Below are 54,215 nucleotides of genomic sequence, written 5' to 3'. Positions count from 1 at the left end.
ATCTCGCCTCCTACGCGGTCGAACGGCTGAAATCGGTCAATTCGCTGCGGGTGTTCGGGACAGCGTCCGACAAGGGCAGTATCTTTTCCTTCGAGCTTGCTGGCATCCATGCCCATGACGTCTCGATGGTGATCGACCGGCAGGGCGTTGCGGTGCGTGCCGGCACGCATTGTGCCATGCCGCTCTTGAAACGCTTCGGCGTCACCTCCACATGCCGTGCATCCTTCGGCATGTACAATACCCGCGCCGAGGTCGATGCGCTGGCCGATGCGCTGGAATATGCGCGCAAGTTCTTTGCCTGAGGAGTGTCCGTGATGAGCCTGGACGAAACCGAACAAAAAATCGACGTGCGCGAAGGCATCGTGCATTCCAGCATCCCGGCCGATGAACTGGCGCGGCTCAGCGACGACGTCATCAGCGCGCTGAAGACCGTCTACGATCCGGAAATCCCGGCCGATATCTTCGAACTCGGTCTGATCTACAAGATCGATATCGAGGACGACCGGATGGTGAAGATCATGATGACGCTGACCGCGCCCGGTTGCCCGGTCGCCGGCGAGATGCCGGGCTGGGTCGAAAATGCCGTCGGCGCCGTCGAGGGCGTCTCGGGCGTCGAGGTCGCAATGACCTTCGATCCGCCGTGGACACCGGACCGCATGTCTGAGGAGGCGCAAGTCGCTGTCGGCTGGTACTGAGCCGGCGTGATACTGGCGCAGTACCGTGGTATTGATCCGTTTACCTCGGAAGACTACATTTTGAATCACGAAGCGCCGGATCTTGACCCCGGTTGCGGAAGGAGAAAAAGCCGATGGGCTTTGCAGTGATGAGCATGACGGATGGGGCTGCGGCCCGCGTCAAGGCGATCGTCGAAAATTCCGGCCCGGAGGCCAAGGGCGTTCGCGTCGGCATCAAGAAGGGCGGCTGCGCCGGGATGGAATATACCATCGACCTGGTGACCGAGCCGAATGCCAAAGACGATCTGATCGAGCGCGACGGCGCCAGGGTCTGGGTCGAACCATCGGCTGTGCTCTATCTGCTCGGCACCGAAATGGGCTTCGAGCAGACGACGCTGCGTTCCGGTTTCACTTTCACCAATCCGAACCAGACCTCGGCCTGCGGCTGCGGTGAATCCGTCGAGTTGAAACCCGCCGATCTCGCGGCGCTTGCCGCACAGCGCCAGAGCGAACCTGCGCATTCCTAAAGCGCGTCGCAATCTTCAGATTCGCTCTTCGCGCCGCATGTCGTTGCCGCAAAACCGCTGCACAGTTTTGCGCGACATGCTCTCAGCCGTTCAAGCATGCGAGAATTCTTCGCCGGCTACATACCGGTAAAATACGGGAGCTCAGTCGCGCTTGATGCTCATCAGCATTTCCCACATATCGGCGCCGGTTTCGAAGACCGCGGCGTTTGCCTTGTAGCTCTGCTCGGATTCGATCAGGTCGGTCAGTTCTGTGGCAGGATCGACGTCCGAATCCGTTGAGTTGACGCTTGCCTGGACCCCGCCTGGTTCGACGGAGGTGAGACTGGTGCTCAGCTTGGCATAACCTGATGTGCTGCTGTTTGCGATATTGCTGGCAATTGCGCCGACGCGTGTCGTCTGTGCCCGCATTCCCGAAAGCGCCGCGCTCGTAATACCCGATATGCTCATTGCTGTTTCCCCAGGACTGGAAGAAATTCTTGTACATGCAAGGGCTTAGGGAATGCTGAAGCCGTTACGTTAGCAAAGACCTGCAGACGAGCACGTTCTGCCGCTGCATCTGCACCGAATTGGCACGGAACGGGATCTGGAGGCGGCATTGGCTACCGCGACGCCACCCAGTCGTGCCAATCGCTTTCATTGCCGTTGAAGACGTTGAGGTCGATCTTGCCATCGACGCCGTCGGAAAGGCCCGAGCCGGAATATTGCCAGAAGAGCCACTTCCTGCCGGGATAGACCTTGGACGGGTGAGCGGCGACCGAGCGCAGCCAGAAGGGATAGTCGAGCATCTCACCCTTCAGATTGTCGCGATAGAAATCCGGCGCCGTGTAGATGATCGGGCGCTGACCGTAATAGCGCTCCAGCTTGTCCATGAAGACCTGCATCTTTTCCCGGACGCGAGCCGGGGAGATGCGCCGCTTGCAGCTCGATTCGCCGTTCCATTCCACGTCGATCACAGGCGGAAGCGCGTTTGCTTCCCGCGGTACGTTGCGGATGAACCAGTCGGCCTGTTCACCGGCTGTCCGGCACCAGTAGAAGAAGTGATAGGCGCCGTGTTTCAGGCCGGCTTCCTTGGCCCGGCGCCAGTTCTTCTTGAACATCGGATCGAGGTGATCGCCGCCATCCGTCGCCTTGATGTAGACGAAGTTCGCGCCTTGATTGCGCAACGTCTCCCAGTCGATCTCGCCCTGCCACCGCGACACGTCGACGCCATGCACGGCAAGCTTTCTCGGCGAAGTCTTGCCGAAGTTGATCGGTTTGGCATCGCGGAAGCGGTGGCCGTAAATTCGCGAGCGCGTCGGCGATTTCGTACCGACGTCGGGATCGATCCCCGGCTCGGCGGGCATGAGCATCGCCACCGGCCGTTCCGTCGGCATCGGCATGCCGACGGCCCCGCCTGCGGGCACGAGCGCCTGCGGCTCCGGAACCGGCCCCGTCCAGCTCAACGCTTCCTGCGGCGCGCTTGCCTGCGATGCGGGACTGCCGACCGACGCAGCCGGGATCGGGCTGCTCGGTTTGGTGATCGCATTGGTCGTTTCTGCCGACGGCACAGGGGTAAGCACATCTTCGGCGCCGGAACTTGCGGCGCATCCCGACAGGATCAGGGTGGCGAGGAGAATTGCTGGCAAAGCCGATGGACGCATGAGAACCTGCACGCAAAACAAAGGTCGACGGCAACATTCCTCCTGGAGAAAAATCGCCCATTTTGAATTGCTAACAGAGACTTGCTAAGAAAGGTTAAATTTGAGCGTATCGCGAAGCCGGTAGCTGCCCTTCCTAAGGGCGAGGGGACGTGCCCTATGAGAGGCTTGAGAGGCGCGGCGGTGCGGCATGTCCCTTCTCCCCGTCAGAACGGGGAAAAGGGGGCGGCAGCCGGATGAGGGGCAGGCGTCGGCGATCGATACGCAACAGATCCTCGGCACAAAGCCGAGGACGAAATCATCAGCAAGTTGAAATCCCTCCCAAATTGCGGGAGGGATTTGCCGAATATTACTCCGCAGCCTCCGCATAACTCTCCACCGGCGGGCAGGTGCAGATGAGGTTGCGGTCGCCGTAGACATTGTCGACGCGGTTGACCGGGGACCAGTATTTGTCGACGCGGAAGGCGCCGGGTGGGAAGCAGGCCTGTTCCCGGCTGTAGGGACGATCCCATTCGCCGACGAGGTCTTCCACCGTGTGGGGTGCGTTTTTCAGCGGATTGTTGGCCTTATCCATACGGCCTTCCTCGATGGCGCGGGCTTCCTCGCGGATCGCCAGCATTGCCTCGCAGAAACGGTCGAGTTCGGCCTTGGTCTCGCTTTCCGTCGGCTCGATCATCAGCGTTCCGGCAACCGGCCAGCTCATGGTCGGTGCATGGAAGCCGCAGTCGATCAGCCGTTTGGCGACGTCGTCGACGGTAACGCCCGCGCTGTCGACCAGCGGGCGCGTGTCGATGATGCACTCATGCGCGACGCGACCGGTCTTAGACTTGTAGAGCACGTCATAGGCGCCCTTCAGCCGGGTGGCGATGTAGTTGGCGTTGAGGATCGCCACCTTGGTCGCCTGGGTCAGGCCTTCGCCGCCCATCATCAGGCAGTAACTCCAGGAGATCGGCAGGATCGAGGCCGAACCGAAGGCGGCGGCCGAGACCGCACCGGAACGGCCGTCGGTCTCGGGATGGCCGGGCAGGTGGGGAGCCAGGTGCGCCTTGACACCGATCGGGCCCATGCCGGGGCCGCCGCCGCCATGCGGGATGCAGAAGGTCTTGTGCAGGTTGAGATGGGAGACGTCGGAGCCGATGTCACCGGGACGGGACAGGCCGACCATGGCGTTCATATTGGCGCCGTCGAGATAGACCTGGCCGCCATTGGCGTGGACGAGATCGCAAATTTCCTTGACGGTTTCCTCGAAGACACCATGCGTCGAGGGATAGGTGATCATGCAGCAGGAGAGGTTTGCGGCATGCTCCTCGGCCTTGGCGCGGAAATCGTCGATGTCGATGTCGCCATTCTCGCGCACCTTGACGACCACCACCTTCATGCCGACCATCTGGGCCGAGGCCGGGTTGGTGCCATGCGCCGAGGTCGGGATCAGGCAGACGTCACGATGACCCTCGCCATTGGCGATATGAAAGTTTCGGATCGTCAGCAGGCCGGCATATTCGCCTTGCGCCCCGGAATTCGGCTGCATCGAGAAGGCATCGTAGCCGGTGACGGCGCAGAGCTTTTCCGTCAGGTCGTCGATCATCTCGCGATAGCCGAGCGCCTGATCTGCCGGCACGAAGGGATGGATGTCGGAAAATTCCGGCCAAGTGATCGGCAGCATTTCCGCCGTCGCATTCAGCTTCATCGTGCAGGAGCCGAGCGGGATCATCGAGCGGTCGAGCGCCAGATCGCGGTCGGAGAGCCGGCGGATGTAACGCGTCATCTCGCTTTCGGCGCGGTTCATGTGGAAGATCGGATGGGTGAGGTAATCGCTGGTGCGGAGCAGGCCTTTGGGCAGCCGGTAGGACGGCTCGAAATCGGCAATGGTGAAATTGCCGCCGAAAGCGCGCCAGACGGCTTCGAGCGTTGCCGGCCGCGTGCGCTCGTCGAGGCTCATGCCGATCCCGGTTTCGCCGACCTTGCGCAGATTGACGCCTTCGGCGACGGCGGCACGCAGGATCAGACCCTGCATATGGCCGACATCGACGGTGATGGTGTCGAAGAAACTGTCCGGCTCGATCTTGTAGCCGAGCTTCTCCAGGCCCTTGGCCATCAGCACGGCTTTCTGGTGCACCTGCTGGGCAATCGCCTTGATGCCGTCCGGGCCGTGGAAGACCGCATACATCGAGGCCATGACGGCGAGCAGCACCTGGGCGGTGCAGATGTTGGAGGTCGCCTTCTCGCGGCGGATATGCTGCTCGCGGGTCTGCAGCGACAGGCGATAGGCGCGGTTGCCGCGGGCGTCGACGGAGACGCCGACGAGGCGGCCGGGCATGGAGCGCTTGATGGCGTCTTTCACAGCCATATAGGCCGCATGGGGGCCGCCGTAACCGACCGGGACGCCGAAACGCTGCGAGGAGCCGACGGCGATATCGGCGCCCATTTCGCCGGGCGATTTCAGCAGCGTCAGCGCCAGGATATCGGCGGCGACGACCGCGATGGCACCGGTCTGATGCAGGCGGGCGATCAGGCCGGTGAAATCATGCACGTGACCATGCGTGCCGGGATACTGGAAGATCGCGCCGAAGACGTCGACGGGGTCGAGATCGGTGAAGGGATTGCCGACGATGACGCTCCAGCCGAGCGGCTCGGCGCGGGTGCGGATGAGGGCGATGGTCTGCGGGTGGCAGTCGGCATCGACGAAGAAGGCTTTTGCCTTCGACTTGGAGACGCGCTCGGCCATCGCCATGCCTTCGGCCGCGGCGGTCGCCTCGTCGAGCAGCGAGGCATTGGCGACGTCGAGGCCGGTGAGGTCCGAGATCATCGTCTGGTAGTTCAACAGCGCTTCCAGGCGACCCTGGCTGATCTCCGGCTGGTAGGGCGTATAGGCCGTGTACCAGGCGGGATTTTCCAGGATGTTGCGCTGGATGACGGGGGGCGTGATCGTGCCGTAATAACCCTGGCCGATCAGCGAGACCAGCACCTTGTTCTTGTTGGCGGTGTCGCGCAGCTTGTCGAGCGCCTCGCGCTCAGTCATCGGCGCGCCCCAGACGAGCGGCGCCTTCTGGCGGATAGCGGGCGGCAGCGTCGCGTCGATCAGCCCGTCGAGACTGTTATAGCCGATCACCTTCAGCATGTCGGTCATCTCGGCCGGCGAGGGGCCGATGTGACGGCGATTGGCAAAATCGTAGGGCTGATAGTCGGTAAACTGGAATTCGGTCGGCGTCGTCATTACGCGGTGAGCTCCTTGTAGGCGGCCTCGTCGAGCAGGCCGTCGGCATCGGCGGCATTTGCAAGCTTCAGCTTGAAGAACCAGCCCGCCCCTTGAGGATCGGAATTGACCAGCGACGGATCCGCGACGATGGCCGGATTGACCTCGGTGATCTCGCCGTCGAGCGGACAATAGACGTCGGAAGCAGCCTTGACGGATTCGACGGTCGCGGCATTGCCGTTCTTGGAGAAGGTCGCGCCGACTTCCGGCAGTTCGACGAAAACCAGGTCGCCGAGCTGTTCGACGGCATAGGTGGTGATGCCGACCGTCGCGACGCCGCCTTCGATCTGCAGCCATTCATGTTCTTCGGTGAATTTCAGCATTGTTCGTCCTCTCTGGAAAAGGTTTAGCGTTTGTAGGTCGGTTTAACGAAGGGCAGGGCGCTGACGGTGATCGGCAGATATTTGCCGCGCACCTCGGCGTAGACGAGCGTGCCGGCCGCAGCATGGGAGACCGGCACATAGCCCATGGCGACGGGGCCTTCGACGCTGGGGCCGAAGCCGCCCGAGGTGACTTCGCCGATTTCGGCCTTGCCCTCGGCATCGGCATAGAGCTTGGCATGGCCGCGCACCGGCGCCTTGCCTTCCGGCTTCAGGCCGACGCGGCGGCGGGCTGCGCCGTTTTTGAGTTCGGAGAGAATACGGCCGGAGCCCGGGAAGCCGCCGGCGCGTACGCCATCCGAGCGCCGCGCCTTCTGCATAGCCCATTCAAGTGCGGCCTCGACCGGCGAGGTGGTTGTGTCGATATCGTTGCCGTAGAGGCAGAGGCCGGCTTCGAGGCGCAGCGAGTCGCGGGCGCCGAGGCCGATCGCCTGGACATCGGGATGCTCGAGCAGCCGCATGGTGACATCGACCGCCTTGTCTGCCGGGATCGAGATTTCGAAGCCGTCTTCGCCGCTATAGCCGGAGCGCGAGACCAGGCAGGAAACGTCGTGCAGGCGGCAGTGGCGCACATCCATGAATTTCATCGCCGCAACATCCGCCCAGAGTTCGGCGAGCACCTCGACGGCGCGCGGACCCTGCAGCGCGATCAAAGCGCGATCGAGAAGGGTGATGTCGCAGCGGTCGCCGATATGGGCTTGCAGATGGGCGAGATCGGCCTCCTTGCAGGACGCGTTGACGACGACGAAAAGATGGTCGTCGAGATGCGTGATCATCAGGTCGTCGAGAATGCAGCCGCTGTCGTCGGTGAAGAAGCCGTAGCGCTGGCGGCCTTGGGCAAGGCCGAGAATGTCGACGGGCACCAGGCTTTCGAGCGCCAGCGCCGCATCCTCGTAGCGGCCCGATTTTGCCCTCACGATGACCTGGCCCATATGGGAGACATCGAAGAGGCCGGCCTCGGTGCGGGTATGAAGATGTTCCTTCATCACGCCGGCGGGATATTGCACCGGCATGTCGTAGCCTGCGAACGGCACCATGCGGGCGCCAAGCGAAAGATGCAGGCCATGCAGCGGGGTTTTCTTCAGGGCAGCAGTATCGTCCAAAAGACGCCTCCGGGGTTTGCGCTTTCTTACGAAGGCGCGGGCTCAAATCTGAAGGCGCGGCTGCGCACTTCTCTCCTGAGCCCCCTCTGTCCCTTTGCCTGAGATTGTTATCCCTTCGGCGAGCGTTTCGAGAACGCTTCTCTCCAGAGTTCCGTCTGCCCCTTGCTGGTCCTTTGGCCTGAGAGTTTCCGGGGCGGTTGCTCCTTCGGCACCGGTGGCGAAAGCACCGGATTCTCCCAACAAGGTTGGCGCAATTATCCGGCGGCTGTGGCACTTGGCAAGCGCCAAATGTCGTCACCGAGCAAATTTTTGTCGTCTTATTCCAAGCAGGCCTTAAACTGCGGCAAATCTGGTTTTGCATTCGGGGGCGAAACCGGCTATCGCGGCTTGCTGTTGAAGGGGATCTCATGCGGCGGACCGAATTGAAAGCGACGCTCTTCCTGCGCATGTTTTGCGCATTGAGCCTGGCTTTGCTCGGTCTTGCCCATCAGGCGCCACAAGCCATTGCCTCCGAAGGCTACCATGCTGCCGCCTATATGCTGCCGGACGGCACCTTCGCCTCGCTCTGCGTCACGGTGAGGGACGCCGATGGCAAGACCGTCGCTTTCAAGCCGAATTGTGAAGCCTGCCGGCTATCGGCTTGCCTCATTCTACCGGCACCCGATGCGGGTTCCTGGCTCGAACGCAAGCTCGGTTCGCTCATCAATTCGCCGATCGAAACCTCGGCCATTACAGGCGCAAGCGCCGTCATCCGGCCGAATTCCCGCGCGCCGCCCGTCCTCGCCTGATCTGCCGCCGCAACCTATGACGCAGCATGCCGGTCCGCTCAGGAGAAGTCTGTGGCCGGCGAGGAGATATCCGATGAAGACTATCAAAAAATCTGGCACGACCTTTGGCAAGACATTCGGGCTTGCCGCCCTTGTTTCCGCAACCGCCATTGCCGGCGCAGAGGCGCATGTGACTTTCCTCGACGGGCAAGCGACGCAGGAGAGCACCATTCTCGCGACGCTGCAGCTGCCGCATGGCTGCGACGGCAAGGCGACCACCGAAGTGCGGGTCAAGCTGCCGGAAGGCTTCGTCTTCGCCAAGCCGCAGCCGAAGGCCGGCTGGGAGCTCGAGGTGATCAAAGGCGATTACCAGAAGAGCTATGACAATCACGGCGACAAGGTGAAGGCAGGCGCCGTCGAGATCCGCTGGAAGAGCGGCAATCTCTCCGACGATTTCTACGACACCTTCGTCATCCAGGGCAAAGTTTCGGGCGTCGAGGCCGGCACTTCGCTCGCCTTTCCGGTGACGCAGATATGCGGTGATACGGTCCAGGCCTGGGATCAGGTGGCTGCGGACGGCGGCGACGCGCACGGCCTGAAAAGCCCGGCGCCGCTGTTGAAGGTCGTTGCCGGCGAAGGCCAAGGTCACGAGCATGACGACATGGCCGGCATGGACATGTCCGGTAAAACCGGAATGGACATGTCCGGCAAGACCGGCATGGACATGTCCGGGATGGCAGCGGCGCCGGCCGGCGAAACGGTCAAGGTCGGCGATCTCGAAGTCTCCGGCGGTTTTGCCAAGGCGATGCTGCCCGGCCAGCCGGTCGGCGGCGGCTTCTTCACGGTGAAGAACAACGGCCAGACGGATGATCGGCTGGTGTCCGTGACGTCGGCTGCCGCAGGCGAGGTTCAGATCCACGAAATGGTGACGAAGGACAATGTCATGCGGATGCGCCAGTTGAAGGACGGCATCGCGATTGCCGCCGGCGAGACGGTCAAGCTCGAACCCGGCAACCTGCATCTGATGTTCCAGAAGGTGAAGACGCCGTTCAAGCGGGGCGATACGGTGCCGCTGACGCTGACCTTCGAAAAGGCCGGCAAAGTCGACGTGGTGCTGCAAGTGCTGTCAGCGCAGGGCAAGTGAACGACGCCGTCGTAAGACAAAGAGCCCGCAGGTGGTTGCGGTGTCGCAACCGGGCTTGCGGGCTTGCCGTTGAGGCGGTGCCTCAGACCTCTTCGTAGGATTGCAAGGCCTGCTTGAGGCCGGCCTGCGGCTGGCGATTGCCTTTGGCCATCAGGTCGAGCGCCACTTCCGTCGACTGGATGATGCTGGAAGGCTCCTCGGCCTGATCGGCGCTGTCGGCCTTCAATTGCCGGTCGGCGATGCGCCGCGCATCGCGGGCGGCAGTGCTGGTCGCCACACGTTGAGGGATCCTCAGCGATTCGAAGGCAATGGCAGCGGTGTTGGCCGATACGGACAGGAGCTGGGTCATGCCGCCAGCGTATCGGCATGATCTTGGCGCCATCATAATAAAATCATTGGCATTTTACCGGATGGTAAGAATTCGTTCCGTCCCGATTGGAATCTCGGCGGAGTTGCGATAAATCCGGTCGATGATCCAGGCTCTTCTCGTTGCCGTTGGCGGCGCTATCGGTTCCCTTCTCAGATATTATGTCGGCCAGTGGTCGTTGCGGCTCATGGGTCCGGCCTTTCCCTGGGGCACCCTTACCGTCAACGTCGTCGGCTGCTTCGTCATCGGTGTTTTCGCCGAACTGATCGCGCGCAAATTCAACGCTTCGGTGGAACTGCGCCTGTTGCTGATCACCGGCTTCCTTGGCGGTTTCACCACCTTCTCGGCCTTCTCGCTGGATGCGATCTCGCTGTTCGAGCGCGGCGAGGCCGTGGCCGGCGGTGTCTATATCGTTGCCAGCGTCGGGCTTTCGATGGTGGCCGTCATCGCCGGGCTTGCCGTCATCCGCGCTTTTGCCTGATTCCGGTTTCCGTTTTGCGTGAAAATGCTCTAAAGGCTGCGGCAAGAACGCCGGCTCGGCCCGCGCAGCAATTTCCGAAAGATTTTTTATGGCTGGCATAGAACATATCAAGGTTGAACCCGACGAAGCCGGCATGCGGCTCGATCGCTGGTTCAAGGTGCATTTTCCCGGGCTCGGTTTCGGCCCGCTGCAGAAGCTGTTGCGCTCCGGCCAGGTGCGCGTCGACGGCGGACGTGTCAAATCGGATGCGCGCGTGCAGCCCGGGCAGACGGTGCGGGTGCCGCCGCTGGATGTCGATGCCAAGGTCAAATCCGGGCCGATCGCCGGCAGGGATCTCAAACATTCGTCGGATTTCGAACTGCTGTCGCGCATGGTGCTGCATGAGGACGACAAGGTCATCGTGCTCAACAAGCCGCCGGGTATTGCGGTGCAGGGCGGCTCCGGTGTCGCCCGGCATATCGACCAGATGCTCGAAGCCTGGACCAGCCCGAAGGGGGAAAAGCCACGGCTCGTTCACCGCCTCGACCGCGATACGTCAGGCGTTCTCGTCATCGCCCGCACGCGTGGCGCCGCACAGAAGCTGACGGCCGCCTTCCGCGAGCGCGATACCAAGAAGACCTATTGGGCGCTGGTCAAGGGCGTGCCGCGCAAGCACGAGGACAAGATCTCGACCTGGCTCGTCAAGGAACCGACCGCCGACGGCGACCGCATGCGCATCGCCAAACACGGCGAGGACGGCGCCGACCATGCGATTTCCTTCTACCGCGTGGTAGAGACGGCGGCACAGAACCTCGCATGGCTGGAGATGGAGCCTTATACCGGCCGTACCCACCAGTTGCGCGTCCATGCCCTGCATATCGGCCATCCCATCATCGGCGATCCGAAATATTTCGACGATGATCCGAATTGGGATTTTCCTGGCGGCGTCCAGAAGAAGCTGCATCTGCACGCGCGCCACATCGACATTCCGCACCCCTCCGGCGGCCGCCTGCGCGTCAGCGCGCCGCTGCCGCCGCATATGGTGCAGACCTGGAATCTTCTCGGTCTCGACCTTGCCGGCGCTGAAAGGGACAGTGAATGAAACTCGCGCTTTTCGATTGCGACGGCACGCTGGTCGACAGCGCCGGGCTGATCCATGAAACCATGCGTCGCACCTTCGAGAAATTCGGCAAGCCGGAACCGCGTTTCGAGGATACCAAGGCCATTATCGGCCTGTCGCTCGATATCGCGATTGCCCGCATGCAGGGCAAGCCACATGTCGAGCCGGAAGATATCGACATGACGGCGCATTACAAATCGCTGTTCTCGATCGTGCGTCAGGATCTCGACTACCGGGAGCCGCTGTTTCCCGGCATTCGTGAAATGATCGACGCAATCAGCGGGCGCGAAGATCTGCTGATCGGCGCGGTGACAGGCAAATCCAGGCGCGGGCTGAACCTCGTGATGGAGACGCACGGCTTCGACCGATCTTTCATCGTTGCGCGCACCGCAGACGATTGCCCGTCAAAGCCGCATCCGGCCATGGTGACGGAATGCTGCGACGAAACCGGCATCAATGCCACCTATGCCATTGTCATCGGCGATGCGATTTACGATATGCAGATGGCAAAGGCCGCAGGCGCCAAGGCGATCGGCGTTGCCTGGGGTTATGCCAGCGTGGATGAGCTGATCGCCAACGGCGCCGATGCGATCGCCTATCATCCAAACGAGATACTGCGCCATTTTTCCTGAGGTGAGCCCATGCGCGATCTGCTGAACGATCTTTCCGAAGGCCTGAGCCATCCCGATCCCATCCGGCGGGCGCAGATCCAGATGAACAAGCCGCTGCCGAAGCGCTTCTACACCGATGTCGCTGTTGGCGCGCACGAGGGCAGTTTTGCGGTTATGCTCGACGGCAAGACGGTGCGCACGCCGGCACGGCAGGTTCTCGCCGTTCCCACGGAGGCGCTGGCGCGGCTTGTCGCCGCCGAGTGGCAGGCGCAGGGCGAAGAGATCAATCCCATGACCATGCCGGTGACGCGGCTCGTCAATACGGCACTCGACGGCGTGGACGCCAATAAGCAGGCGATCTTCGAGGATATCCTGCGTTTTTCCTCCAGCGACCTCATCTGTTACCGGGCCGATGGGCCGGAACTGCTGGTCGAGCGCCAGACCGAGCGCTGGGATCCCGTGGTCGACTGGGCGGCGAATGATCTCGGCGCCCGCTTCATCCTCATCGAAGGCGTGATGCCTCAGGAGCAGCCGCGCGAGGCGACGGCCGCCTTCGCCGTGACGCTCGCCAGATTTGACAGCCCGATGGCGCTTGCAGCACTCCACACCGTCACTACGCTCACAGGTTCGGCGATCCTGGCGCTTGCCTTCGCCTGCGGCCGCTTGACGATGGAGGAGGCCTGGTCGCTTGCCCATCTCGATGAAGACTGGACGATCGAGCATTGGGGCAATGACGAGGAGGCCGAGGAGCGCCGCGCCAAGCGCTTTGCCGAGTTCAAGGCGGCGACGGATGTTTTTTTCGCCCTAAGCACCTGAAACATATTGCCTTCCCGGGCATTATGACGAAATCTGCGACTCCAATGGGGCGTGCGGGATTTTGTAATGAATTGGCTGAGGTCGTGTTTTTGCCGGGCCACACTCTTTTGTGTGGCGCTCACGGCCTGCGCCAGCCTCTCGGCCCAAAAGCCGGAGGCACCGATGTACGACGTGCGCAGCGCCGTCGTCCTCTCCGGCCCGAACATGCCGGCCGCGCTGCTTTCCGGTATTAACGACCGCGTCAACGCCGCGATCAACGTCACCACCCGCGATACCGTGCTGCCTCGGGTGGTGCTGACGATCCGCGTGGTATCCATCGAGAAAGGCCTCGGCTTCCAGAAGGACCGCAATGTCGCCAAGATCAGCATCGACGCTGCCTCGGTCGAGGACGGCTCGGTTATCGCCGTCAGCGCCTTCGACGTGACCAGCATCGCCGCCGACCCCAAGCTTGCCGACGCGATATTGGCCGATGACGTTGCAGCAAGAATACGCTCGGTATTCTCGCTCAGCGGGCGCGGCCGCTAAAGCGCGTCGCGATCTTTCAGATTCGCTCTTTGCGCTTTGGCTCTTTGTTTGTACGCATTGTCGTTGCCGCAAAACCGCTGCACAGTTTTGCGCGACATGCTTTAGCATTGACCGCCGGATTGCCGCTTACAGCGGCGAGGAGATCGTATGAAGGAAATTCTCGAGGAACTGGAACGGCGCCGCGGCATCGCCCGCCTCGGCGGCGGTGAAGCACGCATCGATGCCCAGCACAAACGCGGCAAGCTGACGGCGCGTGAGCGCATCGACCTCTTCCTCGACGAAGGCTCCTTCGAGGAATTCGACATGTTCGTCGAACATCGCTCCACCGATTTCGGCATGGACAAGAGCCGTGTTGCCGGCGACGGCGTTGTCACCGGCTGGGGCACCGTCAACGGCCGCACGGTGTTCGTCTTCGCCAAGGACTTCACCGTCTTCGGCGGCTCGCTGTCGGAAGCGCATGCCGAGAAAATCATGAAAGTGCAGGACATGGCGCTGAAGAACCGCGCGCCGATCGTCGGCATCTATGATGCCGGCGGCGCCCGCATCCAGGAAGGCGTGGCGGCGCTCGGCGGTTATGCCGAAGTGTTCCAGCGCAATGTGCTCGCCTCCGGCGTGATCCCGCAGATTTCGGTGATCATGGGCCCCTGCGCCGGCGGCGACGTCTATTCGCCCGCCATGACCGATTTCATCTTCATGGTGCGCGACACCTCCTACATGTTCGTCACCGGCCCTGACGTGGTGAAAACGGTGACCAACGAGACGGTGACATCGGAAGAGCTTGGCGGCGCCGTGGTCCATACGACGCGCTCTTCGATTGCCGACGGTGCCTACGAGAATGATGTCGAAACGCTGCTGCAGGTCCGCCGGCTGATCGATTTCCTGCCGCTTTCGAATACCGCGCCGCTGCCGGAGATCGAATGTTACCAGTCGGTGACAGAGGTCGATATGTCGCTCGATACGCTGGTGCCGGCCAGCGCCAACAAGCCATACGATATCAAGGAACTGATCCGGAAGGTGGCGGACGAGGGGGATTTCTTCGAGATCCAGGCGAGCTTTGCCGGCAATATCGTCTGCGGCTTCGGCCGCGTCGAAGGCTCCACCGTCGGTTTCGTCGCCAACCAGCCGATGGTGCTGGCCGGCGTGCTGGACAGCGACGCCTCGCGCAAGGCAGCGCGCTTCGTGCGCTTCTGCGACTGCTTCAACATTCCGATCGTCACCTTCGTCGACGTGCCGGGCTTCCTGCCGGGGACGGCGCAGGAATATGGCGGCCTCATCAAGCATGGCGCCAAGCTGCTCTTTGCCTATGCCGAAGCGACGGTGCCGAAGCTCACCGTCATCACTCGCAAGGCCTTCGGCGGCGCCTATGACGTGATGGCGTCGAAACATCTGCGCGGCGACCTCAACTATGCCTGGCCGACGGCGCAGATCGCCGTGATGGGCGCCAAGGGTGCGGTCGAGATCATCTTTCGCAAGGATATCGCCGATCCGGAAAAGATCGCCGCGCATACGAAAATGTACGAGGACCGGTTCCTGTCACCCTTCGTCGCCGCCGAGCGCGGTTATGTCGACGAGGTGATCATGCCGCATTCAACCCGGCGTCGGCTGGCTCGCGGCCTGAAGATGCTGCGTAACAAGGATCTCACCAATCCCTGGAAGAAACATGACAACATCCCGCTCTGAAGGAGACCGATGAATAAAACCGTCGGCTCAAGTGTTTGCCTCCTGTCGAAAAAGTGAACGGCTGTCAGCAATCCGTGTGTTCAATCCGTGTCGATGACAGGCTAACGCTCGGCCGTATTGTTTTAATGGAGAGGTTTAATGTCAAGTTTCGAGCGTCTTTCTGCCTATCGCCCCTATGGGTTGGCCGCTCTCAGAATCATCGCCGCGCTGTTGTTCATCGAGCACGGCACAATGAAGCTTTTCGGTTTCCCGGCGTCACAGATGTCCGGCTCGCTGCCGCCGCTGATGCTGTTTGCCGCCCTTCTGGAACTGATCGGCGGCATCTTGATTCTCGTCGGCCTGCTGACGCGTCCGGTCGCCTTCCTGCTCGCCGGTGAAATGGCGGTCGCCTATTTCATGGCGCATGCCCCGAGCAGCTTCTTCCCGGCCGTCAATCAGGGCGACGCCGCGATTCTGTTCTGCTTCGTCTTCCTTTACCTGTTCTTCTCCGGTCCCGGCGCTTTTTCCGTCGACAACCGCAAGGCAGCCTGAACGACTGGTCGAGGGGCGTCGTTGACGCCCCTCGGTTTTATATCAAGCGGTCAGCTTGAGACCGGCGATGCCGCCGACGATCAGCATGATGCAGGCAAGACGGGAGACACTTGCCGCATCACCCAGCAGCCAGATGCCGAGCAGCACCGTGCCGACCGTGCCGATGCCGGTCCACACCGCGTAGGCGGTGCCGATCGGCAAGTGCTTCACGGCAAGGCCGAGCAGCACGACGCTGACCACCATGGATATGACGGTCAGCGCAGTCGGCAGCGGCCGAGTGAAACCCTCGGTGTATTTAAGGCCGATTGCCCAGCCACATTCGAAAAGACCGGCGAGAAAAAGCAGAAACCAGGCCATGCGACTCTCCTTGTTCAAGAGCGAGGCCGTCCCCGCGACGTTGCATCCGAGGATGCCGCAGTCGTCTGCGATAAGCTCTATATGCGTCAGGGAACGGCTGTGTTCAAGGTAGGAATCGGCATGGCAGCCATGCCACCCGTTTCATGCCGCCTTTGCGTCACCGCTGGCCGCCGGCCTCCGCGGAAAGGTTCTTGGCGCGGCGGCAGAGGCGATCGAAGGTTTCGAGGAACCGTGAGCGGTCTTTCGGGCTGAAGGCGGCGTTGTAACCCTTGCTTTCGCCGGTTTCGCGCAGATGTGCGCCGAGATCGCGCATGGCGCTCGCCATGCCGATATTGGTCTCGTCGAAGACGCGCCCCGTGGGGCCGCTGACGAAGGCGCCGGTCGCGACGCAGCGAACGGCGAGCGGTACATCTGCAGTGACGACGACGTCGCCGGCGCCGGCGTGCTCGGCAATCCAGTTGTCGGCGGCATCGAAGGCGTTGGAGACGATGACGTTGTGGACCATCGGGTCGCGCGAGGGGCGCAGGCCGGAATTGGCGACGAAGGTGACTTCAAGGCCGTGGCGTTCCGCAACCTTGAGAATTTCCGGTTTCACCGGACAGGCATCGGCGTCGACATAGATCATGGCAATATCCTCAGGCCGGTTGCGTGGCCGGCTGGCGGACCATATCGATATGGGGAATGCCGTCTTCCAGATATTCCTGCGACGTGCCGATAAAGCCGAAGGATTCATAGAAGCGGCGCAGATGGGCCTGCGCCGACAAGGCAATGGGGTTTGCCGGATAAAGCCGCTCGCAAGCGACGATCGCCTCATTCATCAATGCATCACCCAGACGCTTTCCGCGATGGGCGGGCGAGACGACCACGCGGCCGATCTTTGAGGGATCCTGCGCAGTATGCGGCTTCAGCAGCCGCGCAGAGGCGAGCAGTTCGCCGCCATCCAGCAGCCGCAGGTGCAGGGCATCGACATCCTTGCCGTCGAGCTCGGGATAGGGGCAGTTCTGCTCGACGACGAAGACGTCGACGCGCATTTTCAGAAGATCGTAAAGTTCGCGCGCGGAGAACTCGTCGATGCCCTTGAGGTCGGTCGTATAGGTCGTCGAAGCCATCAATACGGAACCACGCTGCGGATGCTCTCGCTTGAATGCATGAGCTTGAAGTTTTCCGTATATGTACGACGGGACGGCTGACTTCAAGCGAGGAAATGGCGAGCTGACCCGCGCCTTACCTCAGGCGAATTCCATGATCACGGCGTCGACGGCCAGGCTTTCGCCGGCCGCGGCATTGATCTTCGAAACGACGAGATCGCGATCGGCGCGCAGCACGTTTTCCATCTTCATCGCCTCGACGATCGCCAAAGTCTCGCCGGCCTTGACTTCCTGGCCCTCGGCAACCGCGATGGCGACGACGAGGCCTGGCATTGGGCAGAGCAGGAGCTTGGAGGTATCGGGCGGCAGCTTCACCGGCATCAGCCTGTCGAGTTCGGCATGGCGCGGCGAAAAGACTTTGGCCGTCACCGACAGGCCCTGCCAATCGATGCGCATGCCGTTGAGAACGGGGCGGATCTGCGCGGTGATATCGCGGCCGCCGACCTTGCCGTTCCAGACCGGATCACCCGGTCTCCAGTCGGTGACAACGCTCATGTTCTTGCCTTCTATCGCCATTTCCATGTCGAAAGGAATGGTGACGAGGCCGTCGAGCAATCTGACTGCGACATGGTTGTCGCCTGTTTTGACCACCCAGTGCTCGCGCAGCGCACCAGATGCGGCGTGCAGGCGATCGGCGAAACGCTCGCGGCGGTTTGCCTCGATCAGCGAGGCCGACAGCGCAATGGCGGCAAGGACTGCCTCTTCCGTCCGATCCGGCTTCATCGGCGCGAAACCATTGGGATATTCCTCGGCGATGAAGCCTGTGGAAAGCCGGCCCTCGCGCCAGCGCGGATGTTTCATCAGCGCCGCCAGGAACGGAACATTGTGCTCGATGCCATCGACGACGAAGCCGTCGAGCGCCCGGCCCATGGCCTCGATCGCCTCGCTGCGGGTCGGCGCCCAGGTGCAGAGCTTGGCGATCATCGGATCGTAATACATCGAGATTTCGGCGCCTTCGAAGACGCCGGTATCGTTGCGGACGACGACATTGCCGGTCCGGCCTTCGGCCGGCGGGCGGTAGCGTGTCAGGCGGCCGATCGAGGGCAGGAAATTGCGGTAGGGGTCTTCGGCGTAGAGCCGGCTTTCGATCGCCCAGCCGTCGAGCCTGATATCCTCCTGGGCCAGGGGAAGGGGCTCGCCGGCTGCGACACGGATCATCTGCTCGACGAGATCGATGCCGGTGACGAGTTCGGTCACGGGATGTTCGACCTGCAGGCGGGTGTTCATTTCGAGGAAATAGAAATTGCGATCGCGGTCGACGATGAATTCGACGGTGCCGGCGCTCTGGTAATCGACGGCTTTGGCCAGCGCCACCGATTGTTCGCCCATCGCCTTGCGGGTTTTTTCGTCGAGGAAAGGCGAGGGCGCCTCTTCCGCCACCTTCTGGTTCCGCCGCTGGATCGAGCATTCGCGTTCGCCGAGATAGACGACATTGCCATGCGCATCGGCCAGGACCTGGATTTCGATGTGGCGCGGCTCGACGATGAACTTCTCGATGAAGACGCGGTCGTCGCCGAAGGAGCTCTTGGCCTCCGAGCGGGCGCGCTCGAAGCCGTCGCGCACCTCTGCCTCATTCCAGGCAATTCGCATGCCCTTGCCGCCGCCGCCTGCCGATGCCTTGATCATGACGGGATAGCCGATGCCGCCCGATATCACTTCCGCGTGGGCGGCATCCTCGATGACGCCGAGATGGCCGGGCACTGTCGACACGCCGGCGGCATTGGCGAATTTCTTCGATTCGATCTTGTCGCCCATCGCCATGATGGCCTTCGGCTTCGGGCCGATGAAGACGATTCCCTGCTTTTCCAGCTCAGCGCAGAAGGCGGCGCGTTCGGACAGGAAGCCATAACCGGGATGTACCGCCTCGGCGCCAGTCGCCTTGCAGGCCGCGATGATCTTTTCGGCAACCAGATAACTCTCGGAGGCCGCGGCCGGGCCGATATTCACGGCCTCGTCGGCCATTTCGACATGCAGTGCATCCCGATCCGCATCCGAATAGACCGCAACGATCACAATGCCCATGCGGCGCGCGGTCTTGATCACGCGGCAGGCGATTTCGCCGCGATTCGCGATCAGGATTTTCTTGAACATCGAGACTCCACCCAGAAATGCGTTCCGGAGTTTTACGCACAAAACACCGGAACGCACAATCAGGCTTGAAGTGCATCAGGCGACAGCTGCTTCGCAGACGGGTTCCTCGTCGACGATGCGCAGCCAGCGGCTGCGCCGCGGCTCGGCATAGTCACGCAGCTCGACGGCGGCCATGATTCCCGTCCAGTGGGGATGATTGGCGCCGGGCAGCGTCGCCTGCTCGATCTGCTTGAGCACGCCGTATTCGGCCGAGGAAACGGGAATGACGCCGCTTTCGGCGACGCTTCTGAAGATGCGCATCGCAAAATCGACGTCCTGGCGGGTAATGCCCCGGCGATCGACGGCGCGCGACAGCTTGTAGCCACCGATATTGTCGGTGATCGCCAGACGGAGCTGATCGAGGGCGAGCGCCCTCAATTCACCCGGGACGTCGGCCGAAATCTCCATGATGTGCAGAATGAGCTCGAGTTCCAGCGCCGAGTTGACGACGCCGTCGGTCGTGAACATGCGCATGATCCAGGCGACGTTGATTTCATCAAGCGAGCCCTGCGGGTAGGTATAATGAACAATGAAACCGGCGAGCTGCTCCACGAAGAACGTGTTCCAGGCGGCACATTTTTCAGGGCAGGAATTATTGAGCGCCAACATGGCCACGACATCATCGGATGTCCGGATGCCTTCCGGGAAAGCATGTTTGCGCAACAGTATTATATCTTCGGCCGTCAGCCGATGCTTACCGGCCACGACACAGGCCGGAAAAGCGAGACGAAATTCGCTCATGTTTTAGCTCCAGGCTTCATCATGAAGCCGGAGACAGTTTTATCGCCTGCGAATTGACGATCCCTCAAGAAGAGAAGTTAATCCGGCATTCCCGGGGTCAGGAAGATTTTAACGATTGCGCCTGCAGCCGCTCGCGCCAGATGATGAAGAGCCCGGATGCGACGATGATGAAGATGCCGATCCACTTGGAGAAGCTCGGGAAATCATTGAACAGCGCATAACCGAGCACCGTCGCCGAGATGATCTCGAAGTACTGGAACGGCGCAAGCAGCGACAGCGGCGCGAGCCGGAAAGCCCGGACCACCAGCATATGCGCATATCCCGAGATCAGGCCGAGGGCGAGGAGCAGCGCAAGAGCGAGACCGGAGGAGGGCAGAGAGACGGCGAAATCGGCATTGCCGGAACCGTTGCCGACGAAAAGGGCGGCGGCCATGAACACCGTTCCGCCGATGCCGGCCATGGTCTGCATCGTCAGCGGCGAATCGGCCTCGCCGATGGCGCGGTTGAGGAACAGGTAGAGCGAGAACAGAAAGGCGCAGGCGACCGGCAGCAGCGCCTTCAGGCCGAAAATCTCGTAACTCGGCTGTATGACGATCATCGCGCCGCCGAAACCGACCACGATCGCTATCCAGCGGCGCCAGCCGACCTTCTCCCCGAGGAACAGTGCCGACAGGGCGGCCAGCATGAAAGGCTCGACGAAATAGATGGCGAAGACATCGGCGAGCGGCATGTATTTGACCGCGACGAAGAAAAGCAGGCTCGCACCACCATGCAGCACGCCGCGCAGCAGGTTCATCCATGGCCGTTTGGCCGAAAGCGCCTTCAACCCGAACAGCGCGAAGAGAATCGGCAGGGTGCAGGCGATCTGGAAGAAGAATCGGTAAAAGGTCACCTGACCCGGCGACATCGCTTCGAAGGTCGCCATATATTTGGCGATGGCATCCATGGTCGGCAGGATCAGCATGGCGCCGGACATGATGGCCATGCCCTGCAGGGAATTTTGATGGGGATCTGACATGGTGGCCGATTCTTGCGGGGATGACGCCTCAACCATGAGAAGGCCGGGCGATCAAGCCGAGGAGCCGTGGATAATTTCGAGGTAAAATCGAAATTGTCGCTTAGAAAGCGTTTCCCAGAAAGGGAATGGTGCGGTCGAGAAGACTCGAACTTCCACGGGTTGCCCCACAGCGACCTCAACGCTGCGCGTCTACCAATTCCGCCACGACCGCATCGTGGTAGGTGCCGATTTGCGTCGGCGGGGCAGCATGTAGCAAAAGGATTTGGGGTGCACAAGGGCGGTATGACAGTTTTTTTAAAAACCGGTCATCGCATTTGAATTGCCCCTGAAACGGGTCCATATAGCTATCCTGTCGCCCCCTAATTTCGCAGGCATTTATGGGAGGGCGGCAAGGAATGGCCATGCTTCGCACCGATCTCGAATTCTCCATGCTTCCCCAGGCCGGCACCCGGCCGGTGCGCTGGCGCATCGCCGACGGCCTCGTTGCCTATGAGGAGGCGGTGGAGACGATGGAGCGCGAAGTGGCGGCGATATCGGACGGCGGGGATGAGCTGGTCTGGCTCGTCGAACATCCGCCGCTCTATACCGCCGGCACCAGCGCCAATGCGAGCGATCTCGTCCAGCCGGACCGTTTTCCGGTCTTTGCAACGGGGCGCGGCGGTGAATACACCTATCATGGACCCGGCCAGCGCGTCGCCTATGTGATGCTCGACCTGAAGCGCAGGCGCCAGGATGTGCGCGCCTTCGTCGCTGCCCTCGAGGATGTCGTCATCCGTACGCTCGATATGATGAATGTCCGCGGCGAGCGACGTGAAGACCGCGTCGGCGTCTGGGTGCGCCGGCCGGAAAAACCATTGCTTGCCGATGGAACGATGGCCGAGGACAAGATCGCCGCCCTCGGCATCAGGCTGCGGAAATGGGTGACCTTCCACGGACTGTCGCTCAACGTCGATCCGGATCTCGATCATTTCGGCGGCATCGTGCCCTGCGGGATATCGGCCTATGGCGTGACCAGCCTCGTCGATCTCGGCCTGCCCGTGATGATGGCTGATGTCGATATCCGGCTGCGCACCGCCTTCGAGGCGGTTTTCGGCGAAACGACCAGCGAAAGCTGATTGTTCAGGACGGCGACCTGTCTCCGGAAATCTGCGTCATGATGTTGATATTGCTTGCAGAAATCCCTGCGTTGGCCCGTCGTTGTTTCATTCTGCTGCGAGATCGGCCGGCGAATCGCTGCCCGGTCAGATCAAGTCTTAACCCATAATTAGCGACCGCACGCATATAGGGTAGCATGGCCTATGATGCGGAATTTTTGCGAGCGATGAAAAAAAAGACAGCGGCAAGCTTGTCATTCCTGGATGTGTATTTCGTTCTCGACATCGTTGAAAAAGTGGTGATCAGCTCTCTTTTCGTCGCGATCGTCTTGCGGATTCTATCGCAGATGCAGGACGATCGAGCGATCATCGATGGCCTGCTGATCGTGTCGGAGGGAGCTGCCGCCTTCCTTATCCTGACGCGCCGGCGGACGAAAAATGCGTCGCTTCGGCCGTTCGACCTGATGGTCACCGCCATCGGCACGCTCTTCCCGTTGCTTGTCGTGCCCGCTTCAACACAACCGCTTGCACCGCTCGCATTCTGTGGGATGTTGATGGTATTCGGTTTCGTCCTGCAGATATCGGCAAAGCTATCATTGCGGCGAAGCTTCGGCCTGGCGCCGGCCAATCGTGGGGTCAAGATCGGCGGGCCCTACAAGTTTGTCCGCCATCCGATGTATGCGGGCTATCTGATGACGCATATCGCCTTCTTGCTGGTGCATCCGAGCCTTTGGAACCTCACCATCTATGCGACGGCGCTGACCGCACAATGTTTCCGCCTCCTTGCGGAGGAGCGTCTGCTCAGCCAGGATCCTGCTTATACGGCCTTCATGGCCACAACCCGCTACCGGCTGATTCCATTCGTGTTCTGAAGCGCCTTGCGCCGGAACCGTTGCGGGCCTTCGGGCGATTTGCACTCACACGAGAGAGCGGATTGAAAAAGAGAAGGGCCGGTTTCCGGCCCTTTCTTTTTTTGGATCAATGCGTCGCGCGGCAAGCTTCGGTGCGCGAGGCGCCGCTGTCGGCACCCTTGGTGTGGGAGCCCGTCGGGCCAATCATGCTGTGGCAGGGAGGCAGGGGGGCGATGCTCGCCGTTGCGGTCTTGTCGACGGCAGGGGCCGCCATGGCGCTGGGCGCGAAGCCGTCGCTGTCGTTGGTATAGTCGCTGGAATAGGCCGGGGCCTTGCGGTTGCTGTAATGGACCGGGGCCGGCTTCGCTATCGGGCTCGGTGCGAAACCGTCGCTATCGTTGGTATAGTCGTCGGAATAGCCCGGCTGGGCGAAGGCAGCTCCTGCAAGGCTCACGGCGAACAGGGAAGCGGCAAGGGCAAATTTGATGCGCATGGGTCTATCTCCTCAATCTGCTGTTGAATTTGACAACATAAACTAACCCTCGGCACCTGCGAGTTCGCGCCCCAATTCAGGCAATTTTGTGAAAAAACGGCGACGTGGCCGCGACCTTTTGTCCAAATGAAATCACAGTGTTGTCAACGAAATTGACGTTAACGTTACAGAAGCCGCCTAAGCAAAATGGCCGAATGCGGCATCCGCATGAGCATATCATGATGCAATCTGGAATTGTTAACTTTTGGTAATGTTGGCGGGGTGGGAAAATCGACGGAGGCGGGGAGGCATCGGCGCCTCCCGAGTGTCTTGTGAATCAATCAGTCCTCATTCGGGATATGCGCGTCGACGCCGGTCAGCTGTAGTTTGTTGCGGACATGGCGAACGCCGTCGACCGAAAGCGCACTGAGTTCGACCTTGCGGGCAATGCCGATCGTCTCCACCGAACCTTCCAGGGTTATGACGTGCCCGTCTGCGTGGACCTCGATACTGTCGATGTCGACCTCGGGGATGTTTTCGAGACGATCGTTCACACGTGCTTCGAGGTCGTCGCTTTCATCCCGGTCGATGGTGTCGGGGCGCAGCGAATCCTTCAGGCGGTTCTCGTTACCGTCTGCATCCGTGCCGTCGATGCGAAAGCCCTTGTTGGGGTCGCTGTCGAAATTTGCCGCCGTCTCGCCATAGGGGCGGTTGGCCGGGTCGGCGCCGGTGCCGTCTGCATAGGGCCAGCCGTCGTCGAGATTGCGTTCCTCGAGGTCACGATAGTCTTCCTCCCGGGAAAGCTCCGGCTTTTCCCGGGTAAACTGGGTCTTGTCACCGATCCTTGCCATTGCGGTCGCTCCTCGTCTCTTTGCGGAAAAACGCTGGGGTTCTTTGCGAGAACGTGGGCAGCGGCGAATGGTTCGGCGCGGTCGGTGATTTTCCAGCCCTGATTATCGGTTCCGATTGTCAGTGCAGATTATCAGTTCTGGGCCTTCTCCCATTTTTTCACGAGACGGTCGCGTTTCAGCCGGGAGAGGCGCTGCAGCCAGAAAATGCCGTCGAGCTGGTCGACCTCGTGCTGGATGCAGATGGCGTGGAAACCTTCGGCTGGCTCTTCGTGCACGATGCCTTCGGCATCCTGGTAACGGAAACGAATCGCGCGCGGGCGTATGACCTCGTCGGTGGCGCCGGGCATGGAGACGCTGCCTTCGGCGTGGTTCATCGTCTCTTTCGAGAACCAGGTGATCTCCGGGTTGACGTAAAGGCGCACGCCAAAGGCCTTGTCGAGCTCCAGCACAGTCACTCGGCTGAGGACGCCGATATGGGCGGCGGTGATGCCGACGCCGGGGGCGGCGCGCATCGTCGCCAGCAGGTCGTCGGCAAGTTCGGCGAGCGGCGGGCCGAAGTCCGTCACCGGTGCGCAGACGGTCTTCAGAGCAGGATGCGGATAAAGCAGGATCGGACGGATGGGCATGGGGCAGCTTTCTCTGCTTGAACGGGCGCTGGCTGGACGGGTGGCGAAACTATCGCCGGCCGCAGGCATTGTCATCAAGAGGCAGGTTTGCGCCTTTACGGCAAGGTTGCTTTGGGCTAGCAGAAACATGAATTCCCATTGCGGGATTTGCTTATCTGCTTGTTGACAATATGTTTTCGCCGACATTTGCGAGTGCGGCGCTGTAGTCGTTGAAATTCGAACCAGATGCGAGGGCGGCAGATGACGACGACCGACGGGGAAGACCGCATCCGCAGGCGTCCGGACGACGAAGAAGCCGATATTTACGACGAGGACGGCAATGTCCGCAGCGATTTCCTGGCGCTCGTCGGCGCCGCGATCGCCGACCGCGACACGCTGTTCCTGCGCCAGAACGTCGCCCGCCTGCATGAATCCGAAATAGGCGACCTGCTGGAAGCGATCCAGCCGGATCAGCGCCTGGCGCTGGTGCGCCTGCTCGGCGAAGACTTCGACATGACGGCGCTGACCGAGGTCGACGAGGCGATCCGCCGCGAGATCGTCGACCAGATGCCGAACGAGCAGATCGCCGCAGCGATCGGCGAGCTCGATTCGGACGACGCCGTCTACATTCTCGAAGATCTCGACAAGGAAGACCGGGAAGAGATTCTCGCGCAACTGCCGTTCACCGAGCGGGTCAGGCTGCGCCGGGCGCTCGACTATCCCGAAAGCTCGGCCGGGCGCCGCATGCAGACGGAATTCGTCGCCGTGCCGCCGTTCTGGACGGTCGGACAGACGATCGACTATATGCGCGACGAGGAGGATCTGCCTTATTCCTTCTCGCAGATCTTCGTCATCGATCCGACCTTCAAGCTGCTCGGCGCTGTCGATCTCGATCAGATCCTGCGCACCAAGCGGCAGACGAAGATCGAGCAGATCATGCGCGAGACCAACCATCCGGTTCCCGCCGAGATGGACCAGGAGGAGGCGGCCCAGCTCTTCGAGCAGTACGACCTTCTCTCTGCTGCCGTCGTCGACGAGAACGGCCGGCTCGTCGGCGTGCTGACCATCGACGACGTCGTCGACGTCATCCACGAGGAAGCGGACGAGGACATCAAGCGCCTCGGCGGCGTCGGCGACGAAGAACTGTCCGACAATGTGCTGTCGACGGCGCGTTCGCGTTTCCTCTGGCTTTTGATCAATCTCGGCACGGCAATGCTCTCGGCAAGCGTCATCGGCCTGTTCGATGCCTCGATCGAGAAGATGATCGCGCTTGCGGTGCTGATGCCGATCGTTGCCTCGATGGGCGGCAATGCCGGCACGCAGACGATGACGGTGACTGTGCGCGCGCTCGCCACCCGCGATCTCGACATCTATAATGCCGGCCGCATCATCCGTAGAGAGGCGGGCGTCGGCATCCTGAACGGCATCGTCTTCGCAACGATCATGGGCGCGATCGCCGGCATCTGGTTCCACGACTATCAGCTCGGCGGGGTGATCGCGGCGGCGATGATCATCAATCTGATGGCAGCAGCCCTTGCCGGCATCCTGCTGCCGCTGCTGCTCGATAAGGTGGGGGCCGACCCGGCGATCGCCTCGTCCGTTTTCGTGACGACAGTGACAGACTGTACCGGCTTCTTCGCCTTTCTCGGCATCGCCACATGGTGGTTCGGCATCTGACCGGCTGACGAAATTGACTATTACGTAAAAGTCAATATTATTGCCGGTTCAAGACGGGGAACACATGCCGGTGAACAAATTTTATAGCATAACGGAGCTGACGCGCGAATTTGGTGTCTCCACCCGCACGCTGCGCTTCTACGAGGACGAGGGACTGATCCATCCGGAGCGGCGGGGGCGGACCCGTCTCTTTCGCCAGGCCGACCGACGGCTGATCGGCGAAATTCTCCGCGGCCGGCGCATCGGCTTCACCATCGCCGAGATCCGCGAGATCATTCAGGTCTACAAGGAGCCGCCGGGTGAACTCGGGCAGCTGAAGCTCCTGATGAAACGCGTCGACGAGAAGCGCGAGGACCTGCGCCAGAAGCGCAAGGATATCGACGATACGCTGACGGAACTCGACAATATCGAAGAGGCCTGCCTCGGCCGCCTCGCCGAAATCGGCGTCACCACCTGAGGATTCAGGCTTATTGCGCCTCGGCGCTGCATTCGGCAGCGATCGTCTGGACCCGCTCGTCCGTCTCAATATTGATTGCGCCCGCCTGCAGCGGCGTAAACAGGGCTTGTGTCTGCAATTTGTCCAGCGTGCACTGGCAGAAGCTGCGGCAGAGCGCTTCGCCTTGCTGCATGACGCAGGCGGAGTTGCATTGCCTTAGGTAGGTCGCGACCGGATCCGGTGCCTGCGGCGGGATAACCAGGGTAAGCCCGTAGGCGATGCTGATCAACACCGGCTGGTGAATGAGGTAGAAGGCAAGGCTGTGGCGGCCGAGCCTTGCCGGCCACCAGGAACCGGTACCGATGGCGGCAAGCCGATGCGGCAGCTTGGTTCTGATCGCGATCAAGGCGAAGCTTAATCCAGCGAAAAAGGGCGTTGCCCAGGGAAACAGCGGCACATAATCGTTGGACCGTTCCGGCATCGCGGCAAGGCCGGCCCAGGCGAGATATCTCGGATCGAAGAAGGATGACCGAATGAGGCCGGGTGGGCCGAAATTGTCGGTCAGCCAGGCGGCAAGGAGCGCGAGCGTTGTGATCAGCGTGACGGCGAGCGGCAACCTCAAGAAAACGACACCGATCAGCGTCAGCACCGCGATGCAATGCAGGATGCCGAAATAGATCCATTCGTTCGGCATCGCGATCCGCGTGGCAATCGAGATGACGGCGGCTGCCGCGGCGATCATGCCGAAACGTTTCCAGAAGGAGGGCCAGCGGATCTCGGGGGTGCTCGACAGCACGAGGCTGATACCGACGATGAACAGAAAGGTCGTGGCGATCGCCCGGGCGTAGATCTTCAGCCAGCCGGTCTCGGCCGTGCCGGCTGTGAGATAGCCCATGAACTCCATATCCCAGCTGAAATGGTAGGTCGCCATGGCGATCAGCGCGACACCGCGCGCCGTGTCCAACAGGCCGATGCGCGGCGGCTTTGCCGCCACATCGGCTTCGATTGCCGGCAATGTCATCACAGTCCCTCGGGCAAATCAGGTCCGCCGCTCGGCGGCATGTCGCGGCGAATAGCAGAAAGATGGAGATTTGATGGCGGGCCGGCGTCCATGATTGCCAGCCGTGCCTGCGAGAAGAATTGCCGACGCGTCAGCACGAAGATGACGGTCGCCGTCGTCAGCATGAAGACATAGGGGTTGATGAACCAGCCGAGATAGCCGATCGACAGGAAGATCGCCCTGAGCCCCTCGTTGAAATTGCTGCCGGCAATGACATTCATGCGGATGACGCGTTCGGCGGCCCGCTCGGCGGCGATGACGTCGCTCTCGGCATCGCGCAGCATCGGGATCGAGCCGAACAGGATGGTGCAGTAGTTGAACAGCCGGTATGACCAGCCGAATTTGAAGAAGGCATAGCCGAAAAGCGCTGCCAGCCCGCCGACCTTCATCTCGAAGACGGCATGGCCGCTGTGGAAGACGAAGGGCAGGTCGGCGAAGACGGCGTCGACCTTCTCCGTCGCCCCGAGCAGGGCAAAGCAACTGCCGATCGCAAAGATCGACGTCGAAGCGAAAAATGCGGTGCCGTTCTGCAGGCCGGCCATGATCTGCGTGTCGATCATCTTCAGGTCGCGGCGCAGCGAATTGTAGATCCATTCCCGCCGGCGTTCGATCATCGCATGGGTGAGGCTGGTGCGTCCGAAGAAGGTGCGGCCATGCAGTAGCCAGGAATAGCCCATCCAGACACAGGCAAAGAAGGCCAGAGCGATATAGTCCGCCGTCGTCATCAGTGATTCAGTCTCCGCATGAAGTGCGGCCACCTTACATATGCATTGAAATGCTGCAATGATTGGTAAGGTCGGTCTCATCGTTTTGGTGGGCAGCCACAATGTCGCACCGGCTGCATGCGATGTCGGTGGCCCGCACGGATGGAAAACCGGCGTCGCTTAAATTTGTATCCTTGTCATCAGAAGGCGCATCCATGTTTCTCTCGGTATTCGATGTCTTCAAGATCGGTGTCGGGCCGTCGAGTTCGCACACGATGGGTCCGATGTCGGCCGCCAATCGGTTTCTCGAACTGATCCTGTCGAACGACTGGCCGCGCCCATCGTCTGGCGCCGAGGTCGTCGCGATCAAGGTCAGCCTGCACGGCTCGCTTGCTCATACCGGTATCGGCCACGGCACGGGCAGGGCGGTCATTCTCGGCCTGATGGGCGAGGCGCCCGACAGCGTCGATCCCGACAGGATGGATGGCATCGTCGATGCGGTCGAGCGCACCGGCCGCATCACGCCGCAGGGGCATACGGGCTATCAGTTCCAGCCGAAGACCGATCTGATTTTCGACAAGAAACAGCCGCTGCCCGGCCATGCCAACGGCATGTCCTTTTCCGCTTTCGACAGGGATGGCCGGCTGCTCCTCAAGCGCATCTATTATTCGGTCGGCGGCGGCTTCGTCGTCACCGACACCGAGCTGGAGCAGATGCGGGCGAAGAAGAACGCGGCTGGCAGCACGCGCGTGCCCTATCCCTTCTCGACCGCCAGGCAGATGCTCGACATGGCGGAGCGCTCGGGGCTGTCGATCGCGCAGATGAAGCGGGCGAACGAGGAGAGCCAGCGCAGCCCGGAGGAACTCGACCAGGGACTCGACCGCATCTGGGAAGCGATGCGCTCCTGCATCGAGCGCGGCCTCAAGGTCGATGGCATCATGCCGGGCGGCCTCAACGTCAAGCGCCGCGCCCGCAGGATTCACGACAAGCTGGAGGAGGAGTGGCGCAGCAACCGCGTCAATCCGCTGCTCGCCAACGACTGGCTCTCGGTCTATGCGATGGCCGTCAACGAGGAGAATGCCGCCGGCGGGCGCGTCGTCACGGCGCCGACCAATGGTGCTGCCGGCGTCATTCCGGCGACGATCCGCTATTACGAGCATTTCCACGAGGACTGGGATCAGAACGGCATCCGCGATTATCTGCTGACGGCCGCGGCCATCGGCGGCATCATCAAGCACAACGCCTCGATCTCGGGCGCTGAAGTCGGCTGTCAGGGCGAAGTCGGCTCGGCGGCGGCGATGGCGGCTGCAGGCCTTGCGGCGGTCATGGGCGGCACGCCGGAGCAGATCGAGAACGCCGCCGAAATCGCGCTGGAACACCATCTCGGCATGACCTGCGATCCGGTCGCCGGCCTGGTGCAGGTTCCCTGCATCGAGCGCAACGCGCTCGGCGCCGTCAAGGCCGTCACTGCGGCATCACTCGCCGTCAAGGGCGATGGCCAGCATTTCGTGCCGCTCGACGCCTGCATCGAGACGATGCGCCAGACCGGCCACGACATGAGCGAGAAGTACAAGGAAACCTCGACCGGCGGCCTGGCCGTCAACGTGGTCGAATGCTGAGTTTGTGGACTCCTGCGTTAGAGCGGTTCAGCGCCTCACGCTAGCGCAGAACCGCTTTAACCTTTTGTTTTTACGTAATTATCGGCAAACGCCTCGCGCTTTGCCTGGGAAAACCGCTTCACACTTTTCCTGGAATTGCTTTAGACGCTTGACGCCCGCTGCCAAAAGGATTTCAACGGCGGCATGGCATTGCATCTCATCAAACTCTGCGTCGGCGCCGACTCGATAGACGATCTGCGCGAATGGGTGACGGAACGCTCGCTCAGCGCCATCGCCGCCGGACTTGAGCCGCACTCCGTGCACACGACGCGCATGGTGCCGAAACGCATGGAGGAGCTGCTGGACGGCGGCTCGCTCTATTGGGTGATCAAGGGGCAGGTGCAGGCGCGCCAAAAGCTGCTCGGCATCGAGACCTTCACCGACGGCGAGGGCATTTCGCGGTGCCGCCTGATGCTCGGCCCTGAAGTCATCGAGACGGCTGTGCAGCCGAAGCGGCCATTCCAGGGCTGGCGTTATTACACGGAGGATGACGTGCCGCGCGACCTGACAAGCCTAGGGGCCGGTATTGTCGAAATGCCCGCGGACCTTCGCCGCGAGCTGACGGAACTTGGCCTGCTCTAGTCCTTTTATGCGGATGTCTGGCCGGTCAGCGCAGGCGCAGATGCACCGGCACGCTGCCGTCCTGCGAGATGACGTGCAGATGGATGCGGGCTTCGGGCTGGGAATAACGCCAGGCGCGGGCACCGTGGCAAAGCAGCAGATTGATGAGATCCCTTGTTTTCGGAGACTTCGGCTTCGGCCGCTGCAGGCCGATCTCGGCCAGGCGCATGGCCGCCTCGTGCAACGGATGCAGAGAAGAGCGGCCCTTGGCCGTCATGCGGCGGTCTGAAGGCATTCCCGGAACATTCTCATTGATCGCCATTGTTTTCCCCGTACGCAATACTGATCGAGTTCAAGAACGGTGGCCGGAAACGCAAACACCGATTCCGGCCGTTACCGACGCCGCCGGCCATCTTGCAGGCAGCATCGAATAGCTCATTGGGCAGCCGCCCAGCACTTGACACCGGCCTTCTTCAAGGCCTTGCAGGCGTTGACCGCATCGCGCTGGTCATCGAAACCGCCGAAACGGGCGCGGTAGAGCTGGTCACTACCGGCACCGTAGGCGACGGCGAAGGGCTTTGCCGAGGCCAATGCCTTGCCGCCCTTGGTCTTGGCGCTATCGAGAAGGTCCATGGCCATCTGCCGGCTCGGCGAGACACCAACCTGCACAACCCAGCCGGCCGGGCCATTGCCACTGGAAGCGGCGCCAGCAGAAGCAGGGCTGGTCGAGGCCGTCGTGACGTTATCGACGCCGGCATCGTCTTGTTCCGACGGCTTCGATGCGGGCACCGATGCCTGCTGCTTGAAGGTCTTGGTCTTGACCTTGGTCGGCGCCGGCATCGGCTGTGCGACCAGCGGATTGTCGGACTTCGACTGCGTGGTCTCGGCATAGGCGACCTCGGTCTCGGCCACTTCGCGCGCATCCGGCAGCGGGGCTTTATGCGGCAGGCTGAGATCGGCGACGGCTGCCGAAACCGGCGACTGCGCAGCGGTGATCGTCTTTGCCATTTGCGGCTGGGTCTTCTGCTGGACCTTCTGCGGCTGGACCGGTTCAGGTGTCTCGATCATCGCAGGGGCAGGGGCCGCCTGGGCGATCAGTGCCGACGATCCGCCGCGGCTCGAGGCCTTCGGCAGGTAGGCGGCGATCAGATTGCGCATCTGGGCATCACGAGCCGGCCCCGAAGCGCCGCCGAGCACGACGCCGACGATCGACTTGCCCTCCAGCTGCACCGAACTCACCAGATTGAAACCGGCAGCCCTGGTATAACCGGTCTTGATACCATCGACGCCGGCTACCGAACCGACCAGGCGGTTATGGCTGCGGATCGTGCGGGTGCCGAACTTGAAGGCGCGGGTGGAGAAATAGCCGTAATATTGCGGGAAATGCTGGCGAAGAGCGATACCGAGGCGGGCCTGATCGCGCGCCGTCGTCATCTGTGCCGTATTCGGCAGGCCGTTGGCATTGCGATAGGTGGTGCGCGTCATGCCGAGCGCATGCGCCTTGGCGGTCATCAGCTGGGCAAAGCGATCCTCGCTGCCGCCGCCGAGCATTTCGCCGAGCGCGGTTGCGGCATCATTGGCCGACAGGGTGACGAGGCCGAGAATGCCTTGCTCGACGGTGATCGTGCCGCCGGCGCGAACGCCGAGTTTGGTTGGCGCCTGTGCTGCTGCATGAGCGGAGAAGGGAACCGGCGTATCCAGGCGGATGCGACCCTGCTCCAGCGCCTCGAAGGTCATGTAGAGGGTCATCATCTTGGTCAGCGAAGCGGGATATTGCAGCCGATCGGCATTCTCACTGTAGAGAACATTGCCGGTCTTGGCGTCGACGACGATGCCTGCATATTTTGAATTCGCCGCTTCCGCTTCGGCACTTACCGAATCGACCAGGACGATCGTGACGGCCACCGAAAGGATCGCCAGCAGTTTTGCGAAAAAACTGCCGGATCGGGACGATGATACGGAGGAGACTGACCTTGACACTATTCCACTCTTCGCTTTGCATTTCAGATATTTGGCGCTTCAGATATTCGGCCGGAACCGCACACCTCCCGCCGCACAGCTCGTCTTTCAAATCTACCGATTGGGCGTTACCAATCCGTTTATGATGAATCGTTTATTTCGCTGTCCGGGGAGCATTTTAGGGACTTGTTGCAGAACGGTTCATAAGACGCGCTTCCACAAAGGTGCGGATAGCGGCATCAATATGTTCCCAGTCGTCGAGATGGCTGCTGGAGAAGCGGTAGAGAACGCTGAGATCGTTGCCGATTTTAATATCGCGCTGGCAATCTCCGCTCGCCGCCTTGTCCGGGGCTGAAGGCAATATGCAGCGCACGACATAATCCGGGCCGCCTTTGACGGGCGCCGTCAGCAGCACCTCGTCGCCATAGCCGGCGTCGGCGCGCAGACGATGCAGCGTCAGGCCGTTGCCGAAAGTCTCGGCCGCTCCTTCGAGCAGATGCGAATAGATCGGCTCCAGCCGCCCGGACATGTCGCGCGACATGGTGCTCTGGGTGGGTTGCAGGAAGATCAGGCCGGAGGATTGGGAGACATCGTCGAATCGAAGATGGTTTTCCTTGCCGTAACCCTGCATTTCGGGCCAGGCGAGGTAGAGATCGACGCGCTCGGCTGCGCCTTCATGCCTCTGGCTCGGGAAGCGGATGGCATTCTCGGGGAATTTCACGCTGTCGCGGCCGATCGTCAGCGAAATCTCGGCAGTGCTGTCCGTGTTGCCGGCAAGCGAGATATGCCGCCCGAACCAACGCCCGCCGATGCTGATGGCGACGGTCATCACGGCAAGGACTGCGATCACGGCCATGGTGCGGATGAGAAACCCCATGGAAAAAAGCGGCTGCTCGTCGGATGCGCTGTGCACGGCATGGCTCATGGCGGTTCTTCGCGTTTCGGCCGCGGGAACATGGACCGCCGATGCCGATGGTGAATCTGATCGGTATGATCAGACCGGCATGGTTAACAATTCGCTAAGACGCATCGCGTCGAACGTGATTCATCCGAGGTGTTTAGCGCCTTGTTTTCAAGCATGTGGCCCTCCGGAACCGTGGCACATTCCGGGCGACATGCATTGCGATCTGGAAGGCGCGGCGAGGGAGGGAATGAGCCTGTCCCAAAAGAAAACGAGCCGTTCCCGGGACAGCGGGAACGGCTCTCGGGCGCCGGTCGGGGACGGAATGCGGGGACTGACCGGGCCGCAGGCTGCCGGCGTGGGCCGGCAGGCTGTTCTTACTTGACGCTACCAACCGCGACAGCGCGGCCGTCCTGAAGCTTCGACCAGCGGGCCGGATCGTCGGCGGACTGGCGCTTCAGATAGGTATATTCGGTATCCGACCACAGCAGCACCTTGTTGCGCATGTTGTCGAGAATGAAGTCGCCGTGATCGGTGCGGACCGTCAGCACGGCATGGCCTTCGCCATTCGGCTGCAACACGACCGTCATCAGCGTGTCTGAGGGCGAGAAACCGTCCTCGATCAGCATCTTGCGCTTCAGCAGGGCATAGTCCTCACAGTCGCCGACGGTCGTGGGATAGGCCCAGTGTTCTTCGACGCCGTAGATCTGTTCATCCGTCTCCGGCTGAATCGTCGAATTGACCGTGTAGTTGACCTTGAGAATTTCCTTCCAGCGCTCCTCGGTGAGGATAGCCGGTCCGGCATCGCCGCCGACTTCGACACATTCCTTCGGATTCGCCTTGCAGAATTCATAGTGTCCGATCGGCGGGCTGGCATTGCCAGCGAGCGCCATGCTGGCGGGCGTCGCTTGTCCCGTACCCGCCATTGCCATGGTGATGATACCGGCCAGCAGGCCGCCTTTCAGGATATTCGCACTTGTCATTGCCGTCTCCCCGTAAGTTGAGGCGACAATCGCACAGACGTTTTTATCTCACGCAAAATTACGTAATAGAATTAAAGGCTTAGTTGATTCAAATGCGGATAAAACCTGACTAAAAACCAAGTCGAATTCGACTAAAACTTGATGCGGATTTGTCTCGAAATCGATTAAAAATGTAATTTGCGCAACAAGGCTTTCGGCCGCAAAAAGGTTGCGTTGCCGTCCCGGCGTTAAGGGTTTTCGGTGAGCCGGGTAAAGTCCGATGTGCTCGGGCGGCGAGGGGAAAGCTGGCGATACAGGCCGGGCTTGGTCGATTCGGCCGCTTCAAAAGCGGAATAGCGCTCAGATTCGCATTTTCGGCGGCAAATTATTTTTGAAGAAAATTGCGAAATCGATCGGTGGCGGCGACGATCGCCGCACTCATATCGGGATTGGCAGTGGAATGGGCGGCATGCGGAAGGATTTGGAGTTCGCTTTTCGGCCAGGCGCGGGCAAGTTCCCAGGCGGTGACAAGCGGCGCCTCGATGTCGAGCCTTCCCTGCAGCAGGATGGCGGGAATGCCGGCCAGTCGCGCGGCGTTCTTCAAAAGCTCGCCGTCTTCCAGCCAGGCGCCGTGGGTGAAATAATGGGTGATGATGCGGGCGCGGGTCAGCAGATAGGCCGGATCGGCCCAGCGGCTGGGCAGGCCTTGAGGATCGGCGAGCAGGATCGAAGCCGCCTCCCAGTCATGCCAGTCGCGTGCCGCCTTCAGCCGCGTCTGCGGACTGGGGTCGTTGAGCAGACGATGATAGGCGGCTACCATGTCCCGATCTGGCTCCTGGCTGCCTGCGGCAGCCGCCTGTTGGAAACGGTGCCATTCTTCCGGAAAGAGCGGCGCCATGCCGCGATAAAGCCAGTCGACCTCCGACCGCCTTGTGGTGGTCACGCCTGCGATGACGATTGCGGCGACGCGCTCGGGATGGGTTTCGGCATAAGCGAGCGCCAGCGTCGAGCCCCAGGAATTGCCGAAAACGAGCCAGGTGTCGATGCCGAAGAAGAGCCGCAGCCGCTCGATATCGGCAACGAGATGCCAGGTGGTGTTGAGGGAGAGATCGGTTTGCGGATCGGCAGCACTCGGCAGGCTGCGTCCGCAATTGCGCTGATCGAACAGAATGATTCGGTAGGTATCGGGATCGAAATAGCGCCGCGCCGTCGTCGAACAGCCGGAGCCCGGCCCGCCATGCAGCACCAGCGCCGGCCGGCCCGCCGGATTGCCGCAGGTTTCCCAATAGATCAGATTGCCATCGCCCGTATCGAGCAGGCCATGATCATAGGGTTCGATTTCCGGATAGAGAGCTGACATCGGTGCGCCTGCGGTCGAGGCGGGCTTTATCCATCATGTCCATGACGAATGGAAGACGGGCGGGCATACGACCAGTGTCGCAGGTCGTTCCACTCATAATATTTCTATCGACTGGCTGGAATGACTTGCGACAGAATTTGAGCCTGCTTTCCGAAGCCAGATCGGTCGCCGCTTGCTGATCTCTTGCCGTGACGCTCAAGCGGTTTCAACGTGACCTGACCGGGTGTGTGCCGAACCTGGCAAGCGCAGCGCGATCGGCAGCCTGTCAGAGGAATTCGCGCAGCGTCTCGCGGGACTGGATCGACAGGAATTCGATCGCCACGCCTTCGACGAAATGGCGTACGACGCGGCCGCGCATGTTGCCGAGGCGCACTGCCGTTCCGATCGAGGGGCGCATCTCGACGTCGACGGCGGCGCCCGACAGCGAAAGGTCCATGATGCGGCAGCTGTAACGCGTGCCGTCCTCGAGCGTCAGTTCGGTATTGGTGTCGCGCGGCGTGAGACGGTCATGGCGACGATCTTCCGGCAGCCCGAGTTCGTGCTTGTTGGCAAGCCAGGTGAGCTGGGCGGCGAGCTTCTCGCGCTTGCGCTCGGTGGCATTGATCGACATGGCGAAGCCGCGGCCATCGAGCGTCTGGACATAACCTTCGACGCGGCCGAGATGGTCGATATAGGCGACGACACGTTCGTTGGCACGTGGTCGGCCGGAGCACGTGACGTACATGTCGCCAGGCGACATGTCGATCACCATGCATTCGAATTCCTCGTAATTCGCAAGCATCAGCCGGCCTTGCATATTGATCGGCACGCGCTGGAAAACGCCCTGTTCAGGGCGCGGCGCAGGTCGTTGCGTCTGAGCTGGCTGGAACGAGTGCATCAAAAGGCTTCTTCATCAAAATCGCAGAGACCGATCTTTACCCGCAATCCATTAACAGAAGGTTGTTTTGCCTCATTTGGACATAGCCGAAAACGAGTGTGTGCGATGTCCTAAAACGAAACGGTCAGTGCGCCTCCGCGCTGAGCAGCTGAGACACCATGCGGCGCATGACCTGGCCGAAACCGACGCTTTTGCCCCCGACGATTTCGTTGATGGGGCGCAGGTCCGCCGGCGTGCCCGTGCCGAATTTTCCGGGCAGCAGGCGGCTGCGGTCGAGCGCCAGGAATTCGAGCGGTACAATCTCCAGCCAGCTCGCTGACGCCGTCGGTGCGATCGCGCCGAGCAGCCGGTCGCAGGCGCCGTGCGGCGAGCGCAGCGGCATCATGATGATCTCGAACGAGGCCTGATGACCGACGGTGCTGTAGCCTGTCGCATTGAACAGAGCCGGCATGGTATGGTCCATCACCCCCATCGCCGTACGTTCGATATCCGCGTCCTGGCCGTTTGCCCAGAGGGAGGAGAAACGTTCGCCGCGCAGATCCCGCCCGAACAGATCGCAGATGCGGGTGCCGGCAAGCCGGAAGCCGATGTCTCCTGCCTCTCGCGTCTCGAGGATGAACAGGCTTTGCAGCAGATGGGGGACGGCGGAGGGTTCGACCTGCGATTTCAGCGGCGCATCGGCTGCGCCGCGGATACGGTTCCAATAGTCAAAAATCTCGATGGTCGTTTGTACACGCATCTTACACCAACCTGTCCCATTCCGGATCATTTTCGGGCAGTCATTGCCCGTACAGGCTCTACCTTGCGGATTTCATGCCAAACCGCGGCCGTTAAGGTTAAGAAATGGTTTCGGTTGAGGTGCGGTGCCTGTCGTGACACTGTCCTTTCATCGCTTCGACTTTCGAAGTTCAGCACAACCTGCGGGGTCCAGGTCTTTCCAGGAACTCCGGTCACGCCGTCCGGCACTTCGGACGGCTTTTTTTTTGACAGGTGCTCCTGTATGGCTGTGGCCTCAACGAGGCGATATCGAAATGAACGAGCAGACGGCCGAGCCGCATAAGGCGCCCGAACCTCCTGAGGTCCAGCCGCCGGCAAAGCCGCCGCGCGTACCGGTCTTCAACCTTCCGCCGGCACTGTTCTTCAGCCTTTGCCTGCTCGTCGTCATCTTTGCGGTGCAGGAGCTCTTGCTCTCCGACGATGCGATGAGCTGGCTGTTCTTTACCTTCGGCTTCGTTCCCGCCCGCTATGTGATTCCCCTGTCGCAGCAGGGGCCGGAGCTGTTCTGGACACCCGTCACCTATTCACTGCTGCACGGCAGCGTTCAGCATATCGTCTTCAACGCCTTCTGGCTGATGGCCTTCGGCGCGCCGGTCGTGCGCCGCATCGGGACGCTGCGTTTTCTGCTCTTCTGGCTTTTTTCCGCCGTCGCGTCCGCTGCCCTGCATGCGGTCCTGAATTGGGGGGATGTGACGCTGCTAATCGGCGCGTCCGGTGTCATCTCCGGGCTGATGGGGGCTGCCTGCCGATTCGCTTTTCCGGCCGAACGCCGGCCGATGCTGCCGGCCCATCTCAATGCAAGGCTTTCGATCGTCGAGGCGCTGAAGAGCCGGACCGTCGTCATCTTCATGCTGCTCTGGCTGGTCGGCAACGCCCTGATCGCCATCGGCATTCCGCTCGTCGGCGATAGCGATCAGCCCATTGCCTGGGACGCGCATATCGGCGGCTTCGTCTTCGGCTTTCTGCTGTTTTCGCTGTTCGACCGGGCGCCGCGGCCGCCTGTGATCGAAGCTGCCGTAACGGAGAAGGATCTGTTGCAATCCTGAGCCGGGCAGTGCACGATTGACCTATCCGCGCTGGGGGGAGAAACCGCCGCGGATGCCTGTGACAAGTGTTTCACGGACATAGGAGGTTCGAATGACCAGTTCAGTCAAAGCAATCCTCGACCTGAAGGGCAGGGACGTCGTCACCGCCGGGCCGCACACCACGGTCGCCGAGGCGGCCGTCATCCTCAGCAAGAAGAAGATCGGCGCCATCGTCGTCGTCGGCATGGAGAACCGGATTTCCGGAATGTTCACCGAGCGCGATCTCGTGCATGCCATCGCCAAACATGGCAAGGACGGCCTCGACCAGTCGCTGGCCCAGGTCATGACGGCAAAGGTCTACCGCTGCCACGAAGAGACGACCGTCAACGAGCTGATGGAACTGATGACCAGCCGGCGTTTCCGCCACGTGCCTGTCGAAAGCAACGGCAAGCTTGCCGGCATCATCTCGATCGGCGACGTGGTGAAATCACGCATCGCCGAGGTCGAGCGCGAGACCGAGGAGATCAAGGCCTATATCGCCGGCTGAGATTGTCGCCGGCCTTGTTTGCAGATGTCATCGTCCAAAGGCACATAGCCTTTTGGACTTTGATCAGGGATGGCTGGCGTAAACTTCCTGCATGCGCTGGATTTCAGGGAGCCTGGCTCTGGCTTCCTCGTAGCCGCGTTCGATCGCCTCGCCGGCGCGGTGGAATTCGGAAAGGCCGATATAGCTGAGGCGCGGCTGCAGCGAAATATCGGGCGGGTCGCCGGCAAGGCGGGCGCGTGCGATCCTATCCTGAATGATGTTGAAGGCCTGCACCATGACGCCGGTCATGCCGAGACGGGCATAGGGCGCCTCTTCCTGCTTCTGCACTTCCTGCGGCGAGAGGCTGGCATTGTGCCGGACGACGGCCGAGCGGCCATAAAGATCGTAGTTGAGATTGACAGCGACGACCAGCGGCTGCTCGTAGGCGCGGCAGACGGAGACGGGCACCGGGTTGACCAGTGCGCCGTCGACCAGCGTGCGGTGGTTGCTGCGCACCGGTTCGAAAATGCCGGGCAGGGCATAGGAGGCCCGCAACGCCGTAATCAGCGAACCGTTGGCGATCCAGACCTCGTGGCCGGTATTGACCTCGGCGGCGACCGCGACGAACGGCCGGTCGAGATCCTCGACGTTCAGGCCTTCGAGATGCTCCTGCATGCGCTTGGTCAGCCGCATGCCACCGAAGAGGCCACTGCCGCCGATGGTGAGATCGAGGAGACTGGCGATCCGGCGCATGGTCAGCGAGCGGGCGAAACTTTCGAGTTCATCGAGTTTGCCGGCGAGATAGCAGCCGCCGACCAGCGCGCCGATCGAGGTGCCGGCAATCATGCCGATTTCGATTTTTGCCTCGTCGAGGGCGCGCAGCACGCCGATATGGGCCCAGCCGCGGGCCGCCCCGCCGCCGAGCGCAAGGGCAATCTTGATTTTCCTGACGGGTGTCGGAGGCGGGACCATCTCCAGAGTGGTCGACATGCCGGAACCTGAACCCTCGCCTTCAGAGCTTTGACGATGCAGACTCCAGCTCAGCATGGCGCGCTCTCCTCCCAGCAGAACACATTGTTCCGATAGTGTGCCCGATCAGTTTCCAAATGGTATATAGAAGCGATTTCTGGCGCAATAAGGAGCAAATGCCGGAGAATTCGGCCTTATTTTCCGTAGACATCCTGCGGATCGAAATGAAGCTCGTCGTCAACGATATCGAGCATCGGCTTTCCATCCCGAAGCGTGATCGCCCGATAGAAGCAGGAGCGGCGGCCGGTATGACAGGTGGCATCGTGGCCGGCGACCTCGACCTTCAGCCAGATGGCGTCCTGATCGCAATCGGTGCGAATTTCCTTGACCGTCTGGAGATTGCCCGAGGTCTCACCCTTCTTCCAGATCTTGCCGCGCGAACGGCTGAAATAATGGGCCGTTCCGGTCTGGATGGTCAGCGCCAAGGCCTGGGCGTTCATATGCGCCACCATCAGAAGCTCGCCGTCGCCGGCGTCGGTGACAATGGCGGTGATCAGGCCGCGGTCATCGAAACGCGGCGTGAAATCACCGGCGTCTTCCAACGCCGACTTGTCCTCGGATGGTTGATTGAAGATCAGTTGGTTCATCGCGGCCCTCCTGAGGGAGCCGGTATCAGCGGCTCCGCACCATGGTCATGAAACGGGCCTGATCGGCCGGCTCGGTCTTGAACGTACCCGTAAACGTCGTCGTCAGCGTGGTCGAGCCCTGCTTCTGAACGCCGCGCATCGCCATGCACATGTGTTCGGCCTCGATCATCACTGCGACACCGCGCGGATTCAGTGTATCGTCGATGGCCCGGGCGATCTGCGCGGTCATCGTTTCCTGCGTCTGCAGGCGGCGGCCGTAGATCTCGACGACACGGGCAATCTTCGACAGGCCGAGCACACGCCCGTCCGGCATGTAGGCGACGTGGGCCTTGCCGATGATCGGCACCATGTGGTGTTCGCAATGCGAGAAGAACGGAATATCCTTGACGAGGACCATGTCATCGTAGCCGGCGACCTCTTCGAAGGTGCGGCCAAGCACGTCTTCGGGCGCCATGTCGTAGCCGGAAAAAAGCTCGCGGTACGATTTGACGACACGGGCCGGCGTTTCGATGAGGCCTTCGCGCGCCGGGTTGTCACCGGCCCAGCGCAGCAGGACGCGAACGGCTTCCTCGGCCTCCTGCTGGGAGGGGCGGTCAGAGTCGCGGTTCGTCTGCGGAAAGTTTTTTACGATGGCGTCCATGAACAATGGTCTCCTGGTCCGCACCGCGGACCGATCTGTCGGAATCGCCACTGGTCAATCCCATGCGGGAATTCATGCACCTTTGGCAGGCTCCGGGGCTTTCAGGGCATATTCAACACCCGTCCGGCACGGTTTCCCAATCAAACTTACACGAGGCCATTGCATTTTCATGGCCTTCGAACGACATACATATAGGAATACGGCCATCGTATGTAAGTATCCTCAGATGACACGGTGTGTTTTTTGTTTCAATAACAATAACAGCCCTTATTGAGGCCGATCCGCAGCGATTTTGGAGCGGAAATCCAACATGGACGACATCTATAACAGCAAGATCCTCGAATTCGCCGGCAATATTCCGTTGACCGGCACGCTTGATGAGGCCGATGCGAGCGCCCAGGCCTATTCGAAACTTTGCGGCTCGAAGGTTAGGATCTGGCTGAAGATGGACGGCGATATCGTGACCGGTTTTGCCCATGAGGTGAAGGCCTGCGCGCTCGGCCAGGCCTCGTCCTCGATCATGGCGCGCCATGTCGTCGGCGCAACATCGGGCGAATTGCGCCAGGCACGCGAGGACATGCTTGCCATGCTGAAAGCGGACGGGGCAGGGCCGGAAGGACGGTTCGAAGACATGCGTTATCTGCTGCCGGTGCGGGACTACAAGGCCCGCCATGCCTCGACGATGCTGACCTTCGATGCCGTCGTCGATGCGATCGGGCAGATCGAGGCGAAAAGGGCGGAAATTGTCGAGGCGTAACTGAGATGTGCGAGTTCTGCGCTCTGCAGGCAGGCGATGAGGACGACGGCGGTGCCGCCGGACCGGAAAAGCCGCGTAAAAAACCCGCACGCACCTCCCGCAATTATACCGGTCCATTCCGCAAGTCCCCCGACCGCCTGCTCGGCATGGGGTTCATTCGCCTCTATCAACTGACGCTTTCCGGCTTTGTCGGCAATTCCTGCCGCCATATACCGACCTGCTCCGAATATGGCTACGAGTCGATCGCCCGCCACGGCCTGTGGGCCGGCGGCTGGATGACGCTGTTTCGCGTCGGCCGCTGCGGCCCGGGCGGCACCAGCGGTCTCGACCAGGTGCCGGAGATACTCGGCGAAGACTTCCACTGGTGGACCCCGTGGCGTTATCTCGCCCTCGGACGCAAGAGAGGGGCAACGCCATGAGCATGTTCGTCGCCCTTCTGCACAGCATTGTCCTGACGCGCGACCGCCGCGTCATTATGGAGGATTTGCGCGCGCTGGCCGAAGAACTCGGTTATCGCAATCCGCGCACGCTGGTTTCAACAGGCAATCTCGTCTTCGAGGCCGACGAGATGCGGCCGCATGAGCTTGAAGTCATGCTGGAAGAGGGCTTCGAGGAAAAATTCGGCAAACATGTCGATATCGTCGTGCGCAGCGACTGCACCTGGATGGCGCTTTGCGGCACCAATCCCTTCAGGGATGGCAGCGGCGATCAGGTCATCGTCCGGGTGATGCGCCTGCCGGTCGATCCCAAGAAGGTGGAGGCGCTGAAGCCGCTGATGGCGGAAGGGCAGCGCATCGCCGTCGTCGGCGGCGACCTCTGGATCGATTTTGCCGGCAAGCCGAGCCAGTCCAAGCTGCTTTCGGCGCTGACGACCAAGCGGCTCGGCGTCGGAACGATGCGCAACTGGAACACGGTCTGCGGCCTTGCCGAAATGATCATGTAGGGCGGCTTCTTCTTTACTCCCGATGGAAATCTGAGTATCAGGCGGCAGCGCATCCAGAGACGGAGGCGCTTCCATTTCAACCACCCGCATTCGTTGGCGGGACTGGACAAGGAGAAATTTCGATGTCTGACGCCATTTCCCTGACATTTCCCGATGGTTCCGTGCGCAGCTTTCCCGCTGGCGCGACCGGCAGGGATGTCGCCGAATCCATTTCCAAGTCGCTCGCCAAGAGCGCTGTCGCCATTGCGATCGATGGCACCGTGCAAGACCTTTCCGATGCCGTCACCGATGGCAAGATCGAGATCATTACCCGTAAGGACGGCCGTGCGCTGGAACTCATCCGCCATGACGCCGCACACGTGATGGCCGAAGCCGTGCAGGAGCTTTGGCCCGGCACGCAGGTGACGATCGGTCCCGTGATCGAGAACGGCTTCTATTACGATTTTGCCAAGAACGAGCCGTTCACGCCCGACGATCTGCCGAAGATCGAAAAGAAGATGAAGGAGATCATTGCCCGCAATGCGCCCTTCACCAAGCAGATCTGGTCGCGCGAAAAGGCCAAGGAAGTGTTTGCCGCCAAGGGCGAACAGTACAAGGTAGAGCTCGTCGATGCCATTCCCGAAGGGCAGGATCTGAAGATCTACAATCAGGGCGAATGGTTCGACCTTTGCCGCGGCCCGCACATGGCCTCGACCGGCCAGGTCGGCACCGCCTTCAAGCTGATGAAGGTGGCCGGCGCCTATTGGCGCGGCGACAGCAACAACGCCATGCTGTCGCGCATCTACGGTACGGCATGGGCCGACCAGGCTGATCTCGACAATTATCTGCATATGCTGGCGGAAGCGGAAAAGCGCGACCACCGCAAGCTCGGCCGCGAAATGGACCTGTTCCATTTCCAGGAGGAGGGCCCGGGTGTGGTCTTCTGGCATGGCAAGGGCTGGCGCATCTTCCAAACGCTCGTCGCCTATATGCGCCGCCGGCTCGCCGTCGATTATGAAGAAGTCAACGCGCCGCAGGTGCTCGATACCTCGCTCTGGGAAACCTCGGGGCACTGGGGCTGGTATCAGGAAAACATGTTCGCCGTGAAATCGGCGCATGCGATGACGCATCCGGAAGACAAGGAAGCTGATAATCGCGTCTTCGCGCTGAAGCCGATGAACTGCCCCGGCCACGTACAGATCTTCAAGCATGGCCTGAAGTCCTATCGCGAGTTGCCGATCCGGCTGGCGGAATTCGGCCTGGTGCATCGCTACGAGCCTTCAGGCGCGCTGCATGGCCTGATGCGCGTGCGCGGCTTCACGCAGGACGACGCGCACATCTTCTGCACCGACGAGCAGATGGCGGCCGAATGCCTGAAGATCAACGATCTCATCCTGTCGGTCTACGAAGATTTCGGCTTCAAGGAAATCGTCGTCAAGCTTTCGACGCGTCCGGAAAAGCGTGTCGGCTCCGACGCGCTCTGGGACCGGGCGGAAGCCGTCATGACCGAGGTGCTGAAGACGATCGAGGCGCAGTCCGAGGGCCGCATCAAGACCGGTATTCTGCCGGGCGAGGGCGCCTTCTACGGGCCGAAGTTCGAGTATACGCTGAAGGACGCGATCGGCCGCGAGTGGCAGTGCGGCACGACGCAGGTCGATTTCAACCTGCCGGAACGCTTCGGCGCCTTCTATATCGACAGCAACTCCGAAAAGACGCAGCCGGTGATGATCCACCGCGCCATCTGCGGCTCGATGGAGCGCTTCCTCGGCATTCTGATCGAGAACTTCGCCGGCCACATGCCGCTCTGGGTCTCGCCGCTGCAGGTGGTGGTCGCGACGATCACCTCGGAAGCCGACGCCTACGGGCTTGAGGTGGCCGAGGCGCTGCGCGACGCCGGTCTCAATGTCGAGACTGATTTCCGCAACGAGAAGATCAACTACAAGGTCCGCGAACACTCGGTCACCAAGGTTCCGGTCATCATCGTCTGCGGCAGGAAGGAGGCCGAGGAGCGCACGGTCAACATCCGCCGTCTCGGCAGCCAGGAGCAGGTTTCGATGGGGCTCGACGCCGCGGTCGAAAGCCTGACCCTCGAGGCGACACCGCCAGACGTCCGCCGCAAGGCTGAAGCAAAGAAAGCCAAGGCGGCCTGAAAACCGCCGGGCTCCGACAGCGCCGGCTCGGCGCTGTCGGAAATCCAATCGACAACCGTCATGTCGTTGGGACGACGGAATTGGTCATCCCCAGCGGCGGCGAAGCGCACTTCTCCAAATAAACCGAAACCGCTTAGCCTAAAGCGCGTCGCGATCTTTCAGATTCGCTCTTCGCGCTTTAGGTCTTTGTTTTCCGCATGTCGTTGCCGCAAAACCGCTGCACACTTTTGCGCGACATGCTCTAAGTCAATCGAGGCTGGTATCGCCGCCGCCCTGTGGCGCGAGCTGTTCGTAGGAGGGGAGCGGTGCCACCGGCGCCGGCTGGACGCCGGGCGGCGGCGGTGTTCCCACAGGCACCTGCTGCACGGTGCGGGCCGCGTCGTTCACCGGCGGCTGCGGCTGCTGGTCCTTCATCAGAACCTCGACATCGGTATTCCTGCCGGCGACGACGGTGAAGTCGCGCTGATAGATCTTGTCTTTGTTGCGAGCGACGGCGGAATAGCCGCCTTCAGCCAGGACCATGGTTGGGAAGGCGCTGACGCTTTCGCCGACGCTGTCGCCGGCCGCCGTCAGGATCGACCATGCCGTATCGGCGATCGCCTCGCCGCCGGCATCGGAGACCAGCTTGAAGGTGACCTGTGCGGCGCGATGCTGGATCGTCGCTTCCGTGAGCTTGCCGGCTTCGACCTGGATGTCGGCGCGGATGACGGCGTTGACGCTGCCATATTCGGAAACGATGTGGTAGGTGCCGGCATTGAGCCGGACAACGGTGTTCGGCGAGACATCGGCCATGACGAGGCCGCGCTCGCCATCCTCGCGCACCTCGGAGGAATAGATCGAGAAGCTCAGCTGGTCGGGGCGGATGCGGGCATCGGTGCCGGAGACGGCGTTGAGCAGCAGGCCGCCGGCATCGAGCACCATCACCTGCTTGCCGACCTCGCCGTCAGCGGGCACGGTCAGTTTCTTGGTGACGCCGGCGCGGCCGAAAGAGACATTGACGAAATAATCGCCGGGAGCGAGCTGGAAGGCGGCGGGTCCGCCTTTGGCGCTGGCGATCAACGGCAGCTTGCCGTCGGTGCCGGCGATCGGGCTGAAGACATACCAGGAAAGGCCATCCTCGACCGGTGCGCTGTCGGCCGTCAGCTTGGCTTCCATTGCGATGTCGCGCAGCTTGGCCCCTTCGGGCGCAGTGCCGGGTGCGATGAAGGCGTTCAGCTTCGGCATCTTCGAGCTGGAATCGAGCTGTTTGAAATCCTTGAAGGCATCCTGCGCGCCGGCGCCGAGGGGCATCAAGACCATCAGAACGATGGCGAGGCCGGTGCGTACAAGAGGCGAAATGCCAAACATCTGTTTCGTGAACCGATTGACTTCTGAAATCGCAAAGGCCACTTCAAGACCAACGCGATGGCAAATTCAAGACCCGCCCTTTGCAGCAGCAGAAAAATGAGAGTTTCTCCCGCATGAAATCCGATATCAAGCTGATCGACTATCTCGCCGTGCGCCGTTCCATCCCCGCTTTCCAGATGTGCGAACCAGGCCCGGAGAGGGCCGAGATCGAGGAAATCCTGAGGCTTGCCTCGCGTGTTCCCGATCACGGCAAGATCGCGCCCTGGCGCTTCATCGTCTATCGCGGACAGCAGCGCACTCACATTGGCGAGGAGCTTCTGAAGCTGGCGCTCGAGACAAAGCCCGAGCTTTCCGAGGAGATGATCCAGGTCGAGCGCGCCCGTTTCACCCGCGCGCCTGTCGTCGTCGCCGTCGTCAGCAAGGCGGGGCCGCATATCAAGATCCCGGAATGGGAGCAGATGATGTCGGCCGGCGCGCTTTGCCTCAACGTCATCCTGGCCGCCAATGCCAGCGGTTATGTCGCCAACTGGCTGACGGAGTGGTTCGCCTATGACGAGCGCGCCTATCCGCTGCTCGGCGTTGGGACGGATGAAAAGGTGGCGGGCTTCATCCATATCGGCTCGACGACATTTCCGGCGATCGAACGGCCGCGGCCGGAGCTTGCCGATACCGTGACCTGGGTCGGCGGAGAGGACTGATGTTCTATACGACCGACAGTAACCGGCATGGTCTGGCGCATGACCCGTTCAAGGCGATCGTGTCGCCGCGCCCGATCGGCTGGATCGGCAGCAAGGGTGGGGACGGCTCGATCAACCTGGCGCCCTATTCTTTCTTCAACGCCGTTTCCGACCGGCCGAAGCTGGTGATGTTTTCCTCCAGCGGCCGTAAGGACAGCCAGCGCAATGCGGCCGAAACCGGCGCTTTCACCTGCAGTTTCGTCAGCCGCAATCTCGCAGACAAGATGAACCTTTCCTCGGCGGCGCTGCCCTATGGCGACAGCGAATTCGACTTCGCCGGCCTGACGGCGAAACAGGCCGAACTCGTGGACGCGCCCTATGTCGGCGAAGCCTTCGCGGTGCTCGAATGCAAAGTGACCGAGATCATCGAACCGAAGACGCTTTCGGGCGAACCGTCCGAAAACGTCTTCGTCTTCGGTGAAGTGGTCGGCATTCACATCGACGAGGCGATTGTCAGGGATGGACGCATCGACATGTCGCTTGCCCGGCCCGTCGCGCGTCTCGGCTACATGGATTACAGCGAAACCAGCGAGGTTTTCGAAATGTTTCGGCCGAGGTCGCAGCAAGGTTGAGCCGAATGGGCAAGGCGTACAAAGGCTTAAGAAACATGGTGAACCAATCTTAAACCTTTTGCCGTTACGGTCGCAGCATTGAATGAAGCGCGAGAGAATCGCGTTCAAGTGCTGGGGCGTCGCGTGATCGTAGAAGCTTTCCTTCGTTGGATCGAAACCGCCAAGACCGGCGACCGGGCCCGGGCCGCAAACGCGCTTGGGCGGGCCTATCTGCAGTCCGAGATGACAGGGGAGGAGCGGGCGGCGGCCGAGATGGCGATGACCTTTCTGCTCGACGATCCGTCGCCGCGTGTGCGGCTGGCGCTGGCCGAGGCGATCGCCTGGTCGCCGGATGCGCCGCGCAGCCTGGTTCTTTCGCTTGCCGAGGATCAGCCTGAAGTCGCCTGCCACGCCGTCACCTGTTCGCCGCTTTTAAGCGATGCCGATCTCGTCGATCTTGCCGCGCGCGGCAACGGCGCCACCCGCATGCTGATTGCGGCGAGGGCGCATGTGACGCGCCCGGTTTCGGCCGCACTTGCCGAGGTCGGCGACGAGGACGAACTGCTCTGCCTGCTCGAGAACGACGGCGCCGTGATCCCCAGCCAATCCCTGAAACGCATCGCCGAGCGGCTCGGTGATTGCTGCGACATCCGCAACCTGCTTCTCGACCGCAGCGATCTTCCCGCCGATGCCCGGCAGTTGCTCACCCAGCATGTCAGCAATGCGCTGGTCGGGCTGCCGCTCGCACAGGCGGCGATCGGCCTGCAGCGGCTCCAGCGCATCAGTCGCGAGGCGACCGAGGCTGCGATCGTTTCGATCGCCGGCGACATCGCGCCGCGCGAGATACCCGACCTCGTCCAGCATCTGCGCCTCAACGGCCGGCTGACGCCGTCCTTCCTGATGCATGCGCTCTGCGCCGGCAAAGTGGATTTCTTCGCCGGGGCGATCGTCGATCTCACAGGCTGCGGCGAGCGCCGGGTGCGTTCGATCCTGGCAACGGGCCGCATGCATGCTGTGCGCGCCCTCTACGAATCCGCCGGCCTGCCGAGAGACATCAGCATCATCTTCGTCGAGGCGACGATGCTGTGGCGCGACGCCGCCCGAAAAGCCCCGGGCAGCTTGACCGGCACGATCTGCGGCCGTCTTCTCGAAAAATTCCGCCATTACGAGGCGCATGGCGCCGTCGGCGAACTGCTCGATATGGTAGAAAAGCTGGGTGTCGCCGAACAACGGCAATCGGCCCGCGTCTATGCGGCGCTTGCGGCCGCTTAATCGGCCAGCCGCGTCACCACCCATGAATAGCTGGCGGAGGCGAAGTGTACCGGTTTGGAGAGCGTATCCTTGACGCTTTTGCCCGACGGAATATGCGCGCGGACCTGGGCAGCGATATTTTCAGCAAAACCGGCAAGCGTTCCAACCGGCTCTTCGGGAGCCTCAGGTGCGGCGGTGGCAATTTCGGGCGCAGCCCCGGGCAGGGGCGTAGGCTTCGGCGGTTCGGCGGCGGCGAGAGCTTTCGGCGCTTCGCACACGGCGATCACCGAGGGGTAGTTGACGTTGGCATAGGCCTTCAGACGGCGTTCGGCCTCGGCATCGCAGGCGGCAACCGTTTCCCAATGCTTGTCGACCGTCGCGACATAATTGCACTGGCTGACGGAATCGTCGCAACCGAGAATGGTCATCGCGATCAGCACCGCTTGCATATTCTACTTCCTTGGCTATTGAACCTGATATCGCCTTAGACGGCGCAATTCCAACCGAATGAAGGCAAGAGCATTAACTCTTGGTCATGTCAGGCAAAAATTGCGCCCCGCAAGCATCGGGAGCCAGCATGTCCGTCACCATCGCCCTGGAGCCGCCGCGTCAGGAGGGCGTCATCCGCCTTCTCGATCTTTCCGATGCCTATGCAGGGTCGCTCTATCCGGCCGAGAGCAACCATCTGGTCGACCTCTCCTTGCTGGAGAAACCTTCGGTAAGCTTCCTGGTCGCGCGCAACGGCGATGCGATCGTCGGCTGCTGCGCGCTGGTCGAGGCCGGCGACGGCACGGCGGAGATCAAGCGGATGTTCGTCGATCCCGAGGCAAGGGGGCTCAAGGTTGCCAGCGGCCTGATGAATGCGCTTGAAGCGATCGCCGGGGAAAAGCGGCTGACGGCGATCCGGCTCGAAACCGGCATCTACCAGCCCGAGGCGATCGCTCTCTACCGCAAATACGGCTACCAGGACATCGAAGCCTTCGGTGCTTATCTGCCGGATCCGCTCAGCCTGTTCATGGAAAAGCGGCTGGGATGACGGTTTGCGAAGGCCGGTGGTTCAGCCTTCCGCGACACGGGGAAGCGTTTTCGGCGCTCCGGGCGACGGCGGCGGGGCCTGTTCGTCGATAAGGATCTGCGGTCCCGTCTCGCTCTTGTCGGCATTGCGGGCCTCATGAATCCATTCGCGCCAGATAGCGACGATCAGCGCCATCAACACCGGGCCGATGAAGAGGCCGAGGAAACCCATCGTCTTGACGCCGCCGACGAGACCGAAAAAGGTCGGCAGGAAGGGCAGCTTGATCGGACCGCCGACGAGCTTCGGCCGCAACGTCTTGTCGACGATGAAGAGTTCGACCGTACCCCAGACGAAGAGCCCAATGCCGGCGACGTGCGAACCGCTCGCCAGCAGATAGACCGAGACCAGCGTGAAGGAGAGCGGTGCGCCACCCGGGATCAGCGCCATCACGCCTGTGAGCACGCCGAGCGTCACTGGCGAGGGCACACCGGCAATCCAGTAAGCGAGGCCGAGCACGATGCCTTCGCCGATGGCAATCAGCGTCATGCCCATGACGGTGGAACTGATCGTCGCCGGCACGACGCGGGAAATACGCTCCCAGCGGTTCGGCAGAATGCGCTCGCCCAGCATGTCGATCTGCTTGGAGAAGGAAAAACCATCGCGATAGACGAAGAACAGCGCGATCAGCATGAAGAGCAGCGTCAGCAGGAGATGGAAGGCACCACCGCCGGCGGCAAGCACGGCGCGGTAGATGTTGCCGATATTGGCGCCACTGACCGCCTGGATGACCTCGCCGAGAGCGCCGGGGCTGCCAATATATTTTGTCCAGACTTCATCGAGATAGGCGCCCGCCCAGGGCAGCGCGACGATCCAGTCGGGTGTCGGGGCGCCGGCGCGGTTGGCGTGGATTGTCCAGGCAACCCAGTTGCGCACTTCGCCCGTCGTATAGGTGACCGCCAGCCCGATCGGGATGACCAGGAAGGTGATGATCATGATGATGGCGATGGTCGCGGCAATCGTCGTATTGCCGCCGACACGGGCAAGAAGCTTGCGGTAGAGAGGCCAACTGGCAAAGCCGATGACGAGGGCCGCAAGCACCGGTACGAGGAAGCCGTAGAAGAAGTAGACGCCGGCTGCGACGATCAGAACCAGCAGCCAGCGCGCCGCCGAGATGGAGGGTATCAGCGGCGTGCGTGTCGGCGCCGACGATCCGAGCCATCGCGGTTCATGATTGCTTTTCTGACGGTCGAATACACCCACGCGCGCCTCTTCTTTTTCTTGTACTCTGGTTATGGGCCATCACCCCCGCGGTTTCAAGGTGCGCACCGTGAAAGCGTATACAAAGCGTCGCTATTCGGCCGTCAGAGACAACGTCTTACTGCTGCGGACGCCTGAGAACCTTGAAGGCGTAGAATTGCGTCTTCTGGGCGGCCGTTTGGCTACTGTTGCGATCAGCGCCTCGGTTTCACGCACCTTCGCGCGTTCCGCTGAACGGCAGGCTTCGTCGTTCCAGAGATCCGACAGAATGCCGGACGCCTTGGACAGGGTCTCTTGGCTTCTGAAGTAGCCGCCGTCCAGTGGCAGGATCTGCTGTTTGGTCTCATTGAGCACGGGGTCCAGATCGGGACCGTTGCGCGACGACGATGGTGCTTCACGCTTGTTGGCTGAGCCGGCGTCCCTTGACCTCCAATTCGCTCCCAGCGAGCGCACGTAGCTCGCACCGTCCTCGCGAGCCCAAGATCCGGTCGGCTGCAGAACTCGGGTGCGCCGTTATTATTGCGCAGTAAACAATAAAGTAGAAACTATTGCTGCAATTGTGGGGCAGGGGATCTGACGGCATTATCAACCTGTCAGACGAACTCAGCGTCGCCTGAACTCTTCAAAAACGAAGTTCGCAGGAAGCCGGATGACCGAAGCCCTTTCCTCCATGACCCGCAGGAGTGTGCTGCTTTCCGCAGGTGCTGTCGCAGCGGTCATAACAATATCACCCACTCTCGCCGCCGCAGCCAATGTGGCTGCCGCCACCAACCTGATCGAAGGATCCAAGACAATGGCATATGTAACCACCAAGGACGGCGTCGAAATCTTCTACAAGGACTGGGGTCCGAAGGATGCCCAACCCATCGTCTTCCATCACGGCTGGCCGCTGTCGTCGGATGACTGGGACGCACAGATGCTGTTCTTCCTCTCAAAGGGTTACCGAGTTGTCGCCCATGACCGACGTGGTCACGGCCGCTCGGCCCAGGTCTCGGAAGGCCACGATATGGACCACTATGCAGCGGACGCTTTCGCTGTTGTCGAAGCGCTCGACCTGAAGAACGCCGTGCATATCGGCCACTCCACTGGCGGCGGTGAAGTCGCCCGCTACGTTGCCAACCATGGCCAGCCTTCAGGCCGCGTCGCCAAGGCGGTTCTTGTCTCCGCCGTCCCTCCGCTGATGCTGAAGACGGATGCCAATCCCGAGGGCCTGCCGATGGAAGTCTTCGACGGCTTCCGTTCCGCACTCGCCGCCAACCGCAGCCAGTTCTTTCGTGATGTTCCCGCTGGGCCGTTCTACGGTTTCAATCGGGATGGCGCGAAGGTTCAGGAAGGTATTATCCAGAACTGGTGGCGGCAGGGAATGATGGGCGGCGCGAAGGCGCACCATGATGGCATCAAGGCCTTCTCCGAAACCGACCAGACCGAAGATCTGAAGGCGATCACCGTCCCAACACTCGTCCTGCATGGCGAAGACGACCAGATCGTGCCGATCGCGGACTCGGCGCTGAAGTCTTCCAAGCTTCTGAAGAATAGCTCGCTCAAGACGTATCCGGGCCTCTCGCACGGCATGCTGACGGTCAACTCCGACGTGCTGAACGCCGATCTTCTGGCGTTCGTCCAGTCCTGACTCAAATCTCGGAGCCGTGACACGGAAACGGTCGCGGCTCCGATCTGTTCTACACCTGCCTGACTCTGGAAAACGACAATGATGCTGCTCACCCCCGACCTTGTTGCCCTGACGTTGCGAGACGTCCATGACGACGGCCCGGAACCGAGCTGGACACCGCTTTCTCAAGTGGAACTCGACGATCTCGTCGATAGGCTCGATCAGGAGGCAGGTGGCGATCCGATCTGGGTCTTCGCCTACGGTTCTTTGATCTGGAATCCAGAGTTCGAAGCGACCGCCCGGGAACGTGCGACTGCCTATGGCTGGCACCGCTCGTTTTCATTGAAGATCGAACGCTGGCGGGCGACCAGCGAGCAACCCGGCCTGATGATGGCTCTCGAGCGCGGCGGACGCTGCGATGGCGTTATGCTCCGGCTGCCCAACGAGCACCGCCGCAAGAATCTCGGTGCGCTCGTGGCGCGCGAGATCAGGTACCGGGAAGTCGCGGGCATGGTCCGGTGGATCCAGGTGCAGACACCAAAAGGCCCAAGACGCGCCCTGACGTTTTGGGCAAGCACGAGGCGATCCGGCCTCACGCAGCCACTGCCGGCCGAAACCACCGCTACCCTCATCGCCAGTGCTTGCGGACAGGGTGGATCGTGTGCGCAATATCTGCACAACACAATCGTTGATCTCGAGGCAGAAGGAATCCGCGACCGGAACCTCTGGCATCTGCAGGAGCTCGTTGCCGAGCGGATTAAAGCACAGCAAAGGAGCTGATGTGTCCGCCTGGATTGGCCTCAATCCAGCATGACCATCTGGGCGGCGACCTGCTCTTCGAAGAATTTCGAGAATGAAGCGATTCGTGGTGGAAGCACTTGGTATGGCGGGTAGAACAGTGTCAGCCACAGGTCAGGTGGCGCCCATCCCTTGAAGACCTGGACCAGCCTGCCACTGCGGATGTGATCGGCAATATTGAAACCAGGCAGCAGCGCAACGCCTGCACCGTCGGCGGCCA

Annotated in this window: 62 protein-coding genes, 1 tRNA gene and 1 riboswitch (2 of these 64 only partly in view); of the genes, 30 read left to right on the top strand and 33 right to left on the bottom strand. The window is 61.5% G+C overall.

The features are described from left to right. From GGD57_RS01715 to sufA, 3 genes are all read left to right on the top strand, one after another. Positions 1–302, top strand: the 3' portion of a protein-coding gene (locus GGD57_RS01715; RefSeq protein WP_184466219.1) for a cysteine desulfurase. 940 nt of this gene lie to the left of the window's left edge; only the last 302 of its 1,242 coding nucleotides appear in the window; the start codon falls outside the window, past its left edge; it ends in the stop codon at positions 300–302. Positions 303–314: 12 nt separating this feature from the next. After that, positions 315–695, top strand: a complete 381-nt coding sequence (locus GGD57_RS01710) for an SUF system Fe-S cluster assembly protein (RefSeq protein ID WP_184466217.1) — start codon at positions 315–317, stop codon at positions 693–695. Positions 696–808: 113 nt separating this feature from the next. After that, positions 809–1,201, top strand: coding sequence for a Fe-S cluster assembly scaffold SufA (sufA, locus tag GGD57_RS01705; protein WP_003586280.1), 393 nt, complete (start codon positions 809–811; stop codon positions 1,199–1,201). Between the two features lie 141 nt (positions 1,202–1,342). On the opposite strand, the gene GGD57_RS01700 is transcribed toward sufA, so the two are convergent. The 5 genes from GGD57_RS01700 to gcvT form a co-directional block, all read right to left on the bottom strand. After that, the gene (locus GGD57_RS01700; protein WP_184466216.1) at positions 1,343–1,648 is read right to left on the bottom strand and encodes a flagellar basal body rod protein FlgC; all 306 of its coding nucleotides are present in this window, start codon (positions 1,646–1,648) and stop codon (positions 1,343–1,345) included. 152 nt (positions 1,649–1,800) lie between these two features. Next, positions 1,801–2,841: a glycoside hydrolase family 25 protein gene (locus tag GGD57_RS01695; RefSeq protein ID WP_184466215.1), complete on the bottom strand. Its 1,041-nt coding sequence runs from the start codon at positions 2,839–2,841 to the stop codon at positions 1,801–1,803. A 346-nt stretch (positions 2,842–3,187) separates the two neighbouring features. Next, a complete protein-coding gene (gcvP, locus tag GGD57_RS01690) occupies positions 3,188–6,052 on the bottom strand; it encodes an aminomethyl-transferring glycine dehydrogenase (RefSeq protein WP_184466214.1) in 2,865 nt (954 codons plus the stop codon). Further along, positions 6,052–6,414 (bottom strand): glycine cleavage system protein GcvH, encoded by a 363-nt coding sequence (gene gcvH, locus GGD57_RS01685; protein ID WP_085737354.1) that lies wholly within the window; start codon positions 6,412–6,414, stop codon positions 6,052–6,054. Before gcvH ends, gcvP begins: the two co-directional genes overlap by 1 nt. A gap of 23 nt (positions 6,415–6,437) precedes the next feature. Then, positions 6,438–7,574 carry a glycine cleavage system aminomethyltransferase GcvT gene (gene gcvT / locus GGD57_RS01680; RefSeq protein ID WP_184466213.1) on the bottom strand — a complete coding sequence of 379 codons (1,137 nt, stop codon included), beginning with the start codon at positions 7,572–7,574 and terminating at the stop codon, positions 6,438–6,440. Positions 7,575–7,730: 156 nt separating this feature from the next. Then, positions 7,731–7,823: riboswitch (glycine riboswitch) on the bottom strand. Positions 7,824–7,981: 158 nt separating this feature from the next. Between gcvT and GGD57_RS01675 the strand changes: the two genes are divergently transcribed. Then, a complete protein-coding gene (locus GGD57_RS01675) occupies positions 7,982–8,362 on the top strand; it encodes a hypothetical protein (RefSeq protein ID WP_184466212.1) in 381 nt (126 codons plus the stop codon). 73 nt (positions 8,363–8,435) lie between these two features. Further along, positions 8,436–9,485, top strand: coding sequence for a copper chaperone PCu(A)C (locus GGD57_RS01670; RefSeq protein ID WP_184466211.1), 1,050 nt, complete (start codon positions 8,436–8,438; stop codon positions 9,483–9,485). Between the two features lie 82 nt (positions 9,486–9,567). Here the strand turns inward: GGD57_RS01670 and GGD57_RS01665 are convergent, their stop codons facing one another. Then, complete coding sequence (locus GGD57_RS01665) at positions 9,568–9,834, bottom strand: hypothetical protein (RefSeq protein WP_010064965.1); 267 nt, start codon at positions 9,832–9,834, stop codon at positions 9,568–9,570. A 121-nt stretch (positions 9,835–9,955) separates the two neighbouring features. On the opposite strand from GGD57_RS01665, the gene crcB reads away from it, so the two are divergent. From crcB to GGD57_RS01630, 7 genes are all read left to right on the top strand, one after another. Then, on the top strand, positions 9,956–10,333 hold the full coding sequence (gene crcB / locus GGD57_RS01660) for a fluoride efflux transporter CrcB (RefSeq protein WP_184466210.1): 378 nt from the start codon (positions 9,956–9,958) through the stop codon (positions 10,331–10,333). Between the two features lie 88 nt (positions 10,334–10,421). Next, complete coding sequence (locus GGD57_RS01655) at positions 10,422–11,414, top strand: RluA family pseudouridine synthase (RefSeq protein WP_085737349.1); 993 nt, start codon at positions 10,422–10,424, stop codon at positions 11,412–11,414. Beyond that, complete coding sequence (locus GGD57_RS01650; RefSeq protein ID WP_184466209.1) at positions 11,411–12,064, top strand: HAD-IA family hydrolase; 654 nt, start codon at positions 11,411–11,413, stop codon at positions 12,062–12,064. Before GGD57_RS01655 ends, GGD57_RS01650 begins: the two co-directional genes overlap by 4 nt. A gap of 9 nt (positions 12,065–12,073) precedes the next feature. Further along, positions 12,074–12,859 carry an ATP12 family chaperone protein gene (locus GGD57_RS01645; RefSeq protein ID WP_184466208.1) on the top strand — a complete coding sequence of 262 codons (786 nt, stop codon included), beginning with the start codon at positions 12,074–12,076 and terminating at the stop codon, positions 12,857–12,859. A 66-nt stretch (positions 12,860–12,925) separates the two neighbouring features. Next, positions 12,926–13,384: a hypothetical protein gene (locus tag GGD57_RS01640; protein WP_184466207.1), complete on the top strand. Its 459-nt coding sequence runs from the start codon at positions 12,926–12,928 to the stop codon at positions 13,382–13,384. A gap of 147 nt (positions 13,385–13,531) precedes the next feature. After that, positions 13,532–15,064: an acyl-CoA carboxylase subunit beta gene (locus GGD57_RS01635; protein ID WP_184466206.1), complete on the top strand. Its 1,533-nt coding sequence runs from the start codon at positions 13,532–13,534 to the stop codon at positions 15,062–15,064. A 138-nt stretch (positions 15,065–15,202) separates the two neighbouring features. Beyond that, entirely contained in the window at positions 15,203–15,595 is a 393-nt protein-coding gene (locus GGD57_RS01630) for a DoxX family protein (protein ID WP_184466205.1), read from the top strand. Positions 15,596–15,637: 42 nt separating this feature from the next. Here GGD57_RS01630 and sugE read toward each other — a convergent pair whose 3' ends face one another. From sugE to GGD57_RS01595, 7 genes are all read right to left on the bottom strand, one after another. Beyond that, a complete protein-coding gene (sugE, locus tag GGD57_RS01625; RefSeq protein WP_184466204.1) occupies positions 15,638–15,952 on the bottom strand; it encodes a quaternary ammonium compound efflux SMR transporter SugE in 315 nt (104 codons plus the stop codon). Positions 15,953–16,109: 157 nt separating this feature from the next. Beyond that, positions 16,110–16,577 carry a YaiI/YqxD family protein gene (locus GGD57_RS01620; protein WP_184466203.1) on the bottom strand — a complete coding sequence of 156 codons (468 nt, stop codon included), beginning with the start codon at positions 16,575–16,577 and terminating at the stop codon, positions 16,110–16,112. Positions 16,578–16,587: 10 nt separating this feature from the next. After that, positions 16,588–17,061 carry a GNAT family N-acetyltransferase gene (locus GGD57_RS01615; protein WP_184466202.1) on the bottom strand — a complete coding sequence of 158 codons (474 nt, stop codon included), beginning with the start codon at positions 17,059–17,061 and terminating at the stop codon, positions 16,588–16,590. Positions 17,062–17,181: 120 nt separating this feature from the next. Further along, positions 17,182–19,191, bottom strand: coding sequence for an acetyl-CoA carboxylase biotin carboxylase subunit (locus tag GGD57_RS01610; RefSeq protein WP_184466201.1), 2,010 nt, complete (start codon positions 19,189–19,191; stop codon positions 17,182–17,184). A 75-nt stretch (positions 19,192–19,266) separates the two neighbouring features. Beyond that, complete coding sequence (locus tag GGD57_RS01605; RefSeq protein WP_184466200.1) at positions 19,267–19,971, bottom strand: hypothetical protein; 705 nt, start codon at positions 19,969–19,971, stop codon at positions 19,267–19,269. A gap of 97 nt (positions 19,972–20,068) precedes the next feature. Next, entirely contained in the window at positions 20,069–20,989 is a 921-nt protein-coding gene (locus GGD57_RS01600) for a DMT family transporter (RefSeq protein ID WP_184466199.1), read from the bottom strand. 126 nt (positions 20,990–21,115) lie between these two features. Beyond that, a tRNA-Leu gene (locus GGD57_RS01595) sits at positions 21,116–21,200 on the bottom strand. A 184-nt stretch (positions 21,201–21,384) separates the two neighbouring features. Here GGD57_RS01595 and lipB point away from each other — a divergent pair. Together lipB and GGD57_RS01585 are read left to right on the top strand one after the other, a co-directional pair. After that, positions 21,385–22,104 carry a lipoyl(octanoyl) transferase LipB gene (gene lipB / locus GGD57_RS01590; RefSeq protein WP_184466197.1) on the top strand — a complete coding sequence of 240 codons (720 nt, stop codon included), beginning with the start codon at positions 21,385–21,387 and terminating at the stop codon, positions 22,102–22,104. Positions 22,105–22,310: 206 nt separating this feature from the next. After that, complete coding sequence (locus GGD57_RS01585) at positions 22,311–22,955, top strand: methyltransferase family protein (RefSeq protein WP_184466507.1); 645 nt, start codon at positions 22,311–22,313, stop codon at positions 22,953–22,955. Between the two features lie 106 nt (positions 22,956–23,061). On the opposite strand, the gene GGD57_RS01580 is transcribed toward GGD57_RS01585, so the two are convergent. The 3 genes from GGD57_RS01580 to GGD57_RS01570 all read right to left on the bottom strand — a co-directional run bounded on the left by GGD57_RS01580 (position 23,062) and on the right by GGD57_RS01570 (position 24,883). Next, positions 23,062–23,427, bottom strand: coding sequence for a hypothetical protein (locus tag GGD57_RS01580; RefSeq protein WP_184466195.1), 366 nt, complete (start codon positions 23,425–23,427; stop codon positions 23,062–23,064). 320 nt (positions 23,428–23,747) lie between these two features. Further along, the gene (locus tag GGD57_RS01575) at positions 23,748–24,257 is read right to left on the bottom strand and encodes a BON domain-containing protein (protein WP_184466193.1); all 510 of its coding nucleotides are present in this window, start codon (positions 24,255–24,257) and stop codon (positions 23,748–23,750) included. A gap of 131 nt (positions 24,258–24,388) precedes the next feature. Further along, the gene (locus GGD57_RS01570) at positions 24,389–24,883 is read right to left on the bottom strand and encodes a peptide deformylase (RefSeq protein WP_184466191.1); all 495 of its coding nucleotides are present in this window, start codon (positions 24,881–24,883) and stop codon (positions 24,389–24,391) included. A gap of 240 nt (positions 24,884–25,123) precedes the next feature. Here GGD57_RS01570 and mgtE point away from each other — a divergent pair, with 240 nt between their 5' ends. Both mgtE and GGD57_RS01560 read left to right on the top strand, forming a co-directional pair. Beyond that, the gene (mgtE, locus tag GGD57_RS01565; protein WP_184466189.1) at positions 25,124–26,539 is read left to right on the top strand and encodes a magnesium transporter; all 1,416 of its coding nucleotides are present in this window, start codon (positions 25,124–25,126) and stop codon (positions 26,537–26,539) included. A 64-nt stretch (positions 26,540–26,603) separates the two neighbouring features. Further along, positions 26,604–26,996 carry a MerR family transcriptional regulator gene (locus GGD57_RS01560; RefSeq protein WP_085737334.1) on the top strand — a complete coding sequence of 131 codons (393 nt, stop codon included), beginning with the start codon at positions 26,604–26,606 and terminating at the stop codon, positions 26,994–26,996. Between the two features lie 10 nt (positions 26,997–27,006). On the opposite strand, the gene GGD57_RS01555 is transcribed toward GGD57_RS01560, so the two are convergent. Both GGD57_RS01555 and GGD57_RS01550 read right to left on the bottom strand, forming a co-directional pair. Further along, entirely contained in the window at positions 27,007–27,996 is a 990-nt protein-coding gene (locus GGD57_RS01555) for a heparan-alpha-glucosaminide N-acetyltransferase (RefSeq protein WP_184466187.1), read from the bottom strand. After that, the gene (locus tag GGD57_RS01550; RefSeq protein ID WP_184466185.1) at positions 27,996–28,760 is read right to left on the bottom strand and encodes a DUF599 domain-containing protein; all 765 of its coding nucleotides are present in this window, start codon (positions 28,758–28,760) and stop codon (positions 27,996–27,998) included. The genes GGD57_RS01555 and GGD57_RS01550 overlap by 1 nt, the downstream gene beginning before the upstream one ends. 194 nt (positions 28,761–28,954) lie before the next feature. On the opposite strand from GGD57_RS01550, the gene GGD57_RS01545 reads away from it, so the two are divergent. Both GGD57_RS01545 and GGD57_RS01540 read left to right on the top strand, forming a co-directional pair. After that, positions 28,955–30,358, top strand: coding sequence for an L-serine ammonia-lyase (locus GGD57_RS01545; protein WP_184466183.1), 1,404 nt, complete (start codon positions 28,955–28,957; stop codon positions 30,356–30,358). A gap of 183 nt (positions 30,359–30,541) precedes the next feature. Next, entirely contained in the window at positions 30,542–30,979 is a 438-nt protein-coding gene (locus tag GGD57_RS01540) for a DUF1489 family protein (protein WP_184466181.1), read from the top strand. 25 nt (positions 30,980–31,004) lie between these two features. On the opposite strand, the gene GGD57_RS01535 is transcribed toward GGD57_RS01540, so the two are convergent. From GGD57_RS01535 to GGD57_RS01505, 7 genes are all read right to left on the bottom strand, one after another. Continuing rightward, entirely contained in the window at positions 31,005–31,280 is a 276-nt protein-coding gene (locus tag GGD57_RS01535) for a hypothetical protein (RefSeq protein ID WP_085737330.1), read from the bottom strand. A 113-nt stretch (positions 31,281–31,393) separates the two neighbouring features. After that, positions 31,394–32,938, bottom strand: coding sequence for a serine hydrolase (locus GGD57_RS01530; protein ID WP_184466179.1), 1,545 nt, complete (start codon positions 32,936–32,938; stop codon positions 31,394–31,396). 157 nt (positions 32,939–33,095) lie between these two features. Further along, complete coding sequence (locus GGD57_RS01525; protein WP_184466177.1) at positions 33,096–33,842, bottom strand: hypothetical protein; 747 nt, start codon at positions 33,840–33,842, stop codon at positions 33,096–33,098. 353 nt (positions 33,843–34,195) lie between these two features. Then, positions 34,196–34,801, bottom strand: coding sequence for a transglutaminase-like cysteine peptidase (locus GGD57_RS01520; RefSeq protein WP_184466175.1), 606 nt, complete (start codon positions 34,799–34,801; stop codon positions 34,196–34,198). Positions 34,802–35,165: 364 nt separating this feature from the next. Next, complete coding sequence (pip, locus tag GGD57_RS01515) at positions 35,166–36,140, bottom strand: prolyl aminopeptidase (protein WP_184466173.1); 975 nt, start codon at positions 36,138–36,140, stop codon at positions 35,166–35,168. Positions 36,141–36,405: 265 nt separating this feature from the next. Further along, positions 36,406–37,017 carry a PilZ domain-containing protein gene (locus tag GGD57_RS01510; protein ID WP_085737326.1) on the bottom strand — a complete coding sequence of 204 codons (612 nt, stop codon included), beginning with the start codon at positions 37,015–37,017 and terminating at the stop codon, positions 36,406–36,408. Positions 37,018–37,141: 124 nt separating this feature from the next. After that, positions 37,142–37,786, bottom strand: coding sequence for a PAS domain-containing protein (locus tag GGD57_RS01505; RefSeq protein ID WP_184466171.1), 645 nt, complete (start codon positions 37,784–37,786; stop codon positions 37,142–37,144). A 262-nt stretch (positions 37,787–38,048) separates the two neighbouring features. Here GGD57_RS01505 and GGD57_RS01500 point away from each other — a divergent pair, with 262 nt between their 5' ends. After that, a complete protein-coding gene (locus GGD57_RS01500; RefSeq protein ID WP_184466169.1) occupies positions 38,049–38,840 on the top strand; it encodes a rhomboid family intramembrane serine protease in 792 nt (263 codons plus the stop codon). 91 nt (positions 38,841–38,931) lie between these two features. Further along, entirely contained in the window at positions 38,932–39,366 is a 435-nt protein-coding gene (locus GGD57_RS01495) for a CBS domain-containing protein (RefSeq protein ID WP_184466167.1), read from the top strand. Between the two features lie 63 nt (positions 39,367–39,429). On the opposite strand, the gene GGD57_RS01490 is transcribed toward GGD57_RS01495, so the two are convergent. The 3 genes from GGD57_RS01490 to folE form a co-directional block, all read right to left on the bottom strand. Further along, on the bottom strand, positions 39,430–40,392 hold the full coding sequence (locus tag GGD57_RS01490; RefSeq protein ID WP_184466165.1) for a patatin-like phospholipase family protein: 963 nt from the start codon (positions 40,390–40,392) through the stop codon (positions 39,430–39,432). Between the two features lie 116 nt (positions 40,393–40,508). Further along, positions 40,509–40,961, bottom strand: a complete 453-nt coding sequence (hisI, locus tag GGD57_RS01485; RefSeq protein WP_184466163.1) for a phosphoribosyl-AMP cyclohydrolase — start codon at positions 40,959–40,961, stop codon at positions 40,509–40,511. 25 nt (positions 40,962–40,986) lie between these two features. After that, entirely contained in the window at positions 40,987–41,601 is a 615-nt protein-coding gene (gene folE / locus GGD57_RS01480; RefSeq protein ID WP_184466161.1) for a GTP cyclohydrolase I FolE, read from the bottom strand. A 310-nt stretch (positions 41,602–41,911) separates the two neighbouring features. Between folE and GGD57_RS01475 the strand changes: the two genes are divergently transcribed. From GGD57_RS01475 to thrS, 4 genes are all read left to right on the top strand, one after another. Further along, positions 41,912–42,358, top strand: coding sequence for an iron-sulfur cluster assembly scaffold protein (locus GGD57_RS01475; protein WP_184466159.1), 447 nt, complete (start codon positions 41,912–41,914; stop codon positions 42,356–42,358). A 5-nt stretch (positions 42,359–42,363) separates the two neighbouring features. Further along, complete coding sequence (gene yidD, locus GGD57_RS01470; RefSeq protein ID WP_184466156.1) at positions 42,364–42,777, top strand: membrane protein insertion efficiency factor YidD; 414 nt, start codon at positions 42,364–42,366, stop codon at positions 42,775–42,777. After that, positions 42,774–43,301 carry a DUF1697 domain-containing protein gene (locus GGD57_RS01465; protein WP_184466154.1) on the top strand — a complete coding sequence of 176 codons (528 nt, stop codon included), beginning with the start codon at positions 42,774–42,776 and terminating at the stop codon, positions 43,299–43,301. Before yidD ends, GGD57_RS01465 begins: the two co-directional genes overlap by 4 nt. 122 nt (positions 43,302–43,423) lie before the next feature. Next, complete coding sequence (gene thrS / locus GGD57_RS01460) at positions 43,424–45,430, top strand: threonine--tRNA ligase (RefSeq protein ID WP_184466152.1); 2,007 nt, start codon at positions 43,424–43,426, stop codon at positions 45,428–45,430. 246 nt (positions 45,431–45,676) lie between these two features. Here the strand turns inward: thrS and GGD57_RS01455 are convergent, their stop codons facing one another. Continuing rightward, entirely contained in the window at positions 45,677–46,777 is a 1,101-nt protein-coding gene (locus GGD57_RS01455; RefSeq protein ID WP_184466150.1) for a hypothetical protein, read from the bottom strand. Between the two features lie 113 nt (positions 46,778–46,890). Here GGD57_RS01455 and GGD57_RS01450 point away from each other — a divergent pair, with 113 nt between their 5' ends. The 3 genes from GGD57_RS01450 (at position 46,891) to GGD57_RS01440 (ending at position 49,337) form a co-directional block, all read left to right on the top strand. Then, a complete protein-coding gene (locus GGD57_RS01450) occupies positions 46,891–47,475 on the top strand; it encodes a nitroreductase family protein (protein WP_184466148.1) in 585 nt (194 codons plus the stop codon). After that, positions 47,475–48,086 (top strand): flavin reductase family protein, encoded by a 612-nt coding sequence (locus tag GGD57_RS01445; protein ID WP_184466146.1) that lies wholly within the window; start codon positions 47,475–47,477, stop codon positions 48,084–48,086. Before GGD57_RS01450 ends, GGD57_RS01445 begins: the two co-directional genes overlap by 1 nt. Positions 48,087–48,194: 108 nt before the next feature. Then, positions 48,195–49,337 (top strand): DUF2336 domain-containing protein, encoded by a 1,143-nt coding sequence (locus GGD57_RS01440; RefSeq protein WP_184466144.1) that lies wholly within the window; start codon positions 48,195–48,197, stop codon positions 49,335–49,337. On the opposite strand, the gene GGD57_RS01435 is transcribed toward GGD57_RS01440, so the two are convergent. Beyond that, complete coding sequence (locus tag GGD57_RS01435) at positions 49,334–49,765, bottom strand: hypothetical protein (protein ID WP_184466142.1); 432 nt, start codon at positions 49,763–49,765, stop codon at positions 49,334–49,336. The two genes, GGD57_RS01440 and GGD57_RS01435, sit on opposite strands and share 4 nt — an antisense overlap. Before the next feature lie 128 nt (positions 49,766–49,893). Here GGD57_RS01435 and GGD57_RS01430 point away from each other — a divergent pair, with 128 nt between their 5' ends. Then, on the top strand, positions 49,894–50,352 hold the full coding sequence (locus GGD57_RS01430; protein ID WP_184466140.1) for a GNAT family N-acetyltransferase: 459 nt from the start codon (positions 49,894–49,896) through the stop codon (positions 50,350–50,352). A gap of 21 nt (positions 50,353–50,373) precedes the next feature. On the opposite strand, the gene GGD57_RS01425 is transcribed toward GGD57_RS01430, so the two are convergent. Then, a complete protein-coding gene (locus tag GGD57_RS01425) occupies positions 50,374–51,591 on the bottom strand; it encodes an AI-2E family transporter (protein ID WP_184466138.1) in 1,218 nt (405 codons plus the stop codon). 90 nt (positions 51,592–51,681) lie between these two features. Further along, the gene (locus GGD57_RS01420) at positions 51,682–52,041 is read right to left on the bottom strand and encodes a hypothetical protein (RefSeq protein ID WP_184466136.1); all 360 of its coding nucleotides are present in this window, start codon (positions 52,039–52,041) and stop codon (positions 51,682–51,684) included. Between the two features lie 340 nt (positions 52,042–52,381). Here GGD57_RS01420 and GGD57_RS01415 point away from each other — a divergent pair, with 340 nt between their 5' ends. Then, positions 52,382–53,218, top strand: coding sequence for an alpha/beta fold hydrolase (locus tag GGD57_RS01415; protein ID WP_348645949.1), 837 nt, complete (start codon positions 52,382–52,384; stop codon positions 53,216–53,218). Between the two features lie 81 nt (positions 53,219–53,299). Next, a complete protein-coding gene (locus GGD57_RS01410) occupies positions 53,300–53,977 on the top strand; it encodes a gamma-glutamylcyclotransferase (protein WP_184466505.1) in 678 nt (225 codons plus the stop codon). Positions 53,978–53,997: 20 nt separating this feature from the next. Here the strand turns inward: GGD57_RS01410 and GGD57_RS01405 are convergent, their stop codons facing one another. Continuing rightward, positions 53,998–54,215: the final stretch of a LysR family transcriptional regulator gene (locus GGD57_RS01405; RefSeq protein WP_184466132.1), read on the bottom strand. Its footprint extends 682 nt past the window's final position; the window shows 218 of its 900 coding nt (coding positions 683–900); its start codon lies beyond the right edge, outside the window — the gene reads right to left on this strand; the stop codon is at positions 53,998–54,000.

Origin of the sequence: Rhizobium esperanzae, from assembly GCF_014197615.1 — a bacterium.
GTDB classification, from domain to species: domain Bacteria; phylum Pseudomonadota; class Alphaproteobacteria; order Rhizobiales; family Rhizobiaceae; genus Rhizobium; species Rhizobium esperanzae_A.
This window is presented reverse-complemented; position numbering and strand designations above follow the sequence as displayed.

Coding starts and splice junctions, on each gene's coding strand:
- GGD57_RS01640 (WP_184466207.1), top strand. CDS start 12,926: ATGAATTGGCTGAGGTCGTGTTTTTGCCGGGCCACACTCTTTTGTGTG.
- GGD57_RS01600 (WP_184466199.1), bottom strand. CDS start 20,989: ATGTCAGATCCCCATCAAAATTCCCTGCAGGGCATGGCCATCATGTCC.
- GGD57_RS01580 (WP_184466195.1), bottom strand. CDS start 23,427: ATGCGCATCAAATTTGCCCTTGCCGCTTCCCTGTTCGCCGTGAGCCTT.
- GGD57_RS01710 (WP_184466217.1), top strand. CDS start 315: ATGAGCCTGGACGAAACCGAACAAAAAATCGACGTGCGCGAAGGCATC.
- pip (WP_184466173.1), bottom strand. CDS start 36,140: ATGTCAGCTCTCTATCCGGAAATCGAACCCTATGATCATGGCCTGCTC.
- GGD57_RS01635 (WP_184466206.1), top strand. CDS start 13,532: ATGAAGGAAATTCTCGAGGAACTGGAACGGCGCCGCGGCATCGCCCGC.
- GGD57_RS01675 (WP_184466212.1), top strand. CDS start 7,982: ATGCGGCGGACCGAATTGAAAGCGACGCTCTTCCTGCGCATGTTTTGC.
- GGD57_RS01495 (WP_184466167.1), top strand. CDS start 38,932: ATGACCAGTTCAGTCAAAGCAATCCTCGACCTGAAGGGCAGGGACGTC.
- GGD57_RS01575 (WP_184466193.1), bottom strand. CDS start 24,257: ATGGCAAGGATCGGTGACAAGACCCAGTTTACCCGGGAAAAGCCGGAG.
- GGD57_RS01505 (WP_184466171.1), bottom strand. CDS start 37,786: ATGATCCGGAATGGGACAGGTTGGTGTAAGATGCGTGTACAAACGACC.
- folE (WP_184466161.1), bottom strand. CDS start 41,601: ATGGACGCCATCGTAAAAAACTTTCCGCAGACGAACCGCGACTCTGAC.
- GGD57_RS01535 (WP_085737330.1), bottom strand. CDS start 31,280: ATGGCGATCAATGAGAATGTTCCGGGAATGCCTTCAGACCGCCGCATG.
- GGD57_RS01430 (WP_184466140.1), top strand. CDS start 49,894: ATGTCCGTCACCATCGCCCTGGAGCCGCCGCGTCAGGAGGGCGTCATC.
- GGD57_RS01560 (WP_085737334.1), top strand. CDS start 26,604: ATGCCGGTGAACAAATTTTATAGCATAACGGAGCTGACGCGCGAATTT.
- lipB (WP_184466197.1), top strand. CDS start 21,385: ATGGCCATGCTTCGCACCGATCTCGAATTCTCCATGCTTCCCCAGGCC.
- GGD57_RS01410 (WP_184466505.1), top strand. CDS start 53,300: ATGCTGCTCACCCCCGACCTTGTTGCCCTGACGTTGCGAGACGTCCAT.
- crcB (WP_184466210.1), top strand. CDS start 9,956: ATGATCCAGGCTCTTCTCGTTGCCGTTGGCGGCGCTATCGGTTCCCTT.
- mgtE (WP_184466189.1), top strand. CDS start 25,124: ATGACGACGACCGACGGGGAAGACCGCATCCGCAGGCGTCCGGACGAC.
- GGD57_RS01665 (WP_010064965.1), bottom strand. CDS start 9,834: ATGACCCAGCTCCTGTCCGTATCGGCCAACACCGCTGCCATTGCCTTC.
- GGD57_RS01570 (WP_184466191.1), bottom strand. CDS start 24,883: ATGCCCATCCGTCCGATCCTGCTTTATCCGCATCCTGCTCTGAAGACC.
- GGD57_RS01520 (WP_184466175.1), bottom strand. CDS start 34,801: ATGACAAGTGCGAATATCCTGAAAGGCGGCCTGCTGGCCGGTATCATC.
- GGD57_RS01455 (WP_184466150.1), bottom strand. CDS start 46,777: ATGTTTGGCATTTCGCCTCTTGTACGCACCGGCCTCGCCATCGTTCTG.
- GGD57_RS01550 (WP_184466185.1), bottom strand. CDS start 28,760: ATGACGACGGCGGACTATATCGCTCTGGCCTTCTTTGCCTGTGTCTGG.
- GGD57_RS01620 (WP_184466203.1), bottom strand. CDS start 16,577: ATGATCTATGTCGACGCCGATGCCTGTCCGGTGAAACCGGAAATTCTC.
- GGD57_RS01540 (WP_184466181.1), top strand. CDS start 30,542: ATGGCATTGCATCTCATCAAACTCTGCGTCGGCGCCGACTCGATAGAC.
- GGD57_RS01500 (WP_184466169.1), top strand. CDS start 38,049: ATGAACGAGCAGACGGCCGAGCCGCATAAGGCGCCCGAACCTCCTGAG.
- GGD57_RS01610 (WP_184466201.1), bottom strand. CDS start 19,191: ATGTTCAAGAAAATCCTGATCGCGAATCGCGGCGAAATCGCCTGCCGC.
- GGD57_RS01630 (WP_184466205.1), top strand. CDS start 15,203: ATGTCAAGTTTCGAGCGTCTTTCTGCCTATCGCCCCTATGGGTTGGCC.
- GGD57_RS01445 (WP_184466146.1), top strand. CDS start 47,475: ATGTTCTATACGACCGACAGTAACCGGCATGGTCTGGCGCATGACCCG.
- gcvH (WP_085737354.1), bottom strand. CDS start 6,414: ATGCTGAAATTCACCGAAGAACATGAATGGCTGCAGATCGAAGGCGGC.
- GGD57_RS01615 (WP_184466202.1), bottom strand. CDS start 17,061: ATGGCTTCGACGACCTATACGACCGACCTCAAGGGCATCGACGAGTTC.
- gcvP (WP_184466214.1), bottom strand. CDS start 6,052: ATGACGACGCCGACCGAATTCCAGTTTACCGACTATCAGCCCTACGAT.
- GGD57_RS01510 (WP_085737326.1), bottom strand. CDS start 37,017: ATGCACTCGTTCCAGCCAGCTCAGACGCAACGACCTGCGCCGCGCCCT.
- GGD57_RS01650 (WP_184466209.1), top strand. CDS start 11,411: ATGAAACTCGCGCTTTTCGATTGCGACGGCACGCTGGTCGACAGCGCC.
- GGD57_RS01585 (WP_184466507.1), top strand. CDS start 22,311: ATGAAAAAAAAGACAGCGGCAAGCTTGTCATTCCTGGATGTGTATTTC.
- hisI (WP_184466163.1), bottom strand. CDS start 40,961: ATGAACCAACTGATCTTCAATCAACCATCCGAGGACAAGTCGGCGTTG.
- sufA (WP_003586280.1), top strand. CDS start 809: ATGGGCTTTGCAGTGATGAGCATGACGGATGGGGCTGCGGCCCGCGTC.
- GGD57_RS01435 (WP_184466142.1), bottom strand. CDS start 49,765: ATGCAAGCGGTGCTGATCGCGATGACCATTCTCGGTTGCGACGATTCC.
- GGD57_RS01655 (WP_085737349.1), top strand. CDS start 10,422: ATGGCTGGCATAGAACATATCAAGGTTGAACCCGACGAAGCCGGCATG.
- thrS (WP_184466152.1), top strand. CDS start 43,424: ATGTCTGACGCCATTTCCCTGACATTTCCCGATGGTTCCGTGCGCAGC.
- GGD57_RS01695 (WP_184466215.1), bottom strand. CDS start 2,841: ATGCGTCCATCGGCTTTGCCAGCAATTCTCCTCGCCACCCTGATCCTG.
- GGD57_RS01415 (WP_348645949.1), top strand. CDS start 52,382: ATGGCATATGTAACCACCAAGGACGGCGTCGAAATCTTCTACAAGGAC.
- GGD57_RS01545 (WP_184466183.1), top strand. CDS start 28,955: ATGTTTCTCTCGGTATTCGATGTCTTCAAGATCGGTGTCGGGCCGTCG.
- GGD57_RS01465 (WP_184466154.1), top strand. CDS start 42,774: ATGAGCATGTTCGTCGCCCTTCTGCACAGCATTGTCCTGACGCGCGAC.
- GGD57_RS01475 (WP_184466159.1), top strand. CDS start 41,912: ATGGACGACATCTATAACAGCAAGATCCTCGAATTCGCCGGCAATATT.
- GGD57_RS01490 (WP_184466165.1), bottom strand. CDS start 40,392: ATGCTGAGCTGGAGTCTGCATCGTCAAAGCTCTGAAGGCGAGGGTTCA.
- GGD57_RS01670 (WP_184466211.1), top strand. CDS start 8,436: ATGAAGACTATCAAAAAATCTGGCACGACCTTTGGCAAGACATTCGGG.
- GGD57_RS01450 (WP_184466148.1), top strand. CDS start 46,891: ATGAAATCCGATATCAAGCTGATCGACTATCTCGCCGTGCGCCGTTCC.
- sugE (WP_184466204.1), bottom strand. CDS start 15,952: ATGGCCTGGTTTCTGCTTTTTCTCGCCGGTCTTTTCGAATGTGGCTGG.
- GGD57_RS01555 (WP_184466187.1), bottom strand. CDS start 27,996: ATGACATTGCCGGCAATCGAAGCCGATGTGGCGGCAAAGCCGCCGCGC.
- GGD57_RS01700 (WP_184466216.1), bottom strand. CDS start 1,648: ATGAGCATATCGGGTATTACGAGCGCGGCGCTTTCGGGAATGCGGGCA.
- GGD57_RS01645 (WP_184466208.1), top strand. CDS start 12,074: ATGCGCGATCTGCTGAACGATCTTTCCGAAGGCCTGAGCCATCCCGAT.
- yidD (WP_184466156.1), top strand. CDS start 42,364: ATGTGCGAGTTCTGCGCTCTGCAGGCAGGCGATGAGGACGACGGCGGT.
- GGD57_RS01525 (WP_184466177.1), bottom strand. CDS start 33,842: ATGAGCCATGCCGTGCACAGCGCATCCGACGAGCAGCCGCTTTTTTCC.
- GGD57_RS01605 (WP_184466200.1), bottom strand. CDS start 19,971: ATGAGCGAATTTCGTCTCGCTTTTCCGGCCTGTGTCGTGGCCGGTAAG.